This window comes from Qipengyuania sp. S6317L1, assembly GCF_023015615.1.
GTDB lineage: Bacteria > Pseudomonadota > Alphaproteobacteria > Sphingomonadales > Sphingomonadaceae > Erythrobacter.
This window is the reverse complement of the sequence record NZ_JALKAJ010000002.1, coordinates 1,024,394-1,079,601: the sequence shown is the minus strand read 5'-3', so window position 1 is coordinate 1,079,601 and position 55,208 is coordinate 1,024,394. Positions and strand designations below refer to the sequence as shown.

Here is a 55,208-nt window from a genome sequence, read left to right as displayed (position 1 = left end):
AGCGATCAAATGCAATCCTTCCAGACGGGCTCAAAGAGCCCGCAAGCGTGACCACGCGCCCGCAGAAGCCCCGCAGCGAAGCGGAGGGATCAGCATCGAGGACCCCAAAAAAGAAGCGACCCGAACCCCCGGGACTGAAGAGGGTTCGGGCCGCATGGTCCTGCGAGCGCTTTCGGGGCAAAGCGCGCAGGGATTGTAAGGGTCGGGCTTATCCGCCGCGCCGTGTTTCGGCCATCATGGCAGAGACTTGTTTTTGCGCGCTTGCCCGAGCGTTTGCGAGGCATGAGCCGACTTCGGGCGAACGGATACGCGTGCCGGTGCGCACTTCGTTGACGCGGCAGACCGATTTCGCGGCTGCTTCGATGCGGCGTTCGAGGCGCTCCTGGCCTTCCGGCGTGCCAAGGTTGAGGTCGGCATGGCGTACGGATTGCGAATGAACCTCGCTGTCTCCGGCAAAAGCGGGGCCAGCAATCGCCGGGGTAGCGGTCACGGCGATAGCGAGGGATGCGGCTGCAAAAGTAAGGGTCTTCATATTGTCTCTCCATCAAAGCAGCGGGGCTGGAGTTCGAAGGGGGTCGAACCGGGGATGCCAACCTCCGTGCTGTGTTAGAGTAATAGAGCAGGGCCTGACCTGCGTCAGCCAAGGCTCGACCAACCCGCCTCAAACCGTCGATTGGCGGCGGCGGAATTGACCGACTTCTGATTCTTGGGGACGAACGGCCTAATCGAGAGGACCAATGACTACGCCATATTGTCATAATGGCTTGCAGTGCTCCGGTTGGCGTTTTCGGGGCTTGCGGTTCTGCCTTGGATTTACCCCTTGCATGTTTTGCCTCACCGCGCTTGAGAACTATTCGTCATGACAACCCGCCTATTCCATATCAGCGATGTGCATTTCGGGGTTGAGGACTGCGCGAGCCTCGATGCAGTCGCGCGCGCGGTGCATGAGGAAAAGCCCGATGCGCTGGTGTGCACAGGCGATCTGACGCAGCGCGCCACGCATGAACAATATGCGCAGGCAGCCCACTGGTTTCGCTCTCTGGGGGTGCCGATCTGGCTTGATGTGGGCAATCACGATATGCCCTATAAGAACCTCATCGAGCGGTTCACCGATCCCTATCGCCGCTACAATGCCCTGCGAAAAGCGGTGGCGGTCGATAGCTTTGAAACCGATGATGTTGTTCTGGTCCCGTTGAAGTCCACTGTGCGAATTCAGCCGCGTTTCCCCTGGTCCGATGGTTTCGTGACGAGAAAGGCGTTGGCCGCAACCAGCCGCGCGCTCGAGGCGCTCAAGGGTGATGACCGGCACATCGTCGTGACCACCCACCACCCGCTTCTGGGGCCGAAGGGTGAGGGCAAGAACCCGACGATTGGCGGAGACGAGGCGTTCGAGACACTGGGCTATGCCGGCGCGCAGGCGGTCATTTCGGGCCACATCCACAAACCCCTCGACGAAATGCGCGAGGCGGGCGGGGCGAGAATGCGGATGCTGGGCGCTGGCACGATTTCATCGCGGCTGCGCCACGGGGCAGGGCCGTCGTATCGCGCGCTCACCTTTATCAAGGGCGAGCCGATCAGGTCTGAATTGCGAGAGCTTGGCGCAGGGTGATTGCGCATTCCTACACCTGAGTTTTACCCGATGTTGCAACTAGCGTAGATTGGCGGTTAACCCTTTCATGGCAAAGGGTAACCATGGATCGCCCTGGCCCCCGAACCACAACGCTTTTTAGCCCGTGGCACCGCGCTTTTGTCGTGGGGCTGAGCTACTTCGTGGCCGCTTATTTTTCTCTCAAGATGACGCAGGGAAGCACCGATATCGCAGCGATCTGGCCTGCGAGCGGCGTAGCCCTGGCCGCGGTCCTGCTGGTCGGGCCACAGCAACGCGTCAGCACGCTGGCAGGCATTGCGGTCGCCAGCCTGACTGCCAACATGCTCGCTGGCACGCCGCTTCTCACATCGGTGGCCTTCACGCTTGCGAACCTGCTCGAAGTGGTCGTCATTTCGAGCCTCATGTTCCGCGTGTCACACAAATGGGTCCGGTTTGACAGCGTTCGGGCGAGTCTGGTGTTCATCGCTGCGGCAACGGTGGGTGGTTTTTCCAGCGCGACGCTTGCGATTGCACTGACGGGTGGGGGGACTCTCGGGTTTTTTGTATCCTGGTTCACGACCGTCGTTCTTGGCACGCTCATCGTCACGCCTTTGCTTCTGACGATCTTTTTCAAGACCAAAGCCGAATCGCGCTCACCCAGCGTGCGTCGGTTCGCGCAGTTTGGTGCATTGACCGTCATATTGACCGCCGCGAGCTTCGCTATTTTCCATACCGGCGCCTACTACCTCATGTTTCTGCCGCTGTTGGGCGTTGTCATTGCAACATACGCTTTCGGACCAACAGGATCGGCCCTGAGCATAAGCGCCATTGCCTTTGCCATGGTTCTCGGGCTCGATGTGACGCCGGTTTCTGCGGGCCTGAACCTGCAAATGCTTGGACTTCAATTCTACCTGCTTTGCCTGATCGGTGCAGCCTGGCCGTTGACCGCCATGCTCGCCGAGAAGGAGCGGTTGATCAGGAGTTACGCTGAAACCAACGCGTTGCTGGAGCTTGCGGAAAGCACGGCGCACGTCGGGCACTGGTTCATCGGAAAGGATATCGACGAACCGGTCTGGTCGGATGAGGTTTTTCGCATCCATGGTGTGAAGCCCGCCCGGCAACAAAAGGTGGGTCTAAAAAACATCGCCGATGCGGCCGCGTTCAAGCTTTACCATAAGGATGACCGCGAGCGGGTTCGCACGATCCTGGTCGGAGCGATGGAAAGAGCCGTGCCGTTCGAATATCAGGCCCGCATCGTTCGACCTGACGGATCGATCCGCCATGTCCACTCTATCGGCAAGCCGCATTATGACCGCAAAGGCCGGTTTGACGGGCTGTTTGGCACGTTCCACGATGTTTCCGAGCATATCGACATGGTGGAAAAACTGCACCTGGCACGGCGCGAGGCGCTTCACGAGGCGTCCGAGGCAAAGCGGCTTTCAGAGACCGACCCACTCACCGGCATCGCCAATCGTCGCAAGATCCTGTCGTCTCTGGACACGGCAGCGAGTCACGCGATCCAGAACAAGAGCCCCTTATGCGTAGGCATCGTCGACATCGACCATTTCAAGTCGGTCAATGATCGCTTCGGGCACGCGATGGGCGATGCAGTGCTCAAACGCATTGCCGAAATCATCCAGAGCGTGTCCGGCATGACCTATTATGTCGGAAGGCTCGGCGGTGAAGAATTCCTCGTCGTCCTCCCCGACATCAACGAGCGGGGCGGCGTCGCATTGTTGCAGCTTATCTCTGCCAAGGTCGCGTGTGAAAATTGGGGCGAGCACGGACCGGACACGATCACCGTGAGCACTGGTCTTGCCCAACTCGGCCCTGAAGGCGATGTCAATGCGGCGCTGACAGCGGCCGACAACGCGCTCTACGAAGCGAAAAGCAGCGGAAGAAACGCCGTGCGTCACGCGGGCACCGTCCTTCGATTTGGGGGCGGCCTGCCGCAACCGGACAACGATCTGCTCGACCGCATGGCATAGCCCCGTCTGGTAACCTCAGCCCTCCTGAATTTAACCTTTCTTGGACGTTCGTACTTAACGCCTCCCTACCGATAATGGCGGGACCGTGTGCGAGATGATTGGTGCATTTGTGATGGAGTGCGAGCGATGGAATTGTTGAAGGCAATGGGCCTCAGCGCCCTTCTGACCGGCTGTGTTGCGCTGGTGATCGGCTCACAAGGAACAAGCGGGGGCAGCCTCGCGATCTACGCGATAAGCTATGAGGGCTTTCGCTTCTTCTGGTCGTGGCCGGTCTTCATCTGCGGCAGCGGGCTTGCTTGGGGGATCATGCTGCTCCAGCGGTAAGTGGCACCGGACGGATATCCCGCGCCATGAATCGCTGGAAAAGTCGCCCGTGTCGCCTTTGCGCAAAGGCCTCGCGCGCCTAGGCTCGACCGGTGAGCGTCAACATCAACATAGGCCAGGGTCCCGGCGGACAGAGTATCGATTTCGATCTCGAAGAGCTGGTTGCGACGCGCTTGCTGGTGCAGGGCAATTCGGGGTCGGGAAAATCGCACCTCTTGCGCCGCCTGCTTGAAGAGTGCGCGGGCGCCGTCCAGCAGGTTATCATTGATCCGGAAGGCGATTTCGTCTCGCTCGCCGATCATTTCGGCCATGTGGTGATTGATGGCGCGGCCTATTCGCAAGGAGAGATCAAGGCGCTTGGCTTAAGGGTCCGGCAGCACCGGGCATCGGTTGTGCTGGCGCTGGACGAGCTCGAAGTCGAGCAGCAGATACGCTGCGCCGCGATGTTCCTGACGGCGCTGTTCGATGCTCCGCGCGAATACTGGTTTCCCGCGCTCGTCGTGGTGGATGAGGCGCAGATGTTTGCCCCTGCGGCGGCGGGCGAAATGGCGGATGACACACGCCGCATGACCTTGTCTGCGATGACGAACCTGATGTGCCGTGGGCGCAAACGCGGCCTTGCCGGGATTGTCGCGACACAGCGGCTTGCAAAGCTGGCAAAGAATGTCGCTGCCGAGGCCTCGAACTTCCTGATGGGGCGCACCTTCCTCGATATTGATATGCAGCGTGCCGCCGATCTGCTTGGCATGGACCGTCGCCAGGCCGAAAAGATCCGCGATTTGCAAAGAGGGCAGTTTCTGGGGCTGGGCCCTGCGGTCAGCCGCAGGCCGGTTGCTGTAAATGTCGGATCGGTCCGAACCGGCGGCAAGGTTTCCGCAGGGGCGCTTATGCCGCTGCCCGATGCGCCCGGCGAAGAGATGGAGGCGCTGTTGAATGACGGCCTCAGCGAAGCGTTGGTCGAGCAGATTGCGCCGCGCCCCGGTGCCCGGCCCCGGCCCGCTGCCGAGCTTGAGCGCGCCTTGACGGCTGCTCCAAAGTCCTTCGCAGCGCCCGGTGCGGCCAAGGCTCTTGATCGTTCGGATGCGGTCGAACCGGACTTTTGCGATGGTGATGGCGAAGTGTCAGGAGACGAAGAGACATCTGTGCCAGAGCCGTCTGTTTCGCCGCAAACGGCTGCGACCGACCCCGACGCACCTGACCCCTCACCCGCCGATGTCGAAGGTGTCGTGCGTCAACTCGCGCGCGAGGACGGTGCAACTTTCCGGTCTGCCACATCGCTGTTCCGGGATTTCGCTGTCCTCTGCCGCCAGAAAGGCGTGGCCAGCGCGCATGTCGACCTTACCCGTTTCCGCCGAATGTTCGCATTCGAGATAGCGGGTTTCTACAGGCTCGATGACACTGCCAAAGCAGTCGCACAGGAGAGAAGCACCGGCGTCGATGAAGATGTTCTTGCCCCTTATCTTGCGATGGTTGTCGCAGCGGCTCTTGGCGAAGCCATGCCGGGCGAAGACCAACTGGCGCTGCTCTATGGCAGTTCATCGCCCAGCCGGGTGCGGCGCCTGCTCGATCATCTGGAGCGGCAGGGCCTGATCGTGGTGCGGGAAGAATTCGGCGGTGAGCGCAGTATCATTGTGCCGGGCATTGCCGAAAGCCTTGAGGCAAACGAGCCCGCTTGACGCTGTTGCCCCGATTTCAGACCTGATCAACCGCCAGAGTGATGCGGCATTCGAGCCCTTCGGGTAAGAACATCTGCTGCGTTGTGCCTTCCGATGCGAGGGCTCTTGCAATCAACTGCGTTCCAAAACCATTCCCTCTGTCCTCGCCAACGGTTGGCCCGTCGCGTTCTGTCCAGACGATAGCGATGGTGTCATCGACGCGATCGATAGAGACACTGACCTTGCCGGAATCAATGGAAAGCGCGCCGTATTTGATCGAATTGGTCAGCAACTCATGGAAGACCAGCGCAAGGCCCTGACTGGCCGGGGTCGAGAGCGCGGCCTCGTCATTTATTGATATTTGAACCCGCTTATCGGTGTCCTCGAAGGCGGAGAGTTCTGCACGGAGGATGGCGCTTGGCGTCATCGAGGCAGGTGAATTGCCCACCAAGAGGTTGTGGGCTCTGGCCAAGGCTCCGACCCGGCCTTCCAATGCGCGGGAAAATCCCTGCACATCCTTTGCCCTGCGCGCCGTCATTTTGATGATTGCCTTGATCACGGACAGCAAATTGCGAACCCTGTGGTTGAGTTCGTCGGTTATCAGTTGAAGCCTGGCTTCGTTCTGCCTTGAGTCGGTTATATCGATGACCTGGCCGATGAGCCGGATGATTTCACCCTGATCGTCTTTGAGAGGCCGACCCACCGCCTTGATCCAGCGAAACTGGCCCGCGTTTGTCCTTATCTGACATTCGAACGACCATTCGCGTCCTTCTTCGATGGCGTTTTTCTGAAGTTCATCGACCCGTTCCCTGTCGCCATCGACGACATGGGTCAGAAACTGGTCGTAACGCCATTCGGGCAGCGGTTCGTCGTAACCGAAGATGCGATCGTGCGTTGCGTTCCTGACGGCCTGCCCGGACCTGAGATCGAGGTCCCAGATACCTATCTGGCTGAACTCAAGCACAAGCCGGAGGTGTTCGGCGCTTTGTTGCTCGAATGGTTTGAGGTCAGGCATGGGATCCACAAATAGATAACGGACAATCAGATGTCATCATGTCAAAGACGCACACACAAAAAAGGCGGCCCCGATTGGGAGCCGCCTCTTTGCTGGCAGGTGCCAAAAGACACCCATTGTAGGTATGAAACTTAACGTTTCGAGAACTGGAAGCTACGACGGGCTTTCGCGCGGCCGTATTTCTTACGTTCGACCACACGGCTGTCGCGGGTGAGGAAGCCGGCGGCTTTCACTGTCGCGCGAAGCTCGGGCTCGTACTTGGCAAGAGCCTGGCTGATGCCGTGCTTGACCGCGCCGGCCTGACCCGAAAGGCCGCCGCCCTTGACGGTTGCGATGACATCATACTGGCCTTCACGCTCGGTGATGGCGAAAGGCTGGTTGATGATGAGGCGCAGGGTTGGACGTGCAAAATACACTTCCTGGTCGCGACCATTGACGGTGACCTTGCCGGTGCCGGGCTTGAGCCAGACACGCGCAGCTGCGTCCTTACGACGGCCGGTTGCATAGGCGCGGCCTTGTGCGTCAAGCTCTTGCTCACGCAGGGGAACGGCCGGGTTCTGTGCGATTTCAGCAGCGTCAGCAGCAGGCGCATCAGCAGCGATGTCTTTCAGATCTGCGAGATCGGAGACGGTGTTGTTTTCATCAGCCATTATGCAGACACCTTGTTCTTACGGTTCATTGCAGCAACGTCGAGCACTTCCGGCTTTTGGCCATCGTGGGGGTGCTCGGTGCCGGCGTAGAGGTGAAGCGCCTTCATCTGCGCACGGCCAAGTGGGCCGCGCGGGATCATGCGCTCAACGGCTTTTTCAAGCACGCGCTCGGGAAAACGGCCTTCGAGGATTTTCTCAGGCGTGGTTTCCTTGATGCCGCCGGGGTGGCCGGTGTGCTTGTAGTAAACCTTGTCGGTGTTCTTGCGACCGGTGAAGCGCACCTTGTCGGCATTGATGACGATCACGTGATCGCCGCAGTCGACGTGCGGGGTATAGCTTGGCTTGTGCTTGCCGCGCAGGATATTGGCGATGATCGAAGCAACGCGGCCTGGGACCAGACCTTCGGCGTCGATAAGGTGCCATTTCTTTTCGACCTCTGCCGGTTTTACCGACGCGGTCTGTTTGCTGATAGCCTTCATGGCTGATGCATCCTTAAATCAAGGGTGTAACTGGTTTGTGGCCCGCAATTGGTTGCGAATCACGGGTGTGAACGGGTTTCAACGCCCGTCAGAGTGGGGCGCATTTGTCGCTTCGGGCTCTCAAAGTCAAGCAAATCTGCGGCTTTGCGAGGTGGTAAAATAATACCACACGGGCGCCGAAGGGGTCTTGGGCTAGTTCAACGTCTCGTTAAGCCACGCAAGCGTCCGCGGAGGTGTTTTATCAACTAACCAGCCCATGATGGCCGGTGTTTCATAGGGGTGAAGCTGGGCAAGGCGCGCGGTGAGAGCGTCCAGCTTATCGCCGGTGGTCTTGAACAGGACGCCGCATTCGGTCTCGCTCGAGACGACATCTTTCCAAGTGAATACCGATTCGATCGTGGGCATGATGTTGGCGCAGGCGATAAGCTTCTCGTCCAGCAGAGTGCCCGCGATTGCCCGCGCAGTGTCAGCATCGGGGAAGGGGCACCAGACAAGCGCTCCCTTGGTCATGCCGATGCCTTGCCGTCCGAATGCATCGCCCAAGCGACCGAGGCCACGAGAAGCGCTCCGGTCAATTGGTGTGCAGCTGCAACCCAGAGTTCCACCTCGGTCAGCACGGTGGTGATGCCAAGGATGACCATGACGCCAAAGGCACTGTGCACCGCGATCGAAGCCGCCCGGTCGGTCTTGCGCACGCGTCTTCCGAGCACGACCAGCGCGATCACGGCGACCCACGCCCACCAGCGGTGGAGCCAGTGGAGCAGATAGGGGTCATTGGTGAGCGTCGCGATGACACCGTTCGAGAGGTCGAATGTGGGGATCAGCTTCCCGTTCATCAGCGGCCAGTCATAGGCGGCGTGCCCGGCGTTAAGCCCCGCCACCCAAGCGCCAAGCAGCAGCTGGATGAAGAGTACGCCTGCAATGATCGCGGAAGGCATCGTCAGCTTAGCTACTGTCCCGCTGCGTAAGTCGCGCGCAGTCCACACGAGCCCCGCGAGGAGGAAAAGCGCGGTGAGCAGGTGTGCTGAAAGGCGATAGTGGCTGACATCGGTAAGGTCAGTGCCAACGCCCGAATTGACCATATACCAGCCAAGCGCCCCTTGCCCGCAGATCAGCGCGAACATGGCGAGGAGGCGCGGCTTGTAGCCTTGCACAATGGTCCCGCGCACCCAGAACCACACCATCGGCAACAGGAACGCGAGCCCGATCACCCGGCCTAGGATGCGGTGGAACCACTCCCAGAAATAGATGAACTTGAACTTGGCCAGATCCATTCCCGCTGGCCCGCTTTCTAACCTGTATTCGCCTGTTTGCTGATAGAGCGCATATTCGGCCTGCCACGCCGCATCGGTAAGCGGGGGGAGGATACCGGTGACCACGCTCCAGTGGGTGATCGACAGCCCGCTTTCGGTGAGCCGCGTGATCCCGCCAACCAGCACGATGAGCACGACCAGTGCTGCCACCGCCTCCAGCCAACGGGCAAGGGCAAGGGCAAGCGGGCGCACGGTGGTGCCGGAAGCTGCATCGGAGGCGTTCAATGGAGCGGTGCTGGCCATAATTGCGGGTGTAGATGTGCGCGAGATGCCCGACAAGCAAGTGCATTTGCGGAAATGAAGCAGCGCGTCTGGTGCAAGCTCCTATAAAGGGGCACTTGCGCAGGTGTGTGAGCCCTCTATTTGAAAGCGCATGACCAACACGATCTCCATTACCTTGAACGGCGAACCGCGCCAGACCTCAGCCACCACCATCGCTGCGCTGGTGCGCGAACTTGATCTGGCCCCGGAAAAGGTCGCGGTCGAGCGCAACCGCGAGATCGTGCCCCGCTCGACGCTGGAAGAGGCGCCGCTTGCCGACGGTGACACGCTTGAAATCGTGCATTTTGTCGGTGGTGGCGATCATGAACCTCTCGCGGCGGATACATGGGAAGTTGCCGGCCACACCTTCACCTCGCGCCTGATTGTTGGGACGGGCAAGTATAAGGACTTCGAGCAGAACGCCGCCGCTGTCGAGGCAAGCGGAGCAGAAATCGTCACTGTGGCGGTGCGCCGCGTGAACGTCACCGACCCCAAAGCGCCCATGCTCACCGATTTCATCGACCCCAAGAAGGTCACCTATCTCCCCAACACCGCGGGATGTTTCAACGCCGATGATGCCATCCGCACCCTGCGTCTGGCACGCGAGGCAGGGGGCTGGGACCTTGTGAAGCTCGAAGTGCTCGGCGAAGCGCGCACGCTCTATCCCAATATGAAAGAAACCCTTGAGGCGACCGAAGTGCTCGCCAAGGAAGGGTTCAAGCCGATGGTTTACTGCGTCGATGATCCCATTGCCGCCAAGCAATTGGAAGACGCAGGCGCTGTTGCGATCATGCCCTTGGGCGCGCCGATTGGTTCAGGGCTTGGTATCCAGAATCAGGTGACGATCCGCCTGATCGTCGAAGGCGCCTCGGTCCCCGTTCTGGTCGATGCAGGCGTTGGCACCGCCTCGGATGCGGCGGTCGGTATGGAGCTTGGCTGCGACGGCATTTTGATGAACACCGCCATTGCCGAGGCCAAAGACCCCATTCGCATGGCCCGCGCGATGAGGCTTGCCGTTGAAGGAGGGCGCGAGGCGTATCTTGCGGGCCGCATGGGACGGCGCAAATATGCTGATCCCTCAAGCCCACTTGCCGGGCTCATCTAGGCGCTCCCCTGATCTCACGCGCAATTTGGTGAGCGAATTGTAAATTCCTCGCTCTGGTTACTACGTATTAACCATAGTTGGGCACACCCGTCTCTTGAAGTCAGGAGACGACATATGACACTTGCCAGCACAGCCACTTTGACCATCGGCGAAATGCGCGAATTTGCCAGTTTCACAGCTGGCGAACAGCGCTATATCAAGCGCAGTCTCGATATTGGTCTTTCACGCTGTGACGCGTTCCGGCTCTGGGGGCGCAGCGAGGACGAGAATGTCGCGATCCGCCGGCAATATGTCGCGTATCAGGACTTGAAAGCCTTGCGCAATCTGGTCCCGCAGGACGGCACGATTGGCGAGATCGAGCGTTTCGTTAGCAAGTGCATCCGCATTGCTGCCTTTGACTTGGGGCAAGAGCGGCTTGAGAGCTTTTCCGCCTTCCGCTTTCTGTATGAGCGGCTGCTTGGTGCCCAGGTGCGCCCATATCTCCCGAGCGTTTTCTGCGCCGCTGCCGCCCTGCCGATCATCCGCCCCGATCACCGCAAAGTGCTGTTGCAATCCTTGAGCGAAGCGGCAGCCACGGCTCCTGCATGGTCAGATCGCCAGCCGAGCTTCCTGCCGGAATATGTCGAGGACGTTGAAGCGGCTTAATGAAGCAGGAAATACAATCAGTTTCCGCGCATCAGATCGCTCGCGCTGAGATAGATAGCTGGCGCGGCCGGTGCATGGACATTTATGCTAGAAGCGAGCGGGCTGTCTCAGAGGTGCTGCAAACGGCCCAAGAGTGTGGTCAATCTGTCAAACTAAGCGCGATGGCAGGACCCCGTCTCGCCGAAGTCCAGGGATTGGCCGAACGTCTGACGCAAACAGGCAAACAACGACAAGCAGCATCGAATGCGATCATTAGGTGGCGTGGTATCGAACCCAAGCGAGCCTATCTTGCACATGGTGAGCTTACCACGCTTCTTGATCGAGAGGATCGTTGGCACGCCCGACTGGATCTCACTCGGTTTAAGGCAAATAGACCGATAGAGGAAGTTTGGGTGATGGCTCACAACGAGGTAGAGGCATTCGAAGAGGAGCTACAAGAAAGCTTTGCCCAGCTCAAACAGCAGTTGGGCATGCTGCGTAAAGGTCTCTTGCTTACGTAAACGGCTAGGCCCGCAAATCTTTTGATGACCCAAGGCTGATGTGCGAGGTGATGCTCGCCACTTGCGGGAGCACGCCCAAGGTATCGGCATGGAACGCCTTGTAGCTCTCCAAGCTATCGACCTCGACACGCAGCAGATACTCGACCGCGCCGGTGATGTTATGGCATTCGCGCACTTCGTCAGCCGCTTCCATCGCTGCCTCAAACTCACGCGCGTCTTTTGAAAGGTGCGCCGAGAGGCCCACCATCACGAATACGGTGATTTCTACACCGAGCCGCGAGCGGTCGAGCACCGCCCGGTAGCCTTTGATAAGGCCGGAAGCTTCGAGCGTTTGAACACGCCGCAGACAGGCCGAGGGTGACAGGTTCACCCGTTCAGCAAGCTTGGCGTTCGTGATGCGGCCATTTGCCTCAAGCTCGTGCAATATTCTGCGGTCAAAATCATCCATCACCGCAGTATATTGACTGATTGGCGTGACTAGCAATGCACTTTGCAAGAAAACCCCGCACCAGACACGCTAGAATGGCCTCTGAAGAGAAAGGGGACTGTTCACCATGCTCGATACACCTTCGCCCGCCATCGCCATCCAACCGCTTTCTTATTACGACATGTCGCCTGAGCGCGGGTTTTTGAGCACCTTCGATGCGCAGAGTGTGAGCTTGCCCGGCCTTTGGGCTGAGGCAGCGCGGATTGCGATGCAGCTTCCCGATTTCTTGCCCACGGGCCGCGTGCGCGAGCTTCTTATGAGCCGTTTGCCTGAGCCGGGAGCATATTCTTGCACAGACGACCTTAGCGAAGTGCAGGCACGCATCGCGACGGTACATTTTGCCTTTATGGTGCAGGCTTACGTCTGGGGCGAAACGGAGCCGGGAGCGCTGCTCCCTGCGTGTTTGGCGGTTCCGATGGTGGCTCTCGCCGACCGTATGGATCAGCAGCCGCTGCTCACTTACAGCTCCTATGTCCTCGACAATTGGACCAAGATCGACGCGGATCGGCCGATTGCGCTCGACAATCTCAAGATGCTGCAAAACTTTCTCGCCGGGCAGGATGAGGCGTGGTTTGTGCTCGTTCATGTCGCGATTGAGGCGCGGGCGGGGCAGGTCTTGGCGAAGTTTGCCGATATCGTTGGCGCTGCTGACAATGAAGACGCGGAAACGGCGCGCTCGCTGCTGGAGCAAACTGCGGAAATCTGGGGCGATATTAACGCGCTGTTCGACCGTATGCCCGAGCGCTGCGACCCCTACGTATATTTTGAGCGCGTGCGCCCCTACATCCATGGTTGGAAGGACAATCCTGCGCTTCCTGATGGGGTGATTTACGAGGGCGTCGAGCGTTATAGCTCCAAAGCACAGGCGTTTCGCGGACAGACGGGGTCGCAAAGCTCGATCGTGCCGAGCATGGATGCGCTTTTGGGCGTGGGGCACGCCGCAGATCCTTTGCGCTCCTTCCTCGACCAGCTCCACGATTATCGCCCGCGCGGGCACCGCAAATTCATCGACGACGTGCGCGCCTCAAGCGGCCTTCGCGCCTTTACCAAGAAGGTCGGTTCGCGTGGACTAAACGCGGCCTACAACGCCAATGTGCAAGCGGTCGCCGACTTCCGCACGCGGCACCTCGAATATGCGGCGAGCTACATCAACAAGCAGGGCTTGAAGCACGCTGGCAACGACACAGAGGTCGGGACCGGCGGCACTCCGTTTATGCGCTATCTGAAAAAGCACCGGGACGAAACGAAGGCTAATCTGCTTTGAGGCTCTGAGCGTTGAGCGAGCTCACTGCCGGAGTATTTCGAGGACGTTGGATCGGTCTTTCAGATACTTAGCGTAGTACTTCGCGACGTGCTTCCTCGGTAATCTGTTCAACACGCTCGGCGGTTGGAAAGCGCAAAAAACTTTTGATCAGTGGATCAGCTTCGAGCGCGAGTGCTTCTCGACGCGCACTTTTCCATTCTTTCTCATCATTTAAGTTGAGATTAAAACGGCAAAATAGCGCGACGTATCTCGTGTCGATTGAGTCATCGTCAGGCAATTCATTCAGACACTGGAGAAATCTCGCTCTAGCCTCGAAATTCCTATCCTCTGCGAATAAAAATGCTGCATCGAAAGCCAACATGAAAGTGTGACCTTTCACGTGCTCAGCCAAAAAATGATCGAGGCGACGACGAAGTGACAACATGTTCCCATTTTTCCTGTCCCAAAGGATCATGGCTAATGCAAACCGAGCAGAAATGGTTTTGAAGACACTCACAACACTTTGCTTGGATTACCTCCGATACATCCCGTCAATCCGCTCCTGATAGCGATCACGGATCTTGTGGCGGCGGATCTTCATGCTCGGGGTCATCTCTTCGTTCTCGATGGTGAAGGCCTCGTCCGCAAAGGCGAAGCTCTTGACCTTTTCGACCACGGAAAGGTCCTTGTTTGTCCGGTCCACCGCCGCGCGCACAGCGTTCTTGAATGCGGGGAGGTCTTGCAGGGCTTTGAGGTCGAACTTCTCGTCATTCGCCCGCGCCCACTCAAGCGCCCATTCCGCATCGGGCACGATCAGGCCGACGACATAGGGCCGGTTGTCGCCGCTCACCATCGCCTGCGCGATTTCGGGCTGAAGGGTGAGCATCCCTTCAACCTTTTGCGGGGCAACATTGTCGCCCTTGTCGTTGACGATCATGTCCTTTTTGCGGTCGGTGATCTTGATCCGGCCCGCTTCGTCGATAAGGCCAATATCGCCTGTGTGCAGCCAGCCGTTCTGGATCGTGCGCGCGGTCTCGGCCTTGTTGCGCCAGTAGCCGTGCATGACGAGTTCGCCTGCACACAGGATCTCGCCATCATCAGCGATCTTGATATCGACGCCGCGCATGGGCGGCCCGACGGTATCCATCCTCAGACCGACCTTGGGCCGGTTGCAGCTGATGACCGGCCCGGCTTCCGTTTGGCCATAGCCTTGCAGCATGGTCAGACCCATCGCATCGAAAAAATTGCCAACTTCGGGATTGAGCGGCGCGCCGCCTGAAACCATCGCCTTCATCCGCCCGCCAAAGCGTTGGCGGATCTTCGGGCGAAGGGTTTTTTCGACCAGCAAATCCAGCGGCTTGTCACGCAGACGTTTTTTGCCACCGCGCGATTTTTCCGTAATCCGCAGCGCGTTATCCATCATGAAATTGGCAACTTTGCCCTGCTTTTCGACCTGCTTCATGATGCGGGTGCGCAAGACTTCGAAAAGGCGCGGGACAACGACCATGATGGTCGGGCGAGTGTCTTCAATGTTGGACGCAAGCTTCTCGAGCCCCTCGGCATAGAAAATCTCAGCGCCTACAGCGATGGGCAGATATTGCCCGCCGGTGTGTTCGTAAGCGTGGCTCAAAGGCAGGAAGGACAAAAAGCGTTCATCCTTGATGCCAAAGTCGGTGATGAGAATTTCGGCAGCGCCTGCCGCGTTGCACAAGATCGACCCGTGGTGCTGCATCACCCCGCGTGGCGCGCCGCCCGTGCCGCTCGTGTAGATGAGGCATGCGGTGTCATTGCGCCCGATTGTGGCGATCCGCGCTTCGACCGCCTTGCGCGCTTCTTGCGCGTCGCCAGAGGTCAGGTTGTCCCAATTGTGATATTCAAAGCTGCCCGATTGCTTGCGCTTGAGGTCGTCGATTCCGATGACAAAATCGGTGATGCCCGTGCGCCCGATTGCTCCGACCAGGGGGCCAAGCAGTTTCTCGTTAGAGACGATGACCGCCCGTGCGCCCGAGTTATCGAGGATATGCGCATGGTCACGTTCGGTGTTGGTCGTGTATGTCGGGACCGAGATGCAGCCTGCCGCCATGATCGCAAGATCCGCGATGCACCATTCGGGGCGGTTTTCCGAAACCAGTGCCACCCGGTCACCGGCGTTCAATCCAATGCGCCGCAGGCTTTCGGCAAGAAGGCATACAATGTCGGCCACCTCGGCCCAGCTTTGGGTGGTCCATTCACCATCGCTTTTACGGCCCAGGAAAGGCGCGCCACCTTTCTCATCTGCGCGTTTCAGGAAGAGCTCGACCAGATTGTTGGCGCTGTCCACGTCCTGAAGGATGGGATCGTCGCTTTCGTTGACGACTGGTGGCGGATAGGGGGCGTTCACTGGGGCTTGCTCCTCGGTTGCGCTCGCCCCTCGCAGTAATAGCGAAGTTCGGGCGAGTGCCTCTCTCGTTATTATTGCTTAAATTAGGCGATGATTATCCCAGCGGCAAGCCACTGACATATATGTCAGGGCGCGTTGACAGCGGATTCCGCCGCTGGTTCTTCGGCAGGCTCATAGAACAAGAGCGATGCCACACGCGGATCACCTGCCGCTTCCCAGCCCCCTTCGATCCGGCGCAGGGCGTTCGTCTTGCCACGCGGAGCAATAACGCGGATCTGTGCGTGTCCACGTGCCTTGAGATCATCGACCAGATCAGCGACTACGCTGCCTTCCTCTGTGATTGCGACCTCACCAAAAGACATAAGCAAAGGAAGGTTCAAGGCATCCTTGGCGCTCATGCCAAAATCAACCACGCCGATAATGGAGCGGGCAACCTGCACCGGGATAGTGGGGCCGCCAGCAGCGCCAATGACGAGCACAACCTCTCCGTTCTCGTCGAACACGATCGTCGGTGCCATGGAGGAACGCGGGCGCTTGCCCCCTTGGACGCGATTGGCAACGGGTTTGCCGTCCACCAGAGGGGTCATGCTGAAATCGGTAAGCTCGTTGTTGAGGTAAAAGCCGCCCCAGTGAAGGCCTGACCCCCAAGCGCCTTCGATGGTGGAGGTATAGCTGACCGCGTTACCCTTGGCATCGACCACGGCAAAGTGGGTGGTCCCGTTCTCCATCGGCTCATCACCGTCCGCACGGGCGAGTGGCGCTCCGGGCGGTGTTCCGGGCTTGGCTTCCTCAAGCGCCTTGTCGGGATCAAGCAGCGCGCTGCGGCTTGCGATGTAGGCTGGGTCGAGAAGGCCTGCGACCGGCACTTCGACAAAATCCTCATCACCGATGTAAAGTTCGCGGTCAGCGTAGGCGATGCGTTGAGACTCAAGGAACAGATGCCAGAACTCCGCGCTCTGGGGTCCCATTGCGGCCACATCGAAGCGTTCAAGCTGGCCCAGCATTTGCGCAACAGCAACGCCGCCAGACGACGGCGGACCCATGCCGCAAACCTTGTAAAGGCGGTAACGCGCGCAAGCCGGCGTGCGCTCCTTGGCTTGGTATGCCGTCACATCGCCTGCCGTAATCACGCCATCTTGCGGGGTTTCGCCTGCTACATAAGAGGCGAATGTGTCGGCGCTGTCTTGATAGAAGACGCCGATCCCGCCTGCGGCAATGCGTTCCATCGTGTCGGCCAGTTCAGGGACCTTCACAAGCGCGCCAACCGGTAGCGCCTCGCCGTCAGGGCCGAAGAAAATCTCGCGGGCCGCTTTGGTTTTGCCTGCGCGTTCCTGGCGCCCACTCAAGCTTGCGTGGAGCCGGCGGTTCACGACGAAACCATCGCGCGCCAGGGCAATCGCTGGCTCGAAGAGGTCCGCCCAGGCAAGCACACCGTATTTCTCATGCGCCTTTGCCGCCAGTGCGAGGTTGCCCGGGACACCGACACTAAGGCCCGATGTAACACGCAGTTCGCGCGGTAATGGCTCGCCCTTCTCATCGAGGAAACGTGTGCCTGTCGCAGCACTTGGCGCGGTTTCGCGGCCATCAAGCGTGGTCACGCCGTCCTCACCGGAACGCACCATAAAACCGCCCCCGCCGATGCCGGAGCTTTGCGGCTCTACCACCGTGAGTGCCAGCATCACCGCAATCGCCGCATCGGTGGCTGAACCGCCTTTTGCGAGGATCGCTTCGCCTGCCGCCGTTGCGCGCGGGTCTGCGCTGGTCACTGCGCCGCTATCGGGTGTGGCGACCGGGTCAGGAGTGCTGACAACGGTCTGGGCTGGCTGCGCGCATGCCGAAAGGAGAAGCGCGATAGGCGAAAGAGCAATCAGTGGCTTGAACATGGCCGCAAGAGCTATTCGCTTCCCACCGCCTCTGCAATGCTTGAGACGCCTTCACGCTCCATAATCTGCGCCAGCCCTTTGGCGATCTCCTCGCCCAGAGTGGGGCCGTGATAAACCATTGCGGAATAAAGCTGGATGAGGCTAGCGCCAGCTTTAATGCGTTCCCACGCGTGTTCGGCTGTCGCGATACCGCCAACGCCGATGAGCGCGATCTCGCCGCCTGTGGCCTTGCGAAAATCGCGCAGACGCTCAAGCGCCAGTGCCCGTAGAGGCTGCCCGGAAAGGCCGCCCACTTCGCCAGCATGACGCGAGGTCAGCCCATCGCGTGAAATGGTGGTGTTCGAGACGATCAGCGCGCCGAGGTGCTTGTCGGTGGCGATACGCGAAATCGCGTCGATATCGGCAGGTTCCAGATCGGGTGCGACCTTAAGGAAGATCGGCGGCAGATGGTCACCTGAAGCCTCGGCGCGGGCGGCAATCACCCCGTCGATCAGGGCTGACAAAGCACCCTCGTCCTGCAACGCGCGCAGACCCGGCGTGTTGGGGCTGGAGACATTGACTGCAAGGTAGCTTGCATAAGGTGTCATTACCCTCGCCATCTGGGCATAGTCGGCGATGCGGTCTTCAGAATCCTTGTTTGCCCCGATGTTAATGCCGACAATACCGCCGCGAGCCTTTCTTCCCTTGAGCCGGCTGAGTGCAGCATCGGCGCCAGCATTGTTGAAGCCCATGCGGTTGATGACGGCCTGATCTTCACTCAACCGGAAAAGGCGTGGACGCGGGTTGCCCGCTTGCGGGCGCGGGGTAATCGAACCAACCTCGGTAAAGCCAAAGCCGAGCGAGAGCAGGGCGTCCGGCACTTCAGCGTCCTTGTCAAACCCTGCTGCAACGCCAACTGGATTGGGAAACTTCAGGCCAGCGACTTCGACCGCGAGCTTTGGATCGGACGTGTTACCTGGGCGATGCGCGCCGTTGGGCACGGATTTGAGCGCCTTGATTGCAAGTTTGTGCCCGGTTTCGGGGTCGAGTGCGAAAATCGCCGGGCGTGCAAGGGCGAACAGCTTGAACGGATTGAGCATGGCCCGGCGCTAAGCCCCAAAATGCCTCAGATGTCGAGGACAATCCGACGGCGTTTGCCAATTGCCGCAGTCTGCCGAAAAGGAGGCGTGCAGAAAATTCAATGATGTCAGCTTGTCGCTTCGATACAATTCAACAGCGCCACAATCAGCTATCACGCTTCCGCGACCCGAAGGGCTCATCGCAGTAATGCAGAGAGTTCCTCGACTTCAAAGGGCGGTCTTACCTGGTAAGGCCGCCCCTTTTTTATCGCGTCTTCTTTTATGAGGCGGCCGGTTCTCATTTCAAACCTGCTAGCCCTTGAAATCAGACCGCGTCAGTCGTATTTCAAATCCGACAGAATCAGTCCGATTTAAGAACCACTCGCAATAAGGCCAAATTTTTCACTCATGCGTCTCTCCAACCTCACTGATTATGCCATCATCACGATGTGCCAGGCGGCTGCCCATTGCGGGGATGGCCGGGTGAGTGCGGCTGAACTGGCGCATGAATCGGGGCTGCCCGTGCCCACGGTGCAGCGGCTCGTATCGAAGCTGACCCGCGCGCATCTGCTGCGCTCGGTGCGCGGTGTGAACGGCGGCCTGCAATTGGGCCGTCCGGCGGCTGCGATCACCGTTGCCGACATCGTCGAAGCGGTCGAGGGCCCGATTGCGCTCACGGCTTGCGCCGATCATGGTGATTGCGATTACGAGGCCGGGTGCAACATGAAACCGCATTGGCCGCTTATCAATTCCAAGCTGCGCGGTGCATTGGCTGAAATCTCGCTTGCGGACCTTCGCCAGGAACCCGCAGCCGAGCCCTCTCAAACAAACTCACAAGAAGAGCTTACCGTATGACCGACAACGTCGATCTTCAGCCTGAAATCGATCAGGACGCCAAAGACGCAGCAGCTGCTGCGGCTGAGTACGAGCATGGCTGGTCCTCGGACATCGAGACCGAATTTGCGGAGAAGGGCCTCAACGAGGACACCGTTCGCTTTATCTCTGCCAAGAAGGGTGAGCCGGAATGGATGCTCGATTGGCGCCTCAAGGCGTTTCGCCTTTGGCAGGAAATGGAAGAGCCCGATTGGGCCAAGGTCGGCTATCCCAAAATCGACTATCAGGACGCTTATTATTACGCCGCGCCCAAGAAGAAGGAACAGCTCGAATCGCTCGACGAACTCGATCCTGAGATCAAGTCGGTCTATGACAAGCTGGGTATTCCCGTGGCCGAACAAGAGGTTCTGGCGGGAGTAAAGGGCGCGCGCAAGGTCGCGGTGGATGCCGTGTTTGACTCTGTCAGCGTCGCCACCACCTTCCGCGAAGAGCTCAAAAAAGCAGGCGTGATCTTCCTGTCGATCTCGGAAGCGATCAAGGAATACCCCGAGCTGGTCAAAAAGTGGCTTGGCCGGGTTGTGCCTACGCGCGACAATTACTTTGCCTGCCTCAACTCAGCCGTATTCTCCGATGGCACCTTCGTCTACATCCCAGAGGGCGTTCGCTGCCCGATGGAGCTCAGCACCTATTTCCGCATCAATGCCGAAAACACCGGCCAGTTTGAGCGCACTTTGATCGTTGCCGAGAAGGGCTCCTACGTCTCCTATCTCGAAGGCTGCACCGCCCCGATGCGCGATGAGAATCAGCTCCACGCAGCCGTCGTGGAATTGGTCGCGATGGAAGATGCGGAGATCAAATATTCGACCGTCCAGAACTGGTATCCCGGAGATAGCCAGGGCAAGGGCGGAATCTACAATTTCGTGACCAAGCGCGGACTTTGCCAGGGCGACCGCTCCAAGATCAGCTGGACGCAGGTTGAAACTGGCAGCGCGGTGACGTGGAAGTATCCCTCTTGCGTACTCAATGGCGAAGACAGCGTGGGCGAGTTCTACTCGGTCGCTGTCACCAACAATCACCAGCAGGCCGACACCGGCACCAAGATGATCCACAATGGCAAGGGCTCGCGCTCGACCATCATCTCCAAGGGGATCAGCGCTGGCAAGTCGAACAACACCTATCGCGGCCTCGTTCGCGTGGGGCCAAAGGCGGAAGGCGTGCGCAACTTCACCCAGTGCGACAGCCTGCTGCTCGGCGATGAATGCGGCGCGCACACCGTGCCCTATATCGAGGTGAAGAACCCCGGCGCTCAGATCGAGCACGAGGCGACCACCTCCAAAATCTCTGATGAGCAAATGTTCTACGCCATGCAACGCGGCCTCGACGAAGAGGAAGCGGTGGCGCTGATCGTCAACGGCTTTGCCAAGGATGTGCTGAAAGAGCTGCCTATGGAGTTTGCCGTTGAAGCGCAGAAGCTGCTGGCGATTTCCTTGGAGGGTTCCGTTGGATAGCCCCTTCTTCTTTGAATCAACGATCTATTGGTCAGAAGGTGACGAACGCGCTCACTTTGAATGGCTTGGGCGAATCTCATGTGTTGAAGAGGTGCGTGGTCAAGGAAACCGCATCTATCTTCGTATCAATGAGGCTGGCCTATCGGAGGCCGATCTACGAGAGCTTCATGCAGTCTATCGCCGGTTTGACGGTGATCGCACCCAGCTACCATCTTTGAAAGAAGCCGCATGACTGACCGCAAGACCCTAGGCCTTAAGGACACCTCCGACGCCGACGCCCCCGACCTCCCCAAAAAGGGCCGCGGGTGGAAGATTTCGGACAAGCGTCTCGATGCGCTCCACGACCGTGCGCGTGAGATGCGGCGGTTTGCTTCGCCTGCGAACAAGGCGCTCGCCAAGAAGTTCGCTGAGGCTGACCTTGGCCGCTACACGTTCAAACGCTTTGCCGTAGTGGGCTCGGCCATTGTCGACTTCAACTGCCACAACCTCGGTATGGCGATCATGATCGATGAAGAGGATCAGGACGAAACGCTGGCCAAGCGCCGCGATAAGAGCCTTGAGAGCGTGGGCATCCGCGTGATGCGCATCAAGGCGGTCGATATTCTCGATGATATGGACGCCGTGCTCCAGCGCATCACCGCTGGGATGCGTATGCGCATCGGCGACAGAAAAGACGCAGCCCGCGCCCACCGCGAGGCGAACCCCAACCAAGATTACTCCCGCCCAAACCGCAGGAAACCCGATAATGCTGAAGATTAAAGACCTCCACGCAACCGTTGGCGAGGCCGACCCCAAGCCGATCCTCAAGGGCCTCAGCCTCGAAGTTCAGGCAGGCGAAGTTCACGCGATCATGGGTCCAAATGGCGCCGGCAAATCGACGCTCGCCAATGTCCTTGGCGGAAAGCCCGGATATGACGTCACCAGCGGCAGTGTCGAGTTTGCAGGCGAAGACCTGTTCGATCTCGACCCGCATGAGCGCGCTGGTGCAGGCCTCTTCCTCGGTTTCCAATATCCGGTTGAAATCCCCGGTGTTTCCAACGTCCAGTTCCTGCGCGAAGCCTTGAATGCGCAGCGCAAATATCGCGGGGAAGAGCCCCTTTCGGGCGGTGAGTTCCTTAAGCTCGCTAAAGAGAAAGCGGCGCTCCTCAAAATGGACATGGAAATGCTCAAGCGGCAGGTGAATGTCGGCTTCTCCGGCGGTGAGAAGAAACGCGCTGAGATGGTCCAGATGGGCATTCTCGATCCCAAGTTCGCCGTGCTTGATGAGACCGATTCCGGCCTCGACATCGATGCGCTGCGCATCGTGGGCGAGGGCATCAACTCGATCATGCGCGATAGTGGCAAGGGTGTGCTCCTCATCACCCACTACCAACGCCTGCTTGACGTGGTGAAGCCCGACCGTGTGAGCATCCTCGCAGATGGCCGCATCGTCCAGACGGGCGGTCCTGACTTGGCGCTTCGCCTCGAAGATGAAGGCTACGACGCGGTCATGGCAGAGGCGCTCGCATGAGCGAGGCTGTAACCCTCCCCACCCGCCGCGATGAAGCATGGCGCTATGCCGATCCAGACTTTCTGGTCGAGAACAACGCTGCCGTCATCGGCCACTGGCGCACGCTCCAAGTGCCCGCTGGCGAAACGCGCGGCGAATACACCGTCCACCGCTCCGGCGCGACAAGCGAAGGCATGGTCGACCGTTTGCGCGTTCATGTCGGCAAGGGCGGATGTTTTGAGGCATTCAAGGTTATCACGGGGGGCAAATATGCCCGCGTTGAGCTTGAAGTGACGCTAGAAGAGGGCGCGCATTTTGAATTTGGCGGAGTGACGATTGGCGGCGATGCCAAGACGCAGGAATTCGTGACCCTCACCAAGCACGATCACCCGAACGCGACCTCCAACCAGACGGTCCGCGCAGTGCAATGGGGCAAGGCGACCGGCAGCTTCCTTGGCGAAATCAAGGTTGCGCGCCACGCGCAAAAGACCGACGCGGCGCAGGATTTCAAAGGCCTCCTCCTTGAGCCGGGGGCGAGCGCGAATGCCGTGCCACAGCTAGAAATCTTCGCAGACGATGTGAAATGCGCTCACGGTGCGACCGTTGGCCAGTTGGATGAAGCTGCACGCTTCTACATGGCTGCGCGGGGCCTTTCTCAAGAGCAAGCGCAACGCCTTTTGGTTCAGGCTTTTGTCGGCGATGCCTTTGTCGAGCTTGAGGACGAAAAAATGCGCGAAGAGTTGCTGTCGGCCACGCTAGAGGCACTGGAGAATGCTGCGCTGTGAACGCTCCTGCATCCCTTGATACTGGCTTGAACCGCGATTTGCGCGCTGATTTCCCCGGCCTCGTGACGGCTGATGGAAGGCCTTGGCATTATCTCGATACCGCTGCGACCGCGCAAAAGCCTCGCCAGGTCATTGAAGCGATGTCGCGCGCGCTCGGCGAGGATTACGCCACCGTGCACCGCGGCGTCTATTCACGCTCAGCCGATATGACGATGGCTTATGAAGCCGCGCGTCGGCGTGTCGCTGCACTCATTGGCGGCAACGAAGACGAGCTTGTGTTCACCCGCGGCGCGACCGAGGCGATCAACTTGGTTGCCAAGACTTGGGGCCGGGCAAACATCAAGTCCGGCGACCGCATTCTGCTCTCGCAATTGGAGCACCACTCCAATATCGTGCCGTGGCAGATGTTGGCGCAAGAGGTGGGCGCGCATATCGATGTGGTTCCGATCACCGATGACCACAGAATCGATCTGGATGCTGCCGAGGCCATGCTGACGGAGCAGCACAAGATCGTTGCTCTTGCCCACGTATCCAACGTCTTGGGCAGCGTCCTCGATGCCAAGCGTGCAGCCGATATGGCGCACAAGGTCGGCGCAAAATTGCTTCTCGACGGGTGTCAGGCGGTGGCGCATATGCCGGTTGATGTGTCGGCTTTGACTTGCGACTTCTACGTATTTTCCGCCCACAAGCTTTATGGCCCCACCGGCATCGGAGCACTTTGGGCGCGCGCTGAGATCCTCGCCGATATGCCCGCATGGGAAGGCGGCGGCGCAATGATCGACCGCGTGACCTTCGAGGGCACGACCTATGGTTCAGGCGTCCAGCGCTTTGAGGCGGGCACCCCTGCTATCACCGAGGCGATCGCCTTTGCAGCCGCAGCCGATTACGTTGCCGAGGTCGGACTCGGTGCGATGCACCAGGCGGAAAGCCAACTTGTCGAGCGCCTTCGCCGTGAACTCACTGCGATGAATGACGTGACCGTTTATGGCCCGGCGGACAGCGCAGGCATCGTCAGTTTCACCATCGACGACATCCACCCGCATGATCTGGGCACAATCCTCGATGAAGCGAACGTTGCCATTCGCGCCGGACACCATTGCGCCCAGCCGTTGATGGACTATCTCGGCGTGCCAGCCACCGCGCGGGCGAGCTTTGGTCTGTATTCGACTGAAGACGACGTCACCGCGCTGCTCGACGGCATTGCCCGCACCCGCAAGATCTTTGGAAAAGGCATATAGTATGACCACGCCAAACGACGCATCCACAAAGCCGCCACGCGCACGGGTGGAGGACGCCATCGACCCGGATGAGGCGACTACAGAAGCTGCTGCCGAAACGCCGCGCACGCGCGACTATCTGGAAGGGTTTCTTCATCAGAAGCCCGCGGAAACCGCGACCGGTGCGGGCGGAGATTTGCAGCAGGCAGTCATCGATGCGCTCAAGGAAATTTATGACCCTGAGATCCCGGTCAATATCTACGATCTGGGCCTCATCTATGGTGTCGAAGTCGATGACGAATGTGATGCGACCATCACCATGACGCTGACCACGCCGCATTGCCCCGTGGCCGAAACGATGCCGGGCGAGGTTGAACTGCGCGCCTCATCCGTGCCGGGCATTCGCGATGCCGAAGTTGATCTGGTCTGGGATCCGCCGTGGAGCCCGGAAAAGATGTCAGACGAAGCGCGGCTCGAATTGGGGATGCTGTGATGGTCGAAACAACTGCAAAAACACGCAAAATGCCGGCCGCAGTCACCCTGACCAAGGGTGCGGAAGATCGCATTGCGCATTTGATGAGCCAAGCGCCCGAAGATGCAATCGGGGTCAAGCTTTCGACCCCTCGCCGTGGTTGTTCGGGGCTTGCCTATTCGGTCGATTACGTCACCGAAGAAGCCAAGTTCGATGAGAAGATCGAGACACCGGGCGGCACATTCTACATCGACGGGGGGAGCGTGCTCTACCTCGTCGGTTCGATCATGGACTGGGTCGAGGACGATTTCACTGCTGGCTTCACCTTCGAGAACCCCAACGCCAAGGGCGCCTGCGGGTGCGGCGAAAGCTTTATGGTTTGATGGCCTGCACGTTCAGCCTTTGAGAAAAGAAGGCTTCAGCCTTCCTCGATAATCCGCGCGAGCAGGCGGCGCTCGAGATCGTCGATCTCGCCATCGGCCTCAATCATGGTATCGAGCCATTGCTGCTCGTAATCGGTGATCGCTTCGCCTTCTGCGGCCTGCTCTTCGAAGCTCGGTCCAGCGTCCTGTTTTTTGCCGAACACCTTGCCAAAGTGGTTGGCGGCTTGCGGAACTTCCTTGAATACCCGGCCCATGAAACGCCCGACATTGGCCTGATTATCAGCGACAAACGCCTCAAGCTCCTTGGCGCGGCCATGGTCAAGCTGGGCGTTCTGGAGCGCAAATCCCTTAAGGTAATTGCTCACCCCATCGAGGAACACTTCGTCCCATTCGGCCGCATTGCGCTCTGCCGTGGTCGCATCTTTAAGGCGGAATAGCATTTCCGCCTCGAACCGGCTGACGGCTGCGGGGCCATATCCGCCGGCTGCAAAAATCACACGGCGCAGGATCTTCGCTTCTGCTTCGGTGATATGCGCATCGCTCAGCTCACCGCCGCAGCGCGTGGGGCCTGTGCCTGTCAGAACCTCTTTTTCGACCTGTTCGATGACATAGTCTTTGAGAAGGCTCGGTACGTTTTCCGCGCGCTCGATGATGCGCACAAGTGTCTCAAGCTCGACCAAGCTTTCCATGACGCCGTCATGGTCGATCTGTTCGATCAGCCAGCGCGCCTCTGTTTCGTCGCACATGCGCTTTGGCTCGGTTCCGTTGAGAACATACTCGCCAATCGCCTCGACGAAGAAGTCGCACCATTCCTCACCGCGTTCATCAAGCGCGTTGTTGAGGGCGAACAGCGCCTCTGCCTCTTCGCGCACGATGATCCCGTCGCCCCAACCCTGTCGGCGAAGTGCGAGGACCTCTTCGGAACTGACCTTCCCGTCGGCGGCTGCGGATTGGGCAAGCTCGGTGAAATGCGTCGTCATTGTGGAATTACCCCTTTGATACGGGGATCAGCATTCGCACAATGTGCTTAAAACGAGGTTACCAACCCGATTTAGCGGTCACGACCGGTGCGCTCGACCTGCTCGATACACTTTGCACGATCGGTCGAAGCGCCCCCGACCCGTTGGCGCGCTTCGATATGGGTTGCAACGGGCGTAGCGTTGTCGCGCAAGGGATAAAGGAAGACGTCGAGCACGCATTCGTTCGATGAAAATTGAAGCTTGCGCGCGTCGCCTTCCGACAGATCAAGCCGGGCCTCGCCAAACCGCTGTGTAAGGGCATTTGCCCCTTGGCCGATGACGCTTTCAAGGCCACGTTCGTTCTGCACGACAGGCGCGCGAAACGTGCCGGCAGATGGTCCGGCAGCAGACGTCGGGTTTGTCGATATTGTGCGCGGGGCAGCGCCAGAGCTGCACGCCGAGACACACACCGCGCCAAGGGCAAGCAAGCCTAAGCCTTTACGCATTGTGCATCGTCTCCGCAGTTTCTCGCCGTGCACCATTTTGAATGGACCGGTGCACGAGATGGGTTCCTGCCGCTGCTCCTAGGATAGCGCCCAGAAAATTGGCAAGCGGGACGACCATAATTGCGGCGATAACTGCGCCCAGCATCACGCGCTGGACCTTGGGAACGGGGTTTGGTGCTGGCTTGAAATCGGGCGGTTCGCCGCAATGCCTGAGCCAGGCCATATCGGTGAGCTCGCGTCCCAACAGGATCGCATTGACGATCAGGAACACGATCGCCGGGCCAATCGCGGTGAACACCAGAACCAGCGCGAAGGGCGCGGCGAGCGCATTGTAAAGGAGCGCACGCCCTGCTCCGTTTAGCGAATTGGCAAGATCACGGCGAAAGGGAAGCTTTCGCGCGGTTCGAGCAGCTTGCGGATAGTGCCGCTCTTCGACGGCGATGACAATTTCATCGGCGAAGAATTGCAGCACCGCCAAGGCGACGACGCGAAACAGGAACCAGAAGGCGAGCCCTGTCACAAGCACAGCGGCCACAGCCCCTGCCAGACCCGACGCTTCGATCCCGCTCGTTGCAAAACCCGCTGTGAGGGCAAAATAGGCGCCCGCGCCCAGCACGAGGAATACCAGAAGGGTGATCAAGGCTGTCTTCACCAGCAACCGCGCCACCACCTTGTCGCCAAGCTGAGCAAGACCTTTCCCTAGCGCTGTCAAAACCGCGTTCATGGTCTCTTCTGTGCGTGCTTGAGCGCCGTTAGTCAAACCGCGCTGCCATTGCCAAAACACTTGGCCTGACCGGCGCATCGGGCTAGGCGCGTGGCCGATACAGTCTTCTCCCCAAATCCAATCAGGACACCCGCCTTGCTTACCACAGATCCCCGCTACGATGTTGTCGCCATCGGTAACGCTATCGTCGATATTATCGCCTCGTGCAAAGACGAGGACATCGAGGAGCTTGGCCTTAATCGCGGCGGGATGACACTGGTCGACCCGGCTGGCGCTGACCGGCTTTACGATGCGATGGGTCCTGCGACGGAAAAGTCGGGTGGCTCGGCTGCGAACACGCTTGCGGGGCTTGCCGCGCTCGATGTGCAATGCGCCTTCATCGGACAGGTCGCCGACGACCAGTTCGGCAAGGTTTTTGCCCACGATATGCGCGCAACCGGCATCGACTTTGACACCGCGCCGCGCGCTTCCGACGGCACGCCTGAGAACCCGCCTACGGGCCGCTGCCTCATCTTCGTGACGCCCGATGGCGAGCGGACCATGAACACCGACCTTGGCTCGAGCCAGTTTCTCCCCGCCACCGCTCTGGATGAAGACCTCATTGCAAGCGCCGCCATCCTCTATCTTGAGGGCTATCTGTGGGACCCCGAGGAACCGCGCAACGCCATGCGCCGCGCGATGGCCGTCGCGCGCGAGGCTGGTCGCAAGATTGCCTTCACCGCGTCGGAAAGCTTCGTCATCGACCGCCACGGCGATGATTTCCGTGCGATGATTGAAGAGGGGGTCATCGACATTCTCTTCGTTAATGAAAGCGAGCTTGCGACGCTTACGGGGGAAGAGGACTTCGACACCGGCTTCGACCAGGTCGCCGCCAACGTGCCCGTCCTCGTCGCCACCCGCAGCGCCAAGGGCGCGGTCGCAAGCGCCCATGGCGAGCGTGCGGTTGTTGCCGCGGCGCCCGTTGCCAAGGTTGTCGATACGACCGGTGCAGGCGACCAGTTTGCAGCGGGCTTCCTTGCCGGCTTTGCACGCGGGGAAAAGCTTGAGGTGTGCCTCAAACGCGGCGCAATCGCGGCGGCCGAAGTCATTGGTCATTACGGCCCGCGCCCCGAAACCGATATGAAGGCGCTGATGGAGAAAAGCCTGTAATTGCGGGCAGTTGAGCGATCCATGCGGGTCGCTTCTTCAGCAAGTACATGCGGTAGGGGGGTTTTGTTGAATAAGCCGCCCGCCCATCAGCAACCCGCGCCGATGGCATAACGCCGCCGCAATGGGCGAAAGCTTGGCAGATTGCGGGCTTGTAGGAAAGCTGCGGCGAGCAAGCCCCTTTCAACCCAGATCTTTCTCACTCCACGGGGATGTAATCCCGGCGCCGTAACGTGATCATATAGTCGGCGACCTCATCGACCTTTTCGCTCGTCAGATCGAAATCCATTTGCTCGGGGTAATTGTGCGCGTTTCTGAGCCAGGCCTTGATCGTTGCGCGCGTGACGCCGGGCCGGTTGGCGACCGCTTCGAAGCTGGGTGCGGTGGTGCTTGGCGACAGGAATGGCGGCTCGACCGAATGGCATCCCCCGCAGGCTGCCTCGACAAAGGCGGGCGGTTCCGGCGGTGGCGGCGCGGGCGTCGTCACGCAAGCAGACAGGGCGAGCGCCGCGCTGGCGGCGGCAGGGGCGAGCAGGGTGAGGCGATAGGTCATGCTCCCCTTTTAAGGGGCGCTGTTGCAAGCGTCTTTGATCTGGATCAAATTTGTGCAGCTTCTGGCGATTTTCCCGCCCAGTATTCGTCGGGGCGCAAGACCGAACGGGCTCACCCCTCGCGCGCGACCTCTTTCCAGCCGATATCGCCGCGATAAAAACCGCTTGGAAAATCAATCCTTCTGACCGCTTCGTAGGCGGCGGCCTTTGCCTGTGTCACATTGGCCCCGCTCGCGGTGACGTTGAGGACGCGGCCTCCATTGGCGACCAATTGGCCGTCTTTCATCGCCGTTCCTGCATGGAATACTTTTGCGCCCGTCGCCTCTGCTTCACCCAGATCAATCGCGCCGCCTTTTTCAGGCGTCCCGGGATAGCCGTTTGCGCACATCACCACGGTAAGCGCGGTTTCGGGGGCGAAATTCGCCGCCTGACCGGCAAGTTCGCCCTTGGCACAGGCCAGCATAAGCGCGGCCAGATCGCCCTCGAACCGCGTCATCAACACCTGACATTCAGGATCACCAAAGCGGCAGTTGTATTCGATCAGCTGCGGACCCGTGGCGGTCAGCATAAGGCCGGCGTACAGCACGCCCGAATAGGGCATGCCCTCGGCGCGCATGGTGTCCACCGTCGGCTGGATAATCTCCGCGATCACGCGGGCCTGAAGCTCTTCGGTAAGAACGGGTGCGGGCGAATAGGCGCCCATGCCGCCGGTGTTGGGGCCAACATCGCCCTCGCCCACCTGCTTGTGATCCTGTGCCGTTCCAAAGGGGAGGACATATGTTCCATCGGTGATCGCAAAGAAGCTCGCCTCTTCGCCCTCGAGGAATTCCTCGATCACGACCTGCGCGCCGGCATCACCGAATGCGCCATCGAACATATCGGCGAGCGCTGCCTCTGCCTCTTCGCGGGTGGGCGCGATCACAACGCCTTTGCCTGCAGCAAGACCATCTGCCTTGAGCACGTAAGGGGCGGTGAATTTGGCCAGAGCCCCGGTCGCCTCTGCCAAAGAATGGGTGCGAACATATCCGCCGGTGGGGATATTGGCGCGCGCGCACAAATCCTTGGTAAAACCTTTGGAGCCTTCCAGTTGCGCGGCCTTGGCGCTCGGCCCGAAGGCGGGGATGCCGGCGGCGGCAAGACTATCGGCGAGGCCATCGACCAGCGGGGCCTCCGGACCAATCACGACAAGGCCGATTGCATGGCTTTTGCAAAATTCGACCACCGCGCCGTGATCGCTCGCATCAAGCGTCACAACTTGCGCCTCCTTAGCGATGCCGGGATTTCCGGGGGCGGCGTAGAGTGTCGCCAAGCTAGGGGATTGCGCGAGCTTCCAGGCTAGCGCATGTTCGCGGCCACCCGACCCGATCAACAGGATATTCATGGCTCGCAGCCCCTCTTCCAATGACGACAATTCCGGTCTGCTAGCGCGCAAGCGGCAGGGCGACAATGCCGAACCGCTGACTATCAGCGAGATTTCGCAAAGCCTCAAACGCACGGTCGAGGATCGCTTTGGCTATGTGCGGCTGCGCGGCGAGCTTTCTGGCGTCAAGCGCGCGGCCTCGGGCCACATGTATTGCGCACTCAAAGACGACAAGGCCGTGCTTGATGGCGTCATGTGGCGCGGGAACGCTGGGCGGCTGGCCTTCGTCCCCGAAGACGGGCTCGAGGTGATTGCGACCGGCAAGCTCACGACCTATCCCGGGCGCTCCAAATACCAGATCGTGATGGACAGCCTCGAAATCGCAGGCGAGGGCGCATTGCTGGCGCTGCTGGAGAAGACCCGCGCACGGCTTGAGGCCGAGGGGCTTTTCGCACGAGAAAGAAAGCGCCGCCTGCCTTTCCTGCCGCGCACGATTGGCGTGGTGACCTCTCCCACAGGGAGCGTCATTCGCGACATCCTGCACCGCCTCGCCGACCGTTTTCCCAGCCATGTGCTGGTCTGGCCTGTGCTGGTTCAGGGGCAGGGGGCTGCGGAGCAGGTGGCAGGCGCGATCCGCGGGTTCTCGCAAATTGAGCCCGGCGGCCCCGTCGCCCGTCCCGATGTGGTGATCGTTGCGCGCGGGGGCGGGTCGATTGAGGATTTGTGGTCCTTCAACGAGGAGATCGTGGTTCGTGCGATTGCCGAATGTTCGATCCCTGTGATTTCCGCCGTGGGGCACGAAACCGATACGACCTTGGCCGATTACGCCGCCGACCGCCGCGCACCCACGCCCACCGCTGCTGCGGAAATCGCGGTGCCGGTGCGCGCGGACCTGCACGCAACCGTTGCCGATTTCGCCATGCGCGGGCGGCGTGCTGTCTATCGCCCGGTTGAGCTTGGCCGTGAGCGTCTGGAGGCGCGGGTCAGGCGCATGCCCAAGATGGAGGCGCTGCTGCAACCGCAGGCCCAGCGTCTGGATGACCTGTCAGAGCGCCTTCGCCGGGGCCTGCGCGACCGTGCAGGGCAGGGGCGCGAGGAATTGGCAGGGGCCGCCGCAAGGCTCAGCCCGCGCCTTCTCACCCAAGCGCTTGATAGCCGCCATGACCGTTTGGAACGGGTGCGGCTGTCGCCCGAGCTGGTCATGCGCCCGATTGAGCAAAGGCAAAACCGGCTCGACGCGCTTTCAAGACTGGCGGAGCAGCTCCACCCGAAAAAGCCGCTTGAGCGTGGATATGCGATGGTGCGGACCGCCGATGGAAAGGTTGTGACGACCTTGCAAGAGGCTGCTTCCAAGACGGCCCTCAACCTTGAGTTCAAGGACGGCGAATTGGCGGTCGGGGTCGGTGATGCGCCCCCTCCGGCACAATCCGCGCCCCCTCCCAGGAAGAAGCCGAAACCCGCCCCCAAACCAGCCCCGCGCCAAGACGATTTATTCGGCTAGCGCGTCATGCTATAGGCTCGCCCCATGCTTATGTCCTCCGGCGATAAAACCGCCCAACTCCACTACGGCCCCTCCAGCTTTCGCGTGCTAAAACCGGGCCATCACGTCATTTGCGCCGTTTCTGGCGCGGTAATCCCCTTGGAAGAGCTCGCCTATTGGAGTGCCGAGTATCAAGAGGCCTATGCGAGCCCTGAAATTGCGACCAAGCGTTTACTCGGGCAGGACTGAGCGATGCGCGTACTGGGCCTTTTTGCGGGGCTGGGGCTTTTGGGACTGGTGGCCTGCGCGCAATCAGAAGCGGCAACGCCCGAGCCTGTAAGCGATAATGTGGCTGAGCCTGTTGCCGAGGAGATCCGCGCTCCGGCAGAGGCAGAAACAGCCGATGCGCGCCCCCTATCTGCGCCTGCACCTGCACCTGCTCAAAACACCCGCTTTTCCTTTGAAGGAGAACTTACCCAGGGCGGTTTCATCCGGGGACTTGCGCCCGATGGAACGGTCAACGCAACTCTTGGCGACCAGACGATAGACATTGCCGAGGATGGCACGTTCTTCGCAGCGTTCGACCGCGATAGTCCGGCAAATGTGACCCTCACCGCCCAATTGGAAAGCGGGCAAAGCGTGAGCGAAAACCTCATCATTGGCCCTCGCGACTGGCAGATCGAACGGGTCAATGTGGCCAAGCGCGCGCTGCGCAATCCCGAAGCCTACTGGCGTCAGCGCGAGCCCGAATACAACGCGATCGTTGCCGCGCGCGCGAAGGAAACCGGTGCGCAAGGATGGAAACAGGACTTTATCTGGCCGGTTTCCGGCCGCATTTCGGGCCGCTTTGGTCGCCAGCGTATCTATCAAGGTGAACCGGGCAGCTATCACTCAGGGGTCGATATCGCGAAGCCGACGGGCACGCCTTTTGTCGCGCCTGCCGATGGCGTGGTCATTCTTGCGCGCACCGGCTTCAGCCTTGAAGGTGGGCTCTTGATGATCGACCACGGCAATGGTCTCAATTCCGCTTTCCTGCACTGTCACCGCATCCACGTGAAAGAAGGCGATAGCGTGCGTCAGGGCCAGCATATTGGCGATATCGGCGCGACCGGCCGCGCGACCGGCCCACACCTCCACTGGGGCCTCAAATGGCACGATGCGCGTTTTGACCCGATCCTTCTTGCAGGGCCGATGAACTAGAATGGCAAAAGCATTCAGGGTGACCGCGGCGCTTGCGCTTGCCCTGATGGTTGCGCCCGGCACCTGGCTGCGCACGCCGGTGGTCAAAGAGGCCCCGCACAGTATCGCCCTCACACAAGTGGCCGGCGCGGGCGACACGGGCGCCGACGGCTGGCGGGTCGAAGGTGTGTGGCATTATTCGACTGAACCCTCTTTGCGATTCGGCGGGTTCTCGGGACTTTTGGCCGTCGGCGGCGGGCGTTTGCGCGCCTTTTCCGATCGCGGCTTCCTGTTCACTTTCATCGAGCCTGACCGCGCCGAAGAATCGCCCGAGATGCGGCTCATTGCCGGTTTGCCGTTCAACGATCCTGCGCTTTATCCGCGCCTTTGGGATATCGAATCGGTGACGCGTGATGCGGGGCCGCGCGGCGATTACTGGGTCGGGTTTGAAAACACTCACGCCATCCACCGTTTCTCCTTTCGCACCGAGCCAGAGGAGTATCGCATCTTCGATACGCTGGTGGAGGATTGGTATGCCAATGCCGGGCTTGAGGCGATGGTGCGCCTTACCGATGGCCGCTTTGTGATCCTGCCAGAGGGGCGCGATGAGGCGCTGCTTTTCGATGGCGACCCGGTTGAGGGGGGAGAGCCGCTGATCCTCGCGTATGAGAACCCGGCAGCAGGGTTTGCCGTGACCGATCTGGCGCAGATGCCCGATGGCCGGGTGCTGATGCTGATGCGCGATCTTGATTGGAGCAGCTATCCGCCGTTTGCGGGCAAACTTGCAATCATGGATGCGCCCGAAGCGGGTTCAAAGGAGCCCCTTCGCCCGCGTGTTCTGTTCGATTTTGAGGGGGTGCTCCCGCCCGAGAATTACGAAGGGATTGCGGTCCGCGCGCATGAGGACGGCGGCGTGACGGTCTGGATCATCTCGGACGACAATATCGCCGCGATGCAGCGGACTCTGGTGGCGAAGCTCACCTACACTCCTTGAACGAGAAAAAGGCGCAAACGCCGATCGCGCTGCGCCTTCAAATCTCTTTTAAACGCCGGAGCGATTAAGCGGCTTTTTCAGCCTTCTTAAGCTCACGCTTCACCTTCTGCGCGCGCGCAGAAAGCTTTTCGTTCTTGGTCTTGAGCAGCCAGTTGTCGAGGCCACCGTTGTGCTCAACCGAGCGAAGACCGTGGGTCGACACGCGGAACTTGAAGCTGCGCTCAAGCTTTTCGCTCATCAGGGTCACGTTCTGCAGGTTAGGCAGAAAAACGCGCTTGGTTTTGTTGTTGGCGTGGCTGACGTTGTTGCCAACCTGGCGGCCCTTGCCAGTGAGTTCGCAAATGCGCGACATGATAAATCTCGTCTCGTTTCAAGTGACGGGAACACGCGCCTTCAAGGCGGCCCCCCAACCACAAAGGCGTGAAGGTTATCCCGGAAAGCGCGGCGCATAGCGGGGCGTGGGCGAATCGTCAATTGATTCGTGCAGGTCCGCAGGTTAGCGCATGAAGTCTGATGACCACCCAAGGAACCCGCTGGCCCGTCCCCCGTCCGATGCAGACCGCTTTGGAGGCCGCCCGCAAGGCAGCGGATGCGGGCGAAGTGCCCGTCGGCGCGGTGATCGTCAAGGACGGCGAAGTGGTGGCAGTGGCCGCCAACGCCACCCGCTCGCCGCCTGATCCAACGGGCCATGCAGAAATGCGCGCAATCCGCATGGCGGCTGAAAGGCTTGGCGATGACCGGCTCAAGGGCTGTGACCTGTATGTGACGCTGGAGCCGTGTGCGATGTGCGCCGGAGCCATTGCCCATGCGCGTATCGCAAGGCTCTATTACGGCGCGAGCGATCCCAAGGGCGGCGGCGTCGAACACGGCGCGCGGGTGTTCGAGCAAGACCAATGCCTGCACGCGCCCGAAGTCTATTCCGGCATGGGCGAAGAAGAGGCGGCAAAGCTGCTGCGCGATTTCTTCAAGGCGCGGCGGTGATTACCAGCCGCCTCAAGACTCCGCCACATCGCCAAGCCACTTGAGCGCCTCGCCCTCTTCATCGAGGCCGAACGCCTTGATCTCTGGCTTGATCAGGTGTCCCATTGTCTCGGCTACCCCGCCGACCCAGCCGGGGCCTCCGACAATGGCGTAGCGTTCGATTGTGTCGATCAGTTTGAGCTTGGACGCCATCAGTTTGGGGCTGAACAAAAGTTCGGCTTCAAAGCCGTGCCAGTGGCGGATCACCATCATCAGCTTTGCACATTTGGGGTCATTCAAGCGGTCTTCGACCATGGCCAATCCACGCTCTGATTCGGGCCCGTCGAGCCGTCCGACGACCTCGAATGCGGCCACATCGGTGCGGCCAAGATCAATCTCGCGGAATGCGCCCTTGTGCGGGGCGTCCTCTTCTTCGAGCACCCAAGCGAGCGCTGCGTCCTTCTCGTCATCATCATAGACCTGATAGGTGACGCCGGGCAGCACCATGCTTTCCACCCGCGCGGCGGTGCGAATCCATTCCTCGTCGGAGATAATGGCGATGCGATCGAGCGAGTAGAGCCATTTCACGAATAACGGCATATGCGCCAATTCGATGGTGACCGCGGACAAGGTAAAGCCGGTGAGCGCGGTTGCATCGATCAGCAGATTTGCGCCGCCACCATTATCGGAGTGGCCTTGGACGAATTCCACGAGGGTTTCGACATCCGCCTGGCAAAACTCGGCAATCGAGGTGATGCGAACGGCTTTGGGCGAAAGGGTTTCGATATTGATCATGAGCGGCCTCCATGATCGCTTTCTACGCCGCGAATGGCACCGCTGTCGTTGACCTAAATCAAATTTGGTCGAGAGCCGGCTTCCTGCCGAGTAGTGTGAGCCTACAGCCCGCGCCAGATCTTCGCCGCCCGCTCATCCCTCGCGCCATACCGCCGATCATCGCATCGCGTCGGGCGGAAACGGTTGTTGTAGCACAGGCGCAATTCCTCCAGCCAACCGTCACGGTTCAGTTTCACGCCGACATGGCTGGCCTGCCAGCTTTTCCCATTGGCATCGGCAAAAGCCTGACGGATACGGCCTGCGGTGAGGCCATCTTCGCGGCTGATCCGGTCGTAGTCGGGGATGCGCAAGCTCTCCCACAGGATTTTGGTGACGCCAAGATAGGTTTCCGGCTTCCTGACCATGCAGCTCCCGTGCTTTGCCCATTGGCGCGCGATGAGGCGGGCAGAGGGCATCATGCACATGTTCTCGCGGACTTGGCGTGGGGTGAGGCGGTTAGCGCTCCCGCACCATTGCGGCCAGGTGCGCGACCCTTGTGGCCACAGGCCATGCACAACAAAGCCAAAGCGCCCGTTGTCGCCCGAGCATTGGACGCGGTGCGAGCGCGAGTCTTGGCGGGTGCGGCAGAAGGCTGGGGACCAGCTGAGGGCAAGGGTGTAGCCGGTGATCGGCACCACGCGTGGGCGTTGGTCGGGAGAGATTTGTGGCACCGAAGACACCTGCGGCGCGCGGCATTGGTAGCTTTGCGCCGAGGCAGTTGTCGGTACAATAAGGGCGAGCAATGCGAGCAGGGCAGCTTTCAACAGCGCCTTATTCGAACTCTGCTGCATCAACTCCTCCATCCTGCCTGAGCCACGCGCGGCTTAGGGGAAGCCATAAGCAAAAAAGTGCGCCTGCTGTAAGCGCTGGCTCAAGAAAGTATCTGAGCATCAAGCCTTCACCCATCGCCAGAAGAGACGCAATCATGAAGGGTACATTGATCACCTGAAGGACCGAGAACACTGTCACCAGCCAAAATGCGATGCGGCTTGCGAAAAGATAGATCCATATGACGGGAATGAATGCGATTGAGAAAAGGGCCGAAAGCGCCACGATTGTCCAGTCCCGGTTCCAGCCGTCCCACGGGAAAATCGCACTGTATGCAATCTGTTTTAGATCAAGGTTTTGCAGGCCGGTCACGTAGGAGTGCAAAGCTGCGGCAAGGAACAACAGCGCAAAAAGCGTAATCGATAATGGCCTCGGCCCCCGGGCAATCGTCATATTGGCTTGAAATCCAGTCCCACATCTGCCGCTGGCGCGCTTTGGGTGAGCCTGCCCACCGAGCAATAATCCACCCCGCTCGCAGCCTTTGCGGCGATGGTGTCGAGGTTGATCCCGCCGCTTGCCTCGGTCCTGGCGCGGCCGCCCACCATTGCCACGGCCTCTTTGAGGATTGCAGGCGACATATTGTCGAGCAGCAGATGGTCCGCCCCTGCTTCCAGCGCAGGTTCGATCTGGTCGAGGCGGTCAACCTCGCAGATGATGGGTGACACACCCGCATCCCTTGCGCGCCGCACCGCTTCGCCGACTGAGCCTGCGACCGCGACGTGATTGTCCTTGATCATGGCTGCATCATAGAGGCCCATGCGGTGGTTGCGCGCGCCGCCTTGCACGGTCGCGTATTTTTCCAGCACACGAAGGCCGGGCAGCGTCTTGCGGGTATCAAGCAGGGTGCACGTGGCCGAACCTACATGCATCGCAGTCACATACTGGCGCGTCATGGTGGCAATGCCGGAGAGGTGCTGGACGATGTTGAGCGCGCTTCTTTCAGCGGTGAGGAGCGCGCGGGCATTCCCCTCAAGCCGCATGAGGTCGGCGCCCGGTGACACGTCATCTCCATCGCTCACCAGCGCCTCGATCACGCAGTCGGGATCAAGATGCCGGAAAAACGCCTCGGCCAGCGGAAGGCCTGCGACAACAATGGCATCGCGCGAATCCATGACGCCGGAGAACCGCGCATCGGCTGGGATTACGCTTTCGCTGGTCACATCCTTGCCACCGCCGGGAAGGCCAACGCCAAGGTCTTCAGCAAGGGTGTCGCGGATGAATGTATCGAGGTCGAAGCCGGGCAGCGAAAAAGTCATATGCCGTGTCTAAACGGTCGCACGGCGACCGCAAGCCCAAGCGGGCGCCCGCAGCAGGTCCGCACCTCGGACTTGATCCGGGGGAAGGGCATCTAGCGTGGACGAAGGGCCGGATGAGCCTTCGCAACAAATCAGTGCACGAAACGCGCGACCACATCACGGTAGCTGCGCGAAACTTTCACCTCGGCGCCCGAATCCAGCACGAGAAAACACTCGCCATTAGTGTGCGGCTTGACCTGACGCACCTGGTCAAGGTTGACGATTGTGCTGCGGTGCACGCGCTGGAATTTGCGCGGATCAAGGCGGCGTTCCAAGTCCTTCATCGTCTCGCGCAGGATCAGCGAATTGTCACCGGTGTAGATACACATGTAATCGCCCGCAGCCTCGATATGCTCGATCGATTCCACCTCGACGCGGAAGATCTGGCCGCGGTCTTTCACGTTGATGAGCTTCTCGAAACGGTCTGCGGTTTCGCCTGCTGCCTCGCAACTGAAGTCCGCCACGCGGTCGGGCGCAACCTCGGACAGGACATCCATCAATTGCTCTGCATCTTCGGCAGATTTCTTCTCGGCAAGGCGCTGGCGCACGCGTTCGATCGTATCGGCAAGCTTGTCTTCGTCGACCGGCTTCATCAGGTAATTGACCGCATTGGCTTCAAACGCGCGGATCGCGTGCTCTTCGTATGCGGTGACAAAGACGAACAGCGGCGGCTCGATCTCCATGACCCCTTTGACGACGCTGAAGCCGTCAAAGCCGGGCATCTGAATGTCGAGAAAAACGAGGTCGGGTTTCTGCGTCTTGATCTTGCGGATGGCCTCGCGCCCGTTTGAACAGGTGTCGATAATCTCGACATCTTCAAAGGGCTGGAGGCGAAGTTGCAGGCCTTGAATGGCGAGCTTCTCATCGTCGACAAGGATGGTGCGAATGGTCATGTCACGAGTTTCCAATAGCGGTTTGGGGCTTATGCGGGGGGTTCAGGTCGACCACATTATCGCCGCGTTCAGGGTCGGGCGAGGTGGCGCGTGAGGAGGCTGATTGCGAGGAAGGCGGCGCATTGCTGGTCGAAGCCTCATAGGGGATTTCGATCAGAACGGTGAATCCGCCGCCGGGATTGGATCGCGTCTCGAACAGGTGGTCATCGCCATAGCCTTGCGCAAGGCGGTTCTGGATGTTGACGAGGCCGACACCGGTCGAAACAGGTTCGCCGGGGTAAGGTGCGCGGTTTTGGGTCGCAGTCTGGCCCGCGGGACCGGCACCGGGCCCTGTGTCCTCGACGCTGATGCGAAGGCGCTGTCCCACAACGCGGCCCGTGAGCGAAATGCGCGCGCCTTCTTCCTGCGGGCTCACCGCATATTTGATCGCGTTCTCGATCAGCGGCTGGAGCAACATCGCCGGAAGACAGGCGTTCATTGCCTCATCCTCGATGTCGAAATGGGTGCGCAGCCGTTCTTCAAAACGCATGCGTTCAATGTCGAGATAAAGCTGGAGCGTCTCGACCTCGGAGGCGAGCGTCACCTTGCTGCCCGGCTCTGCGATCAGGGTGTGGCGCAAGAAGCCGGAAAGCCGCGTCAGCATCGCATTGGCGGGCTCTGTCTGTTTCAAAAGCACCAGTGTGCTGATCGAATTCAACGTGTTGAAAAGGAAATGCGGGTTCAGCTGATACCGCAGCATCGCCAGTTGCGCCGCAGTCGCCTGCGCTTCGAGGCGTTGCAGACGGTCGGTCTGTTCCTCGACCCGCAGGAAGTAGTTGATTGCATAATAAAGCGCGCTCCACCCGCCAAGCAGCGCAAGCGGGATAAAGCTCAAACCGACGAGGCGCTGGACAAAACTCGTTTCGGTCAGCGAGCCTTGATAAAGCCCTTGCAACCACGCCTCGATCGCGGAGTGCACCAGCACGGCAAGCATGAGCACCACCGCTGTCCCGCCCCACGTCACGATCGGTTGGCGGTCGATCAGCTGGCGGTAGATCACCGAAAGGATCAGCGTGATCGCAAAACCTGTGATGGTGGTGACCAGCAGAACCGCGAGCAGGTCGAGCGGTTGGTCATTGGCGATGGCAACCACGCTGCGCAGAAGGAAATAACCGCCCCAGCCCGCCAGTTGCAGGTTCCAGAACGCGCGGTTCTTGCTCGCAAAAAACGGTGCAGGCTGGAAATTCACCATCGACATGACGGCGTTGTAGCGCAATTTTCGCTTCGTCGCAGCCATTAAGGCCCCGGCTCCCGCAAACGGGCGCTAACGGGCCACCATCTGCCGCAAGCAGGAAGGCTCCCGGCAGCTACAGACCTGCTGCCGGATCGATCTCGCGCCGGAAATGGGTGCGCCAGTCGGCTTTGCCATCGCGCGCGATCAATTGTTTGATGAAAGCAATTTCCCCCTCCACCGAGGCTGCACGCTCGCGCCATTTTGGATGTGTCCCCCTGAAGAACAGCAGGCTTCCGCTTGCCGGACGCAAATTGCGGAAAAACCGCACTGCGCTTTCGGGGTCGTAGCCCGCATTGGCGAGCAGCCACGGGATCAGGCGATCCGCCTCGCGCTCGGTCAGGCGGGTGTGGCTGCGCCTGCGGCCATTGCGGTCGAGCCACGCGGTGTGGCCGAGCAGATTATGCGCAAGTTCGTGGCTGACGAGCGCGGCAAACTCGGGTTCGTCATATCGGAATGCGGGAAATTCGACCCCGATCACGACGCGGTTGCCATCTGCGACGGCTTTCTGGCCATCCCCCATCAACTCGAACCGGGAGGGGCAGACATCGACCGGCTCGACCCGCGCGCTGCTCCCGTCGGCAAAGGTGAAGGAGACCGAGCCGCTCGCTCCAAGCGAAGCGTCAATCAGATCGTGCACTTTTGCCAGCCGCTCCCAATAAAAGCGCCTGCCCGCCTTCAACGTGGAAGGAGCGGTCTGGTCGATGAGGGTGATCTCGCGATTTGTGGGAAGCGCGCCGGTGATATCGGCAGGCGATCCCTTCGCACTGGTCTGGACCGCGAAATCGCCCGTGAGCCCGAGCGCGGCCCTCGCAACAGCGGGCGAGCCATAGCTTGCCGTATCCTGCAATTGCAGGCCGATGGAGGGGACGGCGCCTTCGCAAAATTCGGCATTGCCGCGAACAAGTTTCCAGGCAACATCCTGAAGCCGCTGATCCTGCGCCTGAAACTGCGCAATAACCGCGCGTTCGGCATCGAGGTTGATCCGGTTCCAGTTGATCGCGTCGCGCGCCTGAAGCGGGCTCGCCAACGCCGCGCCAATGACGGCAAGGAAAACGCCCGCGCGCATCAGGATTGGGACGCGTCTGCCTCGGCCTCGGCGAGCGCTTCTTTCAAACGCTCAACCCCTACCGCGCCCGGCATCATGATGTCGCCGGTGACAAAAGCAGGGGTGCCGCTGAACCCGAGGTTTTGGGCAAAGGTCAAATTGCGCACCAGTTCGACCGACACTTCATCGCTCATCGCATCTGTCCGTGCGCGCTCCATGTCGAGACCGATCGCCTCGGCCACTGCCTCGATGCCCGCCTCGCTGGTATCGCCGCGCTCGAACAGGGTGGAGTGGAACTCCTGATAGCGTCCCTGCTTTGCCGCAGCCAGAGCCATGCGCGCCGCCATTTCGCTGCCTTCGAAAATCGGCCATTCGCGCATGATCACCTTCAGATCGGGATCATCGGCCACCAGTTGCGAGACATCGCGAAAACTTGCCGCGCAATAGGGGCAGTTGTAATCGGTAAACTCTACCAGAACCTTCGAGCCTTGCGGATTGCCCATCACGGCGCCGGGGAAGGGGGTGTAAAGGTCCGCCTTGACCGAGGCGAGACGATCGCGCGCGTCCTCGGCTGCGAGCGCCTCTGCCACATCCTGAAGGATGGAGGGGTTTTCGATGAGATAGGCCCGCGTTCGATTGTCCGCGAGGCCGGTATAGGACCAGATCGCCGCCCCCAAAAAGCCGAAGGTGAGCGCAAGAAGCGCGGTCAGGAGCGATTGCCTGAGCGGCGATGTCTGCTGGGTGTCAGTCATAGAAGACAGGCTTTAGCGTTCGTCGCGCAATCGTTCCAGTTCCGCGCGCGCCTGAAGCGCTACATCCTGTGCACGAATCCAGTCGGGCGAGCCGACCGGTAAGCCAGCCTCTGCATCCTTTGCATTGCGCAGGGCCTCGGGATAGTTGCGGCGCATCACCTGTTGCTCAGCGCTCGCCAGCTTGGCGCGCGGGATATCACCCTGCCGCGCATAGACCACGCCAAGCTGATACCATGCGAAGGGATTGAAGCGGTCCTTGGCCACCGCTGCACGAAGCACATCGCGCGCTTCGTCATAATTCGTCTCGTCCTCGGTCGCGATCAGCGCGTGACCGAACATCCCTGCGATCAGCGGCTGGTTGAGGGTGAGATCGGTCGCACGGCGTAGCGGTTCGAGCGCCAGTCCCGGGCTTCCCGATTCGAGCAGGATCTGCCCCTTGAGTTCAAGGAAATAGGGGTTCTGCGCGTCGGTCTTGAGCAGCTTCTCCACCTCCGCGAGCGCGTTCTCTACCTGAGCATCCTTGTGATAGGCATAGGCGCGCGCATACCGCGCAGGCGTGCTCTGGTCGCTGGTGGGGTATTCCTGAAACGTGCGCTCGGGCTTCGCGAGATAACCGAACAGTTTTGCGCGCACCGCAAGGAAGCGGGCCTGCAATTCGGGATCATCGGGCGCGTCCCATGCCGTGTCCTTGCGCAGCTGGTCGCGCAGGAACTGGATCCGGTCACCCGACAAGGGGTGGGTGCGGGTATAGGCGGCATCGTCCGACTGGCTGTAACCGCGGCGAATTTCGGCGTTGCGCAGCTTTTCAAAGAAGGAAATCATCCCCCGGCCAGAGATACCGGCGCCCGAAAGATAGCGTGCGCCCGCCTGGTCGGTGGCGGCTTCCTGATTGCGGTTGAAAGCGAGGAAATTGCCGACTGCTGCCTGTTGGCCTGCCATGATCGCGCCCAAAGCCGCATCGCCAGCGCCCGCAAGCGCCGCGCCCACGCCAAGGATCAGCGAAAGGATCGAGATGCCCTGCGCGCCCTTGGTCCGCTCTTCAAAGCGCACCACGTGCCCTGCGGTAATGTGGCCGATTTCGTGGGCGATGACGCCTTGCACTTCGTTCGCGGTATCGGCTGCGTTTAACAATCCTGCGTGCACATAAACGGCCTGACCACCGGCGACGAAAGCGTTGATCGAGGAATCGTTGATGAGCACGATTTCGACGTTCTCGGGTTCAAGTTCGCTCGCCTCGACCAGCGGGTAGGCCATGTCGCGAAGGAGCGCCTCTGTCTCGGCATCGCGAAGAATGGATTGCGCGGCGAGCGGCTGAACCGAAAGCGCGACGGTGGCGAGCAGCGCGCAGAATGCGGCAAAAAAGGGGCGAGAATGTGAGCGAGTCAGAGCCATGTTGCCCAAGTGCTAACGCCTTTGGGGCTGAACAGGAAATGAAGTTTTACCTCGTCGAACCCGTTTGGCGCACAAATTCGGAGATTTGCTGCACGATATCGCGCCTGTCGCGCCATGGCGCAGCGATGGATATGAGCGGGTCGGTGTGGCTCATTTCAGGGTACGCTTCGAGCCGGACCGTCCCGTCGGCAGCGGCAACGCCTTTCGACATGCGTTTTGAATGGAAGAGGCCAACGGTCGTATCGTCCTCGCCATGGATCAGCAGCATGGGCGGGGCATCGCCGTTGATATGATTGATCGGCTGGGTGGCCTTGAGCGCGTCCTCATCTTCGACATGGCCGAAGGCGGCCTTGGTGCTGTCGCTATCAAGCGGCAGGAAATCATAAGGGCCAGAGATGCCGACAACGCCTGCGATATCTTGTGGTGAAAGCGAATGAGGGCTTAGCCATTTTTCCTGAAGCGCGACCATCATCATGTTATATGCGCCCGCAGAATGTCCTGCCAAAACAATGTTTTGCGGGTCCCCACCGTAAGCCTCAATCTCTTTGCGCGTTATTGCAAAGGCGTGCGCGATGTCCTCCACCATGCCTGGATACCGGCCCGCTTCGCCCAAGCGATAGCCGGCAAGCGCCACCACAAAACCCTGTTCGACAAAGGCGCGGCCGACAAAGCCATAACTTTCCGGATCACCCGAATTCCAGCTTCCGCCGTGCACGAACAGGAGCACGGGGCGCGGAGGGTTTTCCGCTGACGCGCTCTTTCTGGGTGCCCAGATCAGCAGTTTTTGATCGGGGTGATCGCCGGTTGCGAGCGTTGCTTTGAGATGCGCGCCGCCATCGCCGCCCGAAATGCGGTCAACTGCAGTCAGAACCGCGGGCCCATCGCGCGCAATCGCGACCTGCAAGCCAATGGCGGCCACCGCCAGAAAAGCGACGATACCGCCGATGGTCCAAGCCATGATGCGCGAAGGTCCTTTGGATTTTTGTGGGGCAAGCGTGTTCATCTGCCCCTTTATTGGGGAGCAGCATGGCTTGCGTAAAGACCCGTGGGCGATTTCCCGGCGCTGGACGCGCCCTAACCGACCAGCTTCTTGCCCGCCCGCTCGATCATGGCGACGTCATCGGTGATCTCACCGATCATCGCGACATTGCCCTGGCCATCGCGGCGGACCATGACGAGGCTGAATTCGGGGCCTTCTGACGAAAGCGCCTCGAACATCAAGGCATCGAGTTCGCGCAATTTTTGGGCGAGTTGTTCGCGCACATCGCCTTCGGCTTCGACCACCTCGCCTGCCTCTTCGCGGCGCAAGCGGCGTTCGGATGCGACAACCGCTTTAAGGCCGCCCTCGGCGCTGGCGAGAAAGCCTGCAAGGCTCCCGCGCTCAAGTTCCAGGCGGTGGGCGTGGGTGAGCACGGCGGCATATTCGGTAAGGCGCGTCTTGTCGTAATCATGGCCAAAAACCAGTTTCACAACCGGCGTCATCGGCGCGCGTTCCTGCACGGTCAGACCGCTGTCAGCGATCAGTTCCTCAAATGCTTCGGGCTCGTCCTTGGCAGCGAGTGACACATCGTAAGCGCGGCCCACGGCTGCATAAAGCGCCTGGCGGCTGCGATCTTCGGTAACGGCTGCGTTCTGAGCCAGCTCACGCGCAGACGCGAGGCAATCGTGCAGCGTTGCATCAGGGTCAAAGGCGATCGGCGTTGGCGCCTCGTCTTCGTCACTCTCAAGCACCAGTTCGGGCGCGGGGGGAGCCGGCGAAATGGCGGCTGGCGCGGGGTCGGGTTCCGGCGCGCTTTCTTCCACCTGCTGCGGATCTTCGACCTTGTAGTCTTCTGGATCAAAGCGATCCGCATCAAGGTCGACGGCTTTTTTGGTCGGCGCCTCGATATAGTCGGCAAGCGAGGCAAAGCTGTAGCTCGGCGAGTTGTCTTCGCCTTCCTCGATTTCCTCGCCGAATTCGTCGACTTCGGGTTCATCGAGTTCGTAGACGCTGAAGTCGGGTCCGAAATCAGGTGTAGGCAGTTCATCGCCCGACGCCGAAGGGGTCAGCGCGTCGCCAAACGAGGCCACATTGTCCTCCGGCTCGTCGTCCCACATTGGCGCATTGTCTGTGGCGAATTCGGGCGTTGCCGGTTCGCTTTCAATCTCATCGTCGTGAAGGGGCGAATCGGCCCAATCGGTGACGGGGCCGGTGTTGTGTTTGTGCGGCTGGTCTTCTTCTTCATCGCTGTCAGCAGACGCGAGCTTGTCGTCAATCGCCTGATCGATCGCAAGCAGAAGCTCATCCGCAGTCGCAGCGTCGGCCATCTCTTTCCAATTGATGACGCCGTAGATGAAGTCGATGGTTTCATCATTGCTCGAAAACGGAAGCAGGATGCCGCGGTAAAGCACCGATGCGCCGCGCTCGTTTACGAACTCTGCCTCAAACCCGATGGGGGCCTGATTGGCGAGGATCTGCATGTAATGGTCGGTGATCCGGCTCAGCAGTGAACGTGGCGGAACATCGGAAAGCTTTTCAATCTTCGCACCTTTCCCGTCACATTCCGCGGCAAGCTTTTCGCCCAGGAATTGTACGGAAGGGTCTTCGATCCCGCGCGAGAAATCGAGCAGAACCGAATTGGGGCCGAAATCGTCGAGGTTTTCCGGTGCGAGATCCTCAATCGAAGGAAAGTTGTTTTCGCCAAGCAGGCCCGCCCAGTGATTGTAGGCGCGCACCTGCATCCGGCGTTCATCCTGGCCGATCGATTCAGGCGGCAGGTCGCGAGCTTCCTGCTCGCGCGGCTCATCGTTCACGTCCCAATCGGGCGTGTCATCGGCCGCTTGGCCGCTGTCAAAAAGTCCGCGCAATGTATCCATGGTTAGGCCCATCGTTCCCAAAACTACTACGTGCTTGGGAAGGGTTCTGGCCTTACGTGGTAAACATCCCGTTAAGCGCCCCGACAAACTTCAACTTTTGTTACCGGCTGCCGGAAAGCGCCAGAAATGGCGATTGCCTAGAGGAAGTAGCGCATCTTGATGGTGAGCTTTTTGGGCGCGTTGCCCATCGTGAACACGGCATCATCCCACTCGGGCGGAGCCATGCGCACCGGTGCATCGCGCGAAAAGCCATACCCTTCCTTGGGCGCCATGCCGAGGACCCGGTTGGCTTTGCCGTCCTCGTTTTCGTCATGGAGCAATGCAATCGCATAGTCGCCCGGCGCGACATTATCGAAACGGATGGTGATGGTGTTTGCTGCTTTCACGACCGTGCGGTGGGATTTCGGATCACGGCGACACTTGGGAAAGACGCTTTGCTTGGTGGTCATGCACGCCATCACAACGCCGTTGGTGTTGCGAAGATCGGTGACCGTGATGGTCACACTTTCCGCGGCGGCAGGCGCGCCGGCTGCGAGGAGCGCTCCACCCAGAGCAAGCCAGCCTGCGCGGATCATGGGGCCACCTGTTCGAGGCCGGCTTCGTCCGGCGCGCTGGCTGTGGTTTTGGCAAAGCGGCGCGACAGACCGCGATCGGTTCCGCAAAGCCTGTCCCAGAAACGGAAATAGAGCCCGTAATTGCATCGGTAATCCTCGTGATGCTTCTCGTGATGGCTGGCGGTTATCACGCCTGCCCCAAACGCAGAATGAACAAACCGTCGCGGGAAAATCTCCCAGCCCAAATGATTGATGACCCCCATGAGGGTTGCCACCGTAAGCACCACCCCAAGCATCGCCAGATGAATGGGCACAAGGAACACCAGCACCGGAATGACGATGGCCCCGCTGATGCTTTCGACCGGATGAAAGCTCATCGCGGTCCATGCGGTGGGCGGTTTGCTGTCGTGGTGGACCTTATGCGCGAGCTTGAACAGGCGCGGCCAATGATGCATCGCGCGGTGGGTCCAGTAAAACCACGTGTCCTGCGCAAACAGATAAATCACCACCGATACAGGCAGATACCAGAGCGCAAAGGCGTTCCAATCGGTGTAGATCAGCGAATAACCGTGGTGCCGCCACAGCCAGAAAACAGCGCCCGCAGGAACCCCGTAAATCACCGCCGCCACTGCCGAATAGCGCATTTCCATCGCAATTTGCGCGCGTTGATTGGCATAAAGGCCCGGGCGCAGCTTTGCAGTGATCCAGGCAAAGCCTCCGCTCGCCAGAAGATAGCGTATCGCGACCATCACGCTCATCGCCATGCCCACGATCAGAAACGCGAGCCAGAAAGGGGTGCTACCGGGAACCATCGCGGGCGGTTATGGCGCAGATTATAAGCTGCGCAAAGCCGCTTGGCATTTGTCGATTATCCGGCGCTGTCCAGATCGGCGCAATTGGGATCGATCAAGGCGGTGTTGCGACGCATGGCAGTGCGCGCAAGCTTTTCGACCTGCGCCTTGCGACGCGCAGCTGCCAGTGGTTCGAGCGGCGCCTGACGCAAGATTTCCGCGTCATACCCATCAGCCACGATCACGCCGCAGCGATCCGGCATGAAGCCCTCGCTTTCGAGCGGAGAGCGATCAAGGCCCGGCGGCACGCCCCAGAAGAACCGGTCGCAAAAGTCGAGATAATCGGGCCATTTGCTGTCACCCAGAAGATCCGCTCGCGAGACCTTGATCTCGACCGCAATAATCTGTCCGCGCGCATCAATTCCCATAAGGTCCGCCCGCCGATTGTTGGGCAAGGCCATTTCCTCGACGCACCAGATATCATTTCGCGCAAACAACCGCTTGATCCCGCGCGCCACGTCTTTGGCAGCGCACGTCTGTACAGGTGTATCTTGAGCCGCAGATTGCGGGACAGGAAGGGGTTGGTGAATCACGTCTTGGCTGCCGTTCATGTGCTTAAGGGTGGAACAAAATGCGAACGCGGTCAAGCGTCATCGCATCATGCAGGAACAGGTTCCAGAACCGAGAGAACGGCCTCGCGCGCGTGATAAAGCTCGCGCCATAACGCAAGCGCAGGCGCCTGTACCGGTTTGCCACGGGCCTGTACCTGTACAAGCGCCTTGAGCCCCGTTTCGGTAAGCAGTTCCATGTCCTCGATCCCGCGAGTCGCAATCTGTGCAGCGCGTTCACCAGCGTGGCTGAATGCGTCGCCCATGGCGATGCGCGCGGCATCCTTTTCACTGGCGCTGAACTCAGGTGCGAGATCGGCAAGCGCGGCGATTTCATCGGCCCTGCGCTGAAGCGCACCCCACCGCTGTACGAGCGCCGCGTTCGCGCCCTCGATTGTGCGGGTCTGGAGGGCGGGGCGATGATGATGGAATGGAAGTGCTGGCATGGGCATTGAGATACCCCCACGCCTCTTGCCGATTGGTTAAGCTTTCCCCGCGTGAGAGGATCAGGTCATACATTTTTCCTACGCCCACTTTGGAGCGGTATTGCACAATTATGGCTGGCAAGCGGGCAAGACCCTTGCTAACGGCGAAGGGCCTCGCTCGAAAGAGCGACGATGCGCACCGCCGCATTCGCGTTAAGCACCCGTAGCTCAGCTGGATAGAGCGCTGCCCTCCGAAGGCAGAGGCCAGAGGTTCGAATCCTCTCGGGTGCGCCATTATTTTACGGGGCGATCAGCCATCATTCTATGATCACGAACGGCGCCCATAGCGCGGGCGAACGGGTGGCTTTGTCGGCGCTATCGTTCATCAGGCTGAGCTGTGCGCGCCTTAAGGCTTCGCTGCGCTCGACGCCTGTGCCCGATGCCTTGACCGTCGCAACGCTCAGCCTTGTGGCGATGTCGTCGCGCACGGGCCAATGCGACAGGAGAAGCGAGCGGGCGCCCGCGAGCTGAAAAGCGCGGGCCAGCCCTGAATAGGTGGGTGAGGCCTGCCCCTCGCCAGCGGCGGTGTTGCAGGCCGACAAGACCACCCAGTCCGCCGCCAGACGCAGCCGCCCGATCTCGCTCGCGGTCAGCAGGCCGTCGTTTTGCGGTGAGGCGTTGGCTGCATCGGGCGTCAGCACGAGCGCCGGCTCACTGAGCCCGGCAATCTGGCCGCTGACAAGGCCATGGGTGGCAAAGGCGAGAACCTGAAAATCGGCCAGAGGCGCAGCGCGCACGGCCTCTTCGGTGGCGGCATCGCCGGTCAGAACAAGCGTGCCAAGTCCCTCGCGGTCCTCGTCAAAAGCGGACTTGAGAGCAATCAACTCTTCGTTTGCGCCGGGAAGCGAGGGGAGCGCGCTGATGCTTTCAACATCGACCACCGTTCCGCGAAGGGCGAAACGGTTGGCCGGCGCTTTCGCGAGGCTGGGCGCGCCGATGCCGGCAAAGCTCTTGGGCGCAGCTGCGCGTGCTCTTTGCCGCCCGCCCAGACCCGGCGTGATCGCGATGGCGTGGCGTTCAATCAGGAATTCGGCCGGCTCGCCTTCCTGGTCTTTGGTGACAAGGATGGAAGGCGGGATGACCGCCAAGGCGCCGCCTGCCGGAAAGATCAGCTTGGCTTTACCGCTGGTCGCAGCGGCAATTTCATCGGTGAAGATCAGCGAAAAGAGCCGGTGCGCTGCGGCTGCGTCGAACTGGTCGTCTGCGCCAAGGCTGGCATCGAGCGATGAGCGCACTTTGGAAATGAGCTCGCGCGCCTCGAACGGGCCGGTTTGCGATTGGCCCCAGGCAAATCCGTCTGCGGTAATCGCCATGGTCACCACGCGGTCGGAATAGACGATGGGGAGGATATATGCTTCTTCTGCGTTCAAGAGCGCATTCGCCCCTGCAATCGAAAGGGGACGGGGCCGCAAATAGTCGGCAAAATCGGGATAGCGTTCGCCAAGGGCCGTCTCTGCCGCCGCGCGCGCGGCGCTCGCTTGCGCCAGGGCACTCGCGCTCCCCTCGCCATTGGCGAGCGCAACGCGCGCCTCGTCCTGCGCTGCGCGTGCAAGTCGCACATCGTCGAGTGCGGCGCTGAACCCTTCGGGATCGCCGGGATAGGTGAGCGCGGCTGCGCTCATCGCAAGGTCGCTGATGACGGCAAGCTGGGCGCTGCGCCATGCGCGTTCATCGTCACCGCTCAAGAGCGAGATCAGGGCCGCATCGCGGAACAGCTCGGTCCCGTCGGAGGCGACCGCGCGGCGTTCCTGATCCTGGGCATACACATCGAGAAGCACCTGCTCGTTGACATCCAGCACAGGCGCGAGCGTATCGGCGGCGCGTTCTAGCTCCCCCACCCTTGCATAGATGAGCGAGGCCAGCGTCTGGTATTCGCGGCGCTGGGGACTGGTGAGGTCAAGCGCCTCGAATGTGGGCAGGGCCATTTTGAGAAGCGCTTTTGCCTCTTCATTATAGCTCTCGTCTTTTTGGCCTAACAGCGAGAGCGTGTTGGCAAAACTGATTCGCGCATGGGTCAGGTAAATGTCTTCATCGGGAGTCCCGTCCCAAAGCGCCATCGCTTCGCGGAAGTAGGCCACGGCTTCCTCTGGCCGTGCATCCTCGAACAAAAGCCGGGCGATAAGCGCCTGATGATAGGCGTGCTCGCTCTTGTCGGAATAGGCCTGATTGCCTTCTGCGCGAAGGGCAACTTCGACCGCCTGCCGGGTGCGGCCAAGGCGCGAATTGAGAATGGCGGTGTTCTGGAAAATGCCAAGCAGTTGCGGGTCGGTGGGGCCCCATTCTGCAACACCGATATCCGCGATACGTCCGAAGAGATCGGCAGCCTCGGCGGTCCTGCCACTGTCCAGTGCGACCAGCGCATTGGCAAGGAAGACATAGAGCCAGCCAAGGTGATCATCGCGCGGCAAAAGCTCGAACGCGAGTTCTTCTGTATAGCGCACCGCCCTGGCGCTCGCTGTGAGGTCCTGATTGCGCAGGTAGGCGGCGTACTGATAGGCGAAATTGACCCGCGCAGGATCATCGGCGGCAAGATCTTCAAGCGCGAGGTCGAGCGCCTTCTTGTGCCACTCAAGCGATCGCGGGAGGTCTTCGTTCTGGATGAAATAATACCGCGCCAGATGGTGGGCGGCAAATGTGCGGGCATAGCACGGGGCGCAGGACGCACTTTCGACCTTGGCCTCCAGCTGGGCGATGTATTCCGCGATCAGCGCCTCGTCCTTGGTGAAAGCGACGAGCCCGTGGCCCACTGCGCCCATGCGTGCATCGGGGTGAAGGTCCAGATCGGCGCTCTCAAGGTAAAGCTCGTAGGCTTCCTTGTATTTCGCCTTGCCGATGAGGCCCATGATGAGGTCGGATGTACGCTGCGCGCGTTCATCATCATCCGCGCCATCATCCGCGCCTGCATCCATCGCATCATAGGCGGTTTGGGCGGCGGGCAAAGTGCGGTTCGCCTCGCCGTAAATGTCGAAATACTGGGCTGCTGCGGGGGCAGAGAAGGCGAGCAATGCGCCCGCGCCAAACATCCTAATCAAAGACGAGAAAATAAACCGCACGTCCAGGCCCCTTGTTGGTGAGTTCGATTCGATATCGCTGGGTATAAAGGGGGGTAAAGCGGCAGGCGGGAGCCTTTTGGCCGGGTTCCGCGCATACGCGGCGCGCGCTTTGATCGGAGACGCTCAAGCTGACCGGGCCAGAGCCCTTGTGCGAGACGGCAAGGGTGCTTGGCTCGCCCGATTTGAAAGTCTGCGCGCTTTTCCAGACTTCGCCGGGTGCCAATTCGCCGCGCACATAGGCAGGGCCAAGAAGTCGACCGCGAAACGGGATCGCTTCGCCGCCGGATGCAAGGCTCCATTGGCTCACATGATCGGCGCTGTTCTGATCGTGCGGGGTCAGCCCGCTCATCTTCAAGGCATTTACGAGCTGCGCGAGTTTGGCGCTCTCGCCCGCTTCATGTGCGATTTCCGCATCGGCGAGGTTTTGCGCCAGCCGTGCGGCGCGCCATTGCGATTCGGGAGCAGGGCCGCGTTGCAACGATGCAGTTTGTGCGGAAGCTTCGCTCGATGTCGCGACAGGCGCACAGCCGAGCCCTGCCAACAATGCGCCAGCGCAAATGGCTGTAACGGATGCCTTTTTCTCTGCCATGGGGCGAAGACTAGCTCCAAGCCCTCCAGAAACCTTGTAAAAACCCGACCGTGATTTGGACTTGTTCATCTCATTTCTCACTTTTTCAGTCGAAAGCTTGCGCCAATCTTTGTGTCATCAAGGGCGAGCGTCAATCCGTGACGTTCTGCGATGGCCTTGGCGAGCGCGAGGCCCAGGCCGCTGCCATGCACATCGGATCCGGTGGCGTCGCTGTTCGAGCGGCCACGGTAGAAACGGTCAAAAATGCGTGTCCGGTCGGCTGGCGCGACGCCCGGGCCATTGTCTGCGATGACCAGTTCGGGGCCTTCATCCAGCGTTACCGAAACCGTGCCGCCTTCGGGCACATATTTAAGTGCGTTGTCGAGCAGATTGGTGATAAGCCGGCTAAGCTGGCGCTCTTCGCCTTCGATCATCACCCGCGGCTCCACCTCCCATGTGAATGTGTGCCCTGTTTCCTCTGCGCTGCCTGCGTAAAGTTCGCAAAGGCTGTTCACCATCGCGCTCATATCGACAGGCGCGAGCCCTGCGCGGTCACCCCGGCGGCTTTTGCTCGACGCAATATCGAGCAGCGATTCGAGCGTCTGGACAAGGCGCTTGATCTCGCTTCGCGCTTCGACCAGCCGCTGCGCCACATTGGGTTTGGGCGATTCTTCGAGCGCTTTCAAAAGCCGGTTGTCGAGGTGCGATAAAGGCGTGCGCATCTCGTGGGCGAGTTGTTCGGAGGTTTCCTTATACGCTTCGCTCAAACCGCGCTGGCGTGTGATTGCCCTTGCCGAATGGCCGGTAAGCTCGTCGATTTCATCGCCGCTCGACCCTTGCGCAAGATCGTTCGCCTTGGCCGGATCGCGAAAGGCGAGGTTGATCTGTCCGATACGCCGTTGCAGGCCCAGCGCGGCCAGACGGCCAAGCAATGCCACCAGCAGCACGAACAGGCTGCCCCCAACGGCAAAGGCGAGCGCGATATTGCTCAGGATCTCGCGGTTGTTATCGGTCCGGCGCGCGACCAGCAGGCGCAGGTCCGGCCCCAATTGCACGGCTCTTGCAAACCCTTCCGATTTGGCACCGATGGGCACAAAGCCTGTCTCTGACACCATCGGGTCAAGCTGTGGCCACTGCGCGATATCGCCCGCAATCGGGTCACCATCATCATTGGCGAGCAGGTAATGCGGCGTGTTGCCTTCCGACGGGGTCAGCGCAATGCGGTCATCGATGCGTTCGGACAGCTCATCAAGGCCGCTGGTTGCATAAATATCGACAAGACCGGCAATATCGACATCGACCTCTTTCGCCGCGCCATCCTCAAGCGTGGTGAGCACCGTTTGATGCGTCACAAACCACAGCGCAATGACCAGCACGATGGAGAGCCCGATCGCGCCCGCCACGAGCCGGGAGAAAATGGAGCGGCGTGCCTCCACGCTCAAACGCCTTCGAGAATACGGTAGCCAGAGCCCCAGATCGTCTCGAGCGCGGGGCTTTTGAACCCTTCTTCAAGCTTTCTGCGAAGGCGGCCGATATTGACGTCGACCACATTGGTTTGAGGGTCAAAGTCGATGTTCCACACATCGCGCAGCAGCATGTCGCGCGTTACCGTTTCGCCCGCATTCTCCATGAAATAGCGGAACAGCTCGAATTCCTTGGGGCTTAGCGACAGGTGTTTGTTGTCGCGAAAGGCGGTGCGCGCTTTCAAATGACATTCAAACGCGCCGTAGATGATGACCGCCTGATGTTCCTGACCTGCGTTGCGGCGGTGAAGCGCGCGAAGGCGGGCCATCAATTCATCGGGTTCATAGGGTTTGGCCATGTAATCATCTGCGCCCGCATCGAGCCCTTCGGCGCGGTCGGCGCTGCGGCCAAGAGCGGACAGCATGAGGATCGGCGTGCCAATTCCGCTTTCGCGAAGTCGTCGCGTAATGGTGAGCCCGTCGATATCGCCCAGCATCCGGTCAAGGATGATGATATCGAACGCCTCCATCCCCGCGCGCAAGAGAGCCGCGCTGCCGTTCTGTTCCCACACCAGCGTGTCGCCGCTCGATGAGGCAAGCTCGCTTACCGCAGCAGCCGTGCGTGGATCATCTTCGACATAAAGAATTCTCAGAGCGTTTCTTGCCATACCCCCGTCAGGCCTTTCCAAGCCTTGGCTTGCCTCGCCTGTATGAAGAATTGCCATCCTCTCGCCTTCCCTGCAAGCCTATGATTGCATTTGTGAAAAAAGACGGGCGTCACACGGGCACTCTATCTGGCCCGGCTGACGCCCGCCTCCTCGGGTCGCCCCCCAAAAGCAATCAGTTAAGTGCTTCGACCGAGACCCAGCCCTTGGTACCGAAGTTGTCTTCGACCTCTACGAAAAGGCCTTCGCGCTTGCCGGTCGGGTTCAACGTCGTGCCAGGCTCAAGACCGCGCAGCGCATCGGCGCTGTCCATCGGCATGGCGAGCATGGAAGTGGCGACGTTAACTGTCGCAACATCGCTGGCAGGTGTTGCAGCGGCTGCGCGCGGTGTTGCGCGGATGGCGGCATCTTGTGCCACCACCTGGTTAAAGGCGATCACGAAAGCCTCGACAAGTTGTTTACCCTGTCGGCTGTCGCTGTACCCGGCCTGATCGCCAATCGCGCTCCACGGCGATGATCCGCGAAAGCTCAGCGAGCTACGCTTGACGGTGCCAGATCCGGTGACGACCGCCATGCCAGTCGCAGGCGAGAGCAGCTTGATGCCAGCAGCAACGCGCTTCTTCTTGCCGCCGAACATGTTGAACATGCCCATGACAGCGCCCGCGCCCGGAACGCGGCTCATCACCGAAGTCGCAGCGCCCGAACGCACCAGACCTTCGACAGCCGCGGTCT

The 55,208-nt window shown here is 60.2% G+C and carries 58 protein-coding genes, 1 tRNA gene and 1 pseudogene (1 of these 60 cut by a window edge); 23 read left to right on the top strand and 37 right to left on the bottom strand.

Going from position 1 to position 55,208, the window contains the following annotated elements:
- Positions 1–208: 208 nt before the first annotated feature.
- Positions 209–532 carry a UrcA family protein gene (locus MWU38_RS06575; RefSeq protein WP_247271011.1) on the bottom strand — a complete coding sequence of 108 codons (324 nt, stop codon included), beginning with the start codon at positions 530–532 and terminating at the stop codon, positions 209–211.
- 327 nt (positions 533–859) lie between these two features.
- Here MWU38_RS06575 and MWU38_RS06570 point away from each other — a divergent pair, with 327 nt between their 5' ends.
- The 4 genes from MWU38_RS06570 (at position 860) to MWU38_RS06555 (ending at position 5,576) form a co-directional block, all read left to right on the top strand.
- Positions 860–1,609, top strand: a complete 750-nt coding sequence (locus tag MWU38_RS06570; RefSeq protein WP_247271010.1) for a metallophosphoesterase — start codon at positions 860–862, stop codon at positions 1,607–1,609.
- 83 nt (positions 1,610–1,692) lie between these two features.
- Positions 1,693–3,576: a sensor domain-containing diguanylate cyclase gene (locus tag MWU38_RS06565; protein ID WP_281494562.1), complete on the top strand. Its 1,884-nt coding sequence runs from the start codon at positions 1,693–1,695 to the stop codon at positions 3,574–3,576.
- Between the two features lie 126 nt (positions 3,577–3,702).
- A complete protein-coding gene (locus MWU38_RS06560) occupies positions 3,703–3,900 on the top strand; it encodes a hypothetical protein (RefSeq protein ID WP_247271008.1) in 198 nt (65 codons plus the stop codon).
- Positions 3,901–3,992: 92 nt separating this feature from the next.
- Positions 3,993–5,576: a DUF87 domain-containing protein gene (locus MWU38_RS06555; RefSeq protein ID WP_247271007.1), complete on the top strand. Its 1,584-nt coding sequence runs from the start codon at positions 3,993–3,995 to the stop codon at positions 5,574–5,576.
- Between the two features lie 16 nt (positions 5,577–5,592).
- On the opposite strand, the gene MWU38_RS06550 is transcribed toward MWU38_RS06555, so the two are convergent.
- The 5 genes from MWU38_RS06550 to MWU38_RS06530 form a co-directional block, all read right to left on the bottom strand.
- Positions 5,593–6,570: an HWE histidine kinase domain-containing protein gene (locus tag MWU38_RS06550; protein WP_247271006.1), complete on the bottom strand. Its 978-nt coding sequence runs from the start codon at positions 6,568–6,570 to the stop codon at positions 5,593–5,595.
- A gap of 131 nt (positions 6,571–6,701) precedes the next feature.
- Positions 6,702–7,220 carry a 30S ribosomal protein S9 gene (gene rpsI, locus MWU38_RS06545; protein ID WP_247271005.1) on the bottom strand — a complete coding sequence of 173 codons (519 nt, stop codon included), beginning with the start codon at positions 7,218–7,220 and terminating at the stop codon, positions 6,702–6,704.
- A complete protein-coding gene (gene rplM / locus MWU38_RS06540) occupies positions 7,220–7,699 on the bottom strand; it encodes a 50S ribosomal protein L13 (RefSeq protein WP_247271004.1) in 480 nt (159 codons plus the stop codon). Before rplM ends, rpsI begins: the two co-directional genes overlap by 1 nt.
- A gap of 192 nt (positions 7,700–7,891) precedes the next feature.
- Positions 7,892–8,209 carry a divalent-cation tolerance protein CutA gene (gene cutA, locus MWU38_RS06535; RefSeq protein ID WP_247271003.1) on the bottom strand — a complete coding sequence of 106 codons (318 nt, stop codon included), beginning with the start codon at positions 8,207–8,209 and terminating at the stop codon, positions 7,892–7,894.
- Positions 8,206–9,255, bottom strand: a complete 1,050-nt coding sequence (locus MWU38_RS06530) for a COX15/CtaA family protein (RefSeq protein ID WP_247271002.1) — start codon at positions 9,253–9,255, stop codon at positions 8,206–8,208. The genes cutA and MWU38_RS06530 overlap by 4 nt, the downstream gene beginning before the upstream one ends.
- A 130-nt stretch (positions 9,256–9,385) precedes the next feature.
- Here MWU38_RS06530 and thiS point away from each other — a divergent pair, with 130 nt between their 5' ends.
- From thiS to MWU38_RS06515, 3 genes are all read left to right on the top strand, one after another.
- Positions 9,386–10,378 carry a sulfur carrier protein ThiS gene (gene thiS, locus MWU38_RS06525; protein ID WP_247271001.1) on the top strand — a complete coding sequence of 331 codons (993 nt, stop codon included), beginning with the start codon at positions 9,386–9,388 and terminating at the stop codon, positions 10,376–10,378.
- A 114-nt stretch (positions 10,379–10,492) separates the two neighbouring features.
- Positions 10,493–11,023: a hypothetical protein gene (locus tag MWU38_RS06520; RefSeq protein ID WP_247271000.1), complete on the top strand. Its 531-nt coding sequence runs from the start codon at positions 10,493–10,495 to the stop codon at positions 11,021–11,023.
- Positions 11,023–11,523 (top strand): hypothetical protein, encoded by a 501-nt coding sequence (locus tag MWU38_RS06515; RefSeq protein WP_247270999.1) that lies wholly within the window; start codon positions 11,023–11,025, stop codon positions 11,521–11,523. The genes MWU38_RS06520 and MWU38_RS06515 overlap by 1 nt, the downstream gene beginning before the upstream one ends.
- Positions 11,524–11,527: 4 nt before the next feature.
- Here MWU38_RS06515 and MWU38_RS06510 read toward each other — a convergent pair whose 3' ends face one another.
- Positions 11,528–11,971 carry an Lrp/AsnC family transcriptional regulator gene (locus MWU38_RS06510; protein ID WP_247270998.1) on the bottom strand — a complete coding sequence of 148 codons (444 nt, stop codon included), beginning with the start codon at positions 11,969–11,971 and terminating at the stop codon, positions 11,528–11,530.
- A 106-nt stretch (positions 11,972–12,077) separates the two neighbouring features.
- Here MWU38_RS06510 and MWU38_RS06505 point away from each other — a divergent pair, with 106 nt between their 5' ends.
- Positions 12,078–13,274: an indoleamine 2,3-dioxygenase gene (locus tag MWU38_RS06505; protein ID WP_247270997.1), complete on the top strand. Its 1,197-nt coding sequence runs from the start codon at positions 12,078–12,080 to the stop codon at positions 13,272–13,274.
- 67 nt (positions 13,275–13,341) lie between these two features.
- Here the strand turns inward: MWU38_RS06505 and MWU38_RS06500 are convergent, their stop codons facing one another.
- The 4 genes from MWU38_RS06500 to MWU38_RS06485 all read right to left on the bottom strand — a co-directional run bounded on the left by MWU38_RS06500 (position 13,342) and on the right by MWU38_RS06485 (position 18,595).
- Entirely contained in the window at positions 13,342–13,770 is a 429-nt protein-coding gene (locus MWU38_RS06500) for a hypothetical protein (RefSeq protein ID WP_247270996.1), read from the bottom strand.
- A 15-nt stretch (positions 13,771–13,785) separates the two neighbouring features.
- Positions 13,786–15,633: a long-chain fatty acid--CoA ligase gene (locus tag MWU38_RS06495; protein ID WP_247270995.1), complete on the bottom strand. Its 1,848-nt coding sequence runs from the start codon at positions 15,631–15,633 to the stop codon at positions 13,786–13,788.
- 125 nt (positions 15,634–15,758) lie between these two features.
- Positions 15,759–17,516, bottom strand: coding sequence for a gamma-glutamyltransferase (gene ggt, locus MWU38_RS06490; RefSeq protein WP_247270994.1), 1,758 nt, complete (start codon positions 17,514–17,516; stop codon positions 15,759–15,761).
- Between the two features lie 11 nt (positions 17,517–17,527).
- Positions 17,528–18,595 (bottom strand): quinone-dependent dihydroorotate dehydrogenase, encoded by a 1,068-nt coding sequence (locus tag MWU38_RS06485; RefSeq protein ID WP_247270993.1) that lies wholly within the window; start codon positions 18,593–18,595, stop codon positions 17,528–17,530.
- 387 nt (positions 18,596–18,982) lie between these two features.
- On the opposite strand from MWU38_RS06485, the gene MWU38_RS06480 reads away from it, so the two are divergent.
- From MWU38_RS06480 to MWU38_RS06445, 8 genes are all read left to right on the top strand, one after another.
- Positions 18,983–19,429, top strand: a complete 447-nt coding sequence (locus MWU38_RS06480) for an SUF system Fe-S cluster assembly regulator (RefSeq protein ID WP_247270992.1) — start codon at positions 18,983–18,985, stop codon at positions 19,427–19,429.
- Positions 19,426–20,916 carry a Fe-S cluster assembly protein SufB gene (gene sufB, locus MWU38_RS06475; RefSeq protein ID WP_247270991.1) on the top strand — a complete coding sequence of 497 codons (1,491 nt, stop codon included), beginning with the start codon at positions 19,426–19,428 and terminating at the stop codon, positions 20,914–20,916. The genes MWU38_RS06480 and sufB overlap by 4 nt, the downstream gene beginning before the upstream one ends.
- 228 nt (positions 20,917–21,144) lie before the next feature.
- Positions 21,145–21,675, top strand: a complete 531-nt coding sequence (locus MWU38_RS06470) for a DUF559 domain-containing protein (RefSeq protein ID WP_247270990.1) — start codon at positions 21,145–21,147, stop codon at positions 21,673–21,675.
- Positions 21,662–22,426 carry a Fe-S cluster assembly ATPase SufC gene (gene sufC / locus MWU38_RS06465; protein ID WP_247270989.1) on the top strand — a complete coding sequence of 255 codons (765 nt, stop codon included), beginning with the start codon at positions 21,662–21,664 and terminating at the stop codon, positions 22,424–22,426. The genes MWU38_RS06470 and sufC overlap by 14 nt, the downstream gene beginning before the upstream one ends.
- Positions 22,423–23,190 (top strand): SufD family Fe-S cluster assembly protein, encoded by a 768-nt coding sequence (locus MWU38_RS06460; protein ID WP_247270988.1) that lies wholly within the window; start codon positions 22,423–22,425, stop codon positions 23,188–23,190. Before sufC ends, MWU38_RS06460 begins: the two co-directional genes overlap by 4 nt.
- On the top strand, positions 23,187–24,428 hold the full coding sequence (locus MWU38_RS06455; protein WP_247270987.1) for a cysteine desulfurase: 1,242 nt from the start codon (positions 23,187–23,189) through the stop codon (positions 24,426–24,428). The genes MWU38_RS06460 and MWU38_RS06455 overlap by 4 nt, the downstream gene beginning before the upstream one ends.
- A 1-nt stretch (position 24,429) precedes the next feature.
- The gene (locus MWU38_RS06450) at positions 24,430–24,900 is read left to right on the top strand and encodes an SUF system Fe-S cluster assembly protein (RefSeq protein WP_247270986.1); all 471 of its coding nucleotides are present in this window, start codon (positions 24,430–24,432) and stop codon (positions 24,898–24,900) included.
- On the top strand, positions 24,900–25,262 hold the full coding sequence (locus MWU38_RS06445) for an iron-sulfur cluster assembly accessory protein (protein ID WP_247270985.1): 363 nt from the start codon (positions 24,900–24,902) through the stop codon (positions 25,260–25,262). The genes MWU38_RS06450 and MWU38_RS06445 overlap by 1 nt, the downstream gene beginning before the upstream one ends.
- A 35-nt stretch (positions 25,263–25,297) precedes the next feature.
- Here the strand turns inward: MWU38_RS06445 and MWU38_RS06440 are convergent, their stop codons facing one another.
- The 3 genes from MWU38_RS06440 to MWU38_RS06430 all read right to left on the bottom strand — a co-directional run bounded on the left by MWU38_RS06440 (position 25,298) and on the right by MWU38_RS06430 (position 27,451).
- On the bottom strand, positions 25,298–26,242 hold the full coding sequence (locus MWU38_RS06440; protein ID WP_247270984.1) for a hypothetical protein: 945 nt from the start codon (positions 26,240–26,242) through the stop codon (positions 25,298–25,300).
- Between the two features lie 71 nt (positions 26,243–26,313).
- Positions 26,314–26,727 carry a hypothetical protein gene (locus tag MWU38_RS06435; RefSeq protein ID WP_247270983.1) on the bottom strand — a complete coding sequence of 138 codons (414 nt, stop codon included), beginning with the start codon at positions 26,725–26,727 and terminating at the stop codon, positions 26,314–26,316.
- Complete coding sequence (locus tag MWU38_RS06430; RefSeq protein WP_247270982.1) at positions 26,720–27,451, bottom strand: EI24 domain-containing protein; 732 nt, start codon at positions 27,449–27,451, stop codon at positions 26,720–26,722. Before MWU38_RS06430 ends, MWU38_RS06435 begins: the two co-directional genes overlap by 8 nt.
- 135 nt (positions 27,452–27,586) lie before the next feature.
- Between MWU38_RS06430 and MWU38_RS06425 the strand changes: the two genes are divergently transcribed.
- Positions 27,587–28,600 carry an adenosine kinase gene (locus tag MWU38_RS06425; protein ID WP_247270981.1) on the top strand — a complete coding sequence of 338 codons (1,014 nt, stop codon included), beginning with the start codon at positions 27,587–27,589 and terminating at the stop codon, positions 28,598–28,600.
- 196 nt (positions 28,601–28,796) lie between these two features.
- Here the strand turns inward: MWU38_RS06425 and MWU38_RS06420 are convergent, their stop codons facing one another.
- The gene (locus tag MWU38_RS06420) at positions 28,797–29,150 is read right to left on the bottom strand and encodes a hypothetical protein (RefSeq protein WP_247270980.1); all 354 of its coding nucleotides are present in this window, start codon (positions 29,148–29,150) and stop codon (positions 28,797–28,799) included.
- Positions 29,151–29,260: 110 nt separating this feature from the next.
- Positions 29,261–30,529 carry a phosphoribosylamine--glycine ligase gene (purD, locus tag MWU38_RS06415; RefSeq protein WP_247270979.1) on the bottom strand — a complete coding sequence of 423 codons (1,269 nt, stop codon included), beginning with the start codon at positions 30,527–30,529 and terminating at the stop codon, positions 29,261–29,263.
- Here purD and xseA point away from each other — a divergent pair.
- From xseA to MWU38_RS06395, 4 genes are read left to right on the top strand one after another with little or no spacing between them, the layout of a single operon-like run.
- Positions 30,528–32,009, top strand: coding sequence for an exodeoxyribonuclease VII large subunit (xseA, locus tag MWU38_RS06410; protein WP_247270978.1), 1,482 nt, complete (start codon positions 30,528–30,530; stop codon positions 32,007–32,009). The genes purD and xseA overlap by 2 nt on opposite strands.
- A 24-nt stretch (positions 32,010–32,033) precedes the next feature.
- Positions 32,034–32,237 (top strand): DUF2093 domain-containing protein, encoded by a 204-nt coding sequence (locus MWU38_RS06405; RefSeq protein ID WP_247270977.1) that lies wholly within the window; start codon positions 32,034–32,036, stop codon positions 32,235–32,237.
- Between the two features lie 3 nt (positions 32,238–32,240).
- Entirely contained in the window at positions 32,241–33,188 is a 948-nt protein-coding gene (locus MWU38_RS06400) for a M23 family metallopeptidase (protein WP_247270976.1), read from the top strand.
- A gap of 1 nt (position 33,189) precedes the next feature.
- Positions 33,190–34,161, top strand: coding sequence for an esterase-like activity of phytase family protein (locus MWU38_RS06395; protein ID WP_247270975.1), 972 nt, complete (start codon positions 33,190–33,192; stop codon positions 34,159–34,161).
- 64 nt (positions 34,162–34,225) lie between these two features.
- Here the strand turns inward: MWU38_RS06395 and rpmB are convergent, their stop codons facing one another.
- Positions 34,226–34,513: a 50S ribosomal protein L28 gene (gene rpmB, locus MWU38_RS06390; protein ID WP_247270974.1), complete on the bottom strand. Its 288-nt coding sequence runs from the start codon at positions 34,511–34,513 to the stop codon at positions 34,226–34,228.
- A 161-nt stretch (positions 34,514–34,674) separates the two neighbouring features.
- Between rpmB and MWU38_RS06385 the strand changes: the two genes are divergently transcribed.
- The gene (locus MWU38_RS06385) at positions 34,675–35,142 is read left to right on the top strand and encodes a nucleoside deaminase (RefSeq protein WP_247270973.1); all 468 of its coding nucleotides are present in this window, start codon (positions 34,675–34,677) and stop codon (positions 35,140–35,142) included.
- Between the two features lie 12 nt (positions 35,143–35,154).
- On the opposite strand, the gene MWU38_RS06380 is transcribed toward MWU38_RS06385, so the two are convergent.
- The 15 genes and pseudogenes from MWU38_RS06380 to MWU38_RS06310 form a co-directional block, all read right to left on the bottom strand.
- Positions 35,155–35,916, bottom strand: coding sequence for an STAS/SEC14 domain-containing protein (locus MWU38_RS06380; protein ID WP_247270972.1), 762 nt, complete (start codon positions 35,914–35,916; stop codon positions 35,155–35,157).
- A gap of 101 nt (positions 35,917–36,017) precedes the next feature.
- On the bottom strand, positions 36,018–36,746 hold the full coding sequence (locus MWU38_RS06375; RefSeq protein ID WP_247270971.1) for a ribonuclease T: 729 nt from the start codon (positions 36,744–36,746) through the stop codon (positions 36,018–36,020).
- Positions 36,727–37,095: a hypothetical protein gene (locus MWU38_RS06370; RefSeq protein ID WP_247270970.1), complete on the bottom strand. Its 369-nt coding sequence runs from the start codon at positions 37,093–37,095 to the stop codon at positions 36,727–36,729. The genes MWU38_RS06375 and MWU38_RS06370 overlap by 20 nt, the downstream gene beginning before the upstream one ends.
- Positions 37,096–37,172: 77 nt before the next feature.
- Positions 37,173–38,039 carry a carboxylating nicotinate-nucleotide diphosphorylase gene (nadC, locus tag MWU38_RS06365; protein WP_247270969.1) on the bottom strand — a complete coding sequence of 289 codons (867 nt, stop codon included), beginning with the start codon at positions 38,037–38,039 and terminating at the stop codon, positions 37,173–37,175.
- A 131-nt stretch (positions 38,040–38,170) separates the two neighbouring features.
- On the bottom strand, positions 38,171–38,971 hold the full coding sequence (locus tag MWU38_RS06360; protein ID WP_247270968.1) for a LytTR family DNA-binding domain-containing protein: 801 nt from the start codon (positions 38,969–38,971) through the stop codon (positions 38,171–38,173).
- A 1-nt stretch (position 38,972) separates the two neighbouring features.
- A complete protein-coding gene (locus MWU38_RS06355) occupies positions 38,973–40,208 on the bottom strand; it encodes a histidine kinase (protein ID WP_247271256.1) in 1,236 nt (411 codons plus the stop codon).
- Between the two features lie 109 nt (positions 40,209–40,317).
- Complete coding sequence (locus tag MWU38_RS06350) at positions 40,318–41,310, bottom strand: hypothetical protein (RefSeq protein ID WP_247270967.1); 993 nt, start codon at positions 41,308–41,310, stop codon at positions 40,318–40,320.
- Positions 41,310–42,041, bottom strand: coding sequence for a DsbA family protein (locus tag MWU38_RS06345; protein ID WP_247270966.1), 732 nt, complete (start codon positions 42,039–42,041; stop codon positions 41,310–41,312). The genes MWU38_RS06350 and MWU38_RS06345 overlap by 1 nt, the downstream gene beginning before the upstream one ends.
- 12 nt (positions 42,042–42,053) lie before the next feature.
- Positions 42,054–43,433: a M48 family metalloprotease gene (locus MWU38_RS06340; RefSeq protein WP_247270965.1), complete on the bottom strand. Its 1,380-nt coding sequence runs from the start codon at positions 43,431–43,433 to the stop codon at positions 42,054–42,056.
- A gap of 46 nt (positions 43,434–43,479) precedes the next feature.
- Entirely contained in the window at positions 43,480–44,391 is a 912-nt protein-coding gene (locus MWU38_RS06335; protein WP_247270964.1) for an alpha/beta hydrolase, read from the bottom strand.
- A 1,343-nt stretch (positions 44,392–45,734) separates the two neighbouring features.
- Positions 45,735–46,289: pseudogene (locus tag MWU38_RS06330) on the bottom strand (hypothetical protein); the annotation flags it as partial.
- A 137-nt stretch (positions 46,290–46,426) separates the two neighbouring features.
- On the bottom strand, positions 46,427–46,864 hold the full coding sequence (locus MWU38_RS06325) for a DUF2141 domain-containing protein (protein ID WP_247270963.1): 438 nt from the start codon (positions 46,862–46,864) through the stop codon (positions 46,427–46,429).
- Complete coding sequence (locus MWU38_RS06320; protein WP_247270962.1) at positions 46,861–47,655, bottom strand: sterol desaturase family protein; 795 nt, start codon at positions 47,653–47,655, stop codon at positions 46,861–46,863. The genes MWU38_RS06325 and MWU38_RS06320 overlap by 4 nt, the downstream gene beginning before the upstream one ends.
- A gap of 56 nt (positions 47,656–47,711) precedes the next feature.
- Positions 47,712–48,245, bottom strand: a complete 534-nt coding sequence (locus tag MWU38_RS06315) for an MmcB family DNA repair protein (protein ID WP_247270961.1) — start codon at positions 48,243–48,245, stop codon at positions 47,712–47,714.
- 47 nt (positions 48,246–48,292) lie between these two features.
- Positions 48,293–48,694 (bottom strand): hypothetical protein, encoded by a 402-nt coding sequence (locus MWU38_RS06310; protein ID WP_247270960.1) that lies wholly within the window; start codon positions 48,692–48,694, stop codon positions 48,293–48,295.
- Positions 48,695–48,884: 190 nt separating this feature from the next.
- Here MWU38_RS06310 and MWU38_RS06305 point away from each other — a divergent pair.
- Positions 48,885–48,961 (top strand) — tRNA-Arg (locus tag MWU38_RS06305).
- A gap of 23 nt (positions 48,962–48,984) precedes the next feature.
- Here MWU38_RS06305 and MWU38_RS06300 read toward each other — a convergent pair.
- The 5 genes from MWU38_RS06300 to MWU38_RS06280 all read right to left on the bottom strand — a co-directional run.
- A complete protein-coding gene (locus MWU38_RS06300; RefSeq protein WP_247270959.1) occupies positions 48,985–51,750 on the bottom strand; it encodes a CHAT domain-containing protein in 2,766 nt (921 codons plus the stop codon).
- 1 nt (position 51,751) lies between these two features.
- Entirely contained in the window at positions 51,752–52,438 is a 687-nt protein-coding gene (locus MWU38_RS06295; RefSeq protein ID WP_247270958.1) for a hypothetical protein, read from the bottom strand.
- A gap of 8 nt (positions 52,439–52,446) precedes the next feature.
- Positions 52,447–53,784, bottom strand: a complete 1,338-nt coding sequence (locus MWU38_RS06290; protein WP_247270957.1) for a HAMP domain-containing sensor histidine kinase — start codon at positions 53,782–53,784, stop codon at positions 52,447–52,449.
- A 2-nt stretch (positions 53,785–53,786) separates the two neighbouring features.
- Positions 53,787–54,479 carry a response regulator transcription factor gene (locus MWU38_RS06285; RefSeq protein ID WP_247270956.1) on the bottom strand — a complete coding sequence of 231 codons (693 nt, stop codon included), beginning with the start codon at positions 54,477–54,479 and terminating at the stop codon, positions 53,787–53,789.
- Positions 54,480–54,651: 172 nt separating this feature from the next.
- Positions 54,652–55,208: the 3' portion of an SH3 domain-containing protein gene (locus MWU38_RS06280; RefSeq protein ID WP_247270955.1), read on the bottom strand. 316 nt of this gene lie beyond the right edge of the window; the window shows 557 of its 873 coding nt (coding positions 317–873); its start codon lies beyond the right edge, outside the window — the gene reads right to left on this strand; it ends in the stop codon at positions 54,652–54,654.

Coding starts and splice junctions, on each gene's coding strand:
- MWU38_RS06470 (WP_247270990.1), top strand. CDS start 21,145: ATGACTGACCGCAAGACCCTAGGCCTTAAGGACACCTCCGACGCCGAC.
- MWU38_RS06350 (WP_247270967.1), bottom strand. CDS start 41,310: ATGCGCGCGGGCGTTTTCCTTGCCGTCATTGGCGCGGCGTTGGCGAGC.
- MWU38_RS06550 (WP_247271006.1), bottom strand. CDS start 6,570: ATGCCTGACCTCAAACCATTCGAGCAACAAAGCGCCGAACACCTCCGG.
- MWU38_RS06575 (WP_247271011.1), bottom strand. CDS start 532: ATGAAGACCCTTACTTTTGCAGCCGCATCCCTCGCTATCGCCGTGACC.
- MWU38_RS06340 (WP_247270965.1), bottom strand. CDS start 43,433: ATGGCTCTGACTCGCTCACATTCTCGCCCCTTTTTTGCCGCATTCTGC.
- MWU38_RS06460 (WP_247270988.1), top strand. CDS start 22,423: ATGAGCGAGGCTGTAACCCTCCCCACCCGCCGCGATGAAGCATGGCGC.
- MWU38_RS06320 (WP_247270962.1), bottom strand. CDS start 47,655: ATGGTTCCCGGTAGCACCCCTTTCTGGCTCGCGTTTCTGATCGTGGGC.
- sufB (WP_247270991.1), top strand. CDS start 19,426: ATGACCGACAACGTCGATCTTCAGCCTGAAATCGATCAGGACGCCAAA.
- MWU38_RS06520 (WP_247271000.1), top strand. CDS start 10,493: ATGACACTTGCCAGCACAGCCACTTTGACCATCGGCGAAATGCGCGAA.
- MWU38_RS06325 (WP_247270963.1), bottom strand. CDS start 46,864: ATGATCCGCGCAGGCTGGCTTGCTCTGGGTGGAGCGCTCCTCGCAGCC.
- MWU38_RS06560 (WP_247271008.1), top strand. CDS start 3,703: ATGGAATTGTTGAAGGCAATGGGCCTCAGCGCCCTTCTGACCGGCTGT.
- MWU38_RS06515 (WP_247270999.1), top strand. CDS start 11,023: ATGAAGCAGGAAATACAATCAGTTTCCGCGCATCAGATCGCTCGCGCT.
- MWU38_RS06445 (WP_247270985.1), top strand. CDS start 24,900: ATGGTCGAAACAACTGCAAAAACACGCAAAATGCCGGCCGCAGTCACC.
- cutA (WP_247271003.1), bottom strand. CDS start 8,209: ATGACCAAGGGAGCGCTTGTCTGGTGCCCCTTCCCCGATGCTGACACT.
- MWU38_RS06510 (WP_247270998.1), bottom strand. CDS start 11,971: ATGGATGATTTTGACCGCAGAATATTGCACGAGCTTGAGGCAAATGGC.
- MWU38_RS06405 (WP_247270977.1), top strand. CDS start 32,034: ATGCTTATGTCCTCCGGCGATAAAACCGCCCAACTCCACTACGGCCCC.
- rpsI (WP_247271005.1), bottom strand. CDS start 7,220: ATGGCTGATGAAAACAACACCGTCTCCGATCTCGCAGATCTGAAAGAC.
- MWU38_RS06345 (WP_247270966.1), bottom strand. CDS start 42,041: ATGACTGACACCCAGCAGACATCGCCGCTCAGGCAATCGCTCCTGACC.
- sufC (WP_247270989.1), top strand. CDS start 21,662: ATGCTGAAGATTAAAGACCTCCACGCAACCGTTGGCGAGGCCGACCCC.
- MWU38_RS06295 (WP_247270958.1), bottom strand. CDS start 52,438: ATGAACAAGTCCAAATCACGGTCGGGTTTTTACAAGGTTTCTGGAGGG.
- MWU38_RS06400 (WP_247270976.1), top strand. CDS start 32,241: ATGCGCGTACTGGGCCTTTTTGCGGGGCTGGGGCTTTTGGGACTGGTG.
- MWU38_RS06485 (WP_247270993.1), bottom strand. CDS start 18,595: ATGCTCAATCCGTTCAAGCTGTTCGCCCTTGCACGCCCGGCGATTTTC.
- MWU38_RS06310 (WP_247270960.1), bottom strand. CDS start 48,694: ATGCCCATGCCAGCACTTCCATTCCATCATCATCGCCCCGCCCTCCAG.
- MWU38_RS06570 (WP_247271010.1), top strand. CDS start 860: ATGACAACCCGCCTATTCCATATCAGCGATGTGCATTTCGGGGTTGAG.
- MWU38_RS06385 (WP_247270973.1), top strand. CDS start 34,675: ATGACCACCCAAGGAACCCGCTGGCCCGTCCCCCGTCCGATGCAGACC.
- MWU38_RS06395 (WP_247270975.1), top strand. CDS start 33,190: ATGGCAAAAGCATTCAGGGTGACCGCGGCGCTTGCGCTTGCCCTGATG.
- MWU38_RS06480 (WP_247270992.1), top strand. CDS start 18,983: ATGCGTCTCTCCAACCTCACTGATTATGCCATCATCACGATGTGCCAG.
- MWU38_RS06440 (WP_247270984.1), bottom strand. CDS start 26,242: ATGACGACGCATTTCACCGAGCTTGCCCAATCCGCAGCCGCCGACGGG.
- MWU38_RS06355 (WP_247271256.1), bottom strand. CDS start 40,208: ATGTCGATGGTGAATTTCCAGCCTGCACCGTTTTTTGCGAGCAAGAAC.
- MWU38_RS06435 (WP_247270983.1), bottom strand. CDS start 26,727: ATGCGTAAAGGCTTAGGCTTGCTTGCCCTTGGCGCGGTGTGTGTCTCG.
- xseA (WP_247270978.1), top strand. CDS start 30,528: ATGGCTCGCAGCCCCTCTTCCAATGACGACAATTCCGGTCTGCTAGCG.
- MWU38_RS06505 (WP_247270997.1), top strand. CDS start 12,078: ATGCTCGATACACCTTCGCCCGCCATCGCCATCCAACCGCTTTCTTAT.
- MWU38_RS06420 (WP_247270980.1), bottom strand. CDS start 29,150: ATGACCTATCGCCTCACCCTGCTCGCCCCTGCCGCCGCCAGCGCGGCG.
- MWU38_RS06565 (WP_281494562.1), top strand. CDS start 1,693: ATGGATCGCCCTGGCCCCCGAACCACAACGCTTTTTAGCCCGTGGCAC.
- MWU38_RS06430 (WP_247270982.1), bottom strand. CDS start 27,451: ATGAACGCGGTTTTGACAGCGCTAGGGAAAGGTCTTGCTCAGCTTGGC.
- MWU38_RS06315 (WP_247270961.1), bottom strand. CDS start 48,245: ATGAACGGCAGCCAAGACGTGATTCACCAACCCCTTCCTGTCCCGCAA.
- MWU38_RS06530 (WP_247271002.1), bottom strand. CDS start 9,255: ATGGCCAGCACCGCTCCATTGAACGCCTCCGATGCAGCTTCCGGCACC.
- nadC (WP_247270969.1), bottom strand. CDS start 38,039: ATGACTTTTTCGCTGCCCGGCTTCGACCTCGATACATTCATCCGCGAC.
- rpmB (WP_247270974.1), bottom strand. CDS start 34,513: ATGTCGCGCATTTGCGAACTCACTGGCAAGGGCCGCCAGGTTGGCAAC.
- MWU38_RS06360 (WP_247270968.1), bottom strand. CDS start 38,971: ATGACCATTCGCACCATCCTTGTCGACGATGAGAAGCTCGCCATTCAA.
- rplM (WP_247271004.1), bottom strand. CDS start 7,699: ATGAAGGCTATCAGCAAACAGACCGCGTCGGTAAAACCGGCAGAGGTC.
- purD (WP_247270979.1), bottom strand. CDS start 30,529: ATGAATATCCTGTTGATCGGGTCGGGTGGCCGCGAACATGCGCTAGCC.
- MWU38_RS06450 (WP_247270986.1), top strand. CDS start 24,430: ATGACCACGCCAAACGACGCATCCACAAAGCCGCCACGCGCACGGGTG.
- MWU38_RS06300 (WP_247270959.1), bottom strand. CDS start 51,750: ATGTTTGGCGCGGGCGCATTGCTCGCCTTCTCTGCCCCCGCAGCAGCC.
- MWU38_RS06285 (WP_247270956.1), bottom strand. CDS start 54,479: ATGGCAAGAAACGCTCTGAGAATTCTTTATGTCGAAGATGATCCACGC.
- thiS (WP_247271001.1), top strand. CDS start 9,386: ATGACCAACACGATCTCCATTACCTTGAACGGCGAACCGCGCCAGACC.
- MWU38_RS06335 (WP_247270964.1), bottom strand. CDS start 44,391: ATGGCTTGGACCATCGGCGGTATCGTCGCTTTTCTGGCGGTGGCCGCC.
- MWU38_RS06375 (WP_247270971.1), bottom strand. CDS start 36,746: ATGCAGCAGAGTTCGAATAAGGCGCTGTTGAAAGCTGCCCTGCTCGCA.
- MWU38_RS06380 (WP_247270972.1), bottom strand. CDS start 35,916: ATGATCAATATCGAAACCCTTTCGCCCAAAGCCGTTCGCATCACCTCG.
- ggt (WP_247270994.1), bottom strand. CDS start 17,516: ATGTTCAAGCCACTGATTGCTCTTTCGCCTATCGCGCTTCTCCTTTCG.